The 57,671-nt window shown below is 51.9% G+C and carries 50 protein-coding genes (2 of these 50 running past the window's edge); 27 read left to right on the top strand and 23 right to left on the bottom strand.

Features of this window, described 5'->3' with window-relative positions; translation table 11 throughout:
- The 4 genes from HHO50_RS00695 to HHO50_RS00680 all read left to right on the top strand — a co-directional run.
- Positions 1–1,180, top strand: the 3' portion of a protein-coding gene (locus tag HHO50_RS00695) for a S9 family peptidase (RefSeq protein ID WP_181304084.1). It extends 23 nt beyond the left edge of the window; only the last 1,180 of its 1,203 coding nucleotides appear in the window; its start codon lies off the left edge, out of view; the stop codon is at positions 1,178–1,180.
- A gap of 347 nt (positions 1,181–1,527) precedes the next feature.
- Positions 1,528–1,674, top strand: coding sequence for a hypothetical protein (locus tag HHO50_RS00690; RefSeq protein ID WP_181304083.1), 147 nt, complete (start codon positions 1,528–1,530; stop codon positions 1,672–1,674).
- Between the two features lie 4 nt (positions 1,675–1,678).
- Positions 1,679–2,386: a response regulator transcription factor gene (locus HHO50_RS00685; protein ID WP_181304082.1), complete on the top strand. Its 708-nt coding sequence runs from the start codon at positions 1,679–1,681 to the stop codon at positions 2,384–2,386.
- Positions 2,387–2,489: 103 nt separating this feature from the next.
- The gene (locus HHO50_RS00680; RefSeq protein ID WP_181304081.1) at positions 2,490–2,699 is read left to right on the top strand and encodes a hypothetical protein; all 210 of its coding nucleotides are present in this window, start codon (positions 2,490–2,492) and stop codon (positions 2,697–2,699) included.
- Positions 2,700–3,217: 518 nt separating this feature from the next.
- Here the strand turns inward: HHO50_RS00680 and HHO50_RS00675 are convergent.
- Positions 3,218–4,162, bottom strand: coding sequence for a hypothetical protein (locus tag HHO50_RS00675; RefSeq protein WP_181304080.1), 945 nt, complete (start codon positions 4,160–4,162; stop codon positions 3,218–3,220).
- Between the two features lie 580 nt (positions 4,163–4,742).
- Here HHO50_RS00675 and HHO50_RS00670 point away from each other — a divergent pair.
- From HHO50_RS00670 to HHO50_RS00660, 3 genes are all read left to right on the top strand, one after another.
- Complete coding sequence (locus HHO50_RS00670; RefSeq protein WP_181304079.1) at positions 4,743–7,145, top strand: heavy metal translocating P-type ATPase metal-binding domain-containing protein; 2,403 nt, start codon at positions 4,743–4,745, stop codon at positions 7,143–7,145.
- 632 nt (positions 7,146–7,777) lie between these two features.
- Entirely contained in the window at positions 7,778–8,260 is a 483-nt protein-coding gene (locus HHO50_RS00665; RefSeq protein WP_219921404.1) for a transporter substrate-binding domain-containing protein, read from the top strand.
- Positions 8,257–9,219 (top strand): cation diffusion facilitator family transporter, encoded by a 963-nt coding sequence (locus HHO50_RS00660; protein ID WP_181304078.1) that lies wholly within the window; start codon positions 8,257–8,259, stop codon positions 9,217–9,219. Before HHO50_RS00665 ends, HHO50_RS00660 begins: the two co-directional genes overlap by 4 nt.
- Before the next feature lie 469 nt (positions 9,220–9,688).
- On the opposite strand, the gene HHO50_RS00655 is transcribed toward HHO50_RS00660, so the two are convergent.
- Positions 9,689–9,994: a hypothetical protein gene (locus HHO50_RS00655; protein WP_181304077.1), complete on the bottom strand. Its 306-nt coding sequence runs from the start codon at positions 9,992–9,994 to the stop codon at positions 9,689–9,691.
- A 1,245-nt stretch (positions 9,995–11,239) separates the two neighbouring features.
- Here HHO50_RS00655 and HHO50_RS00650 point away from each other — a divergent pair.
- The 3 genes from HHO50_RS00650 (at position 11,240) to HHO50_RS00640 (ending at position 15,240) form a co-directional block, all read left to right on the top strand.
- Positions 11,240–13,771, top strand: a complete 2,532-nt coding sequence (locus tag HHO50_RS00650; RefSeq protein WP_181304076.1) for a PAS domain-containing protein — start codon at positions 11,240–11,242, stop codon at positions 13,769–13,771.
- Between the two features lie 188 nt (positions 13,772–13,959).
- Positions 13,960–14,760 (top strand): Cof-type HAD-IIB family hydrolase, encoded by an 801-nt coding sequence (locus tag HHO50_RS00645; RefSeq protein ID WP_181304075.1) that lies wholly within the window; start codon positions 13,960–13,962, stop codon positions 14,758–14,760.
- 213 nt (positions 14,761–14,973) lie between these two features.
- The gene (locus tag HHO50_RS00640) at positions 14,974–15,240 is read left to right on the top strand and encodes a DoxX family membrane protein (RefSeq protein WP_219921403.1); all 267 of its coding nucleotides are present in this window, start codon (positions 14,974–14,976) and stop codon (positions 15,238–15,240) included.
- Between the two features lie 335 nt (positions 15,241–15,575).
- On the opposite strand, the gene HHO50_RS00635 is transcribed toward HHO50_RS00640, so the two are convergent.
- Together HHO50_RS00635 and HHO50_RS00630 are read right to left on the bottom strand one after the other, a co-directional pair.
- The gene (locus HHO50_RS00635) at positions 15,576–15,986 is read right to left on the bottom strand and encodes a DoxX family protein (protein ID WP_181304074.1); all 411 of its coding nucleotides are present in this window, start codon (positions 15,984–15,986) and stop codon (positions 15,576–15,578) included.
- Positions 15,987–16,068: 82 nt separating this feature from the next.
- Positions 16,069–16,410, bottom strand: a complete 342-nt coding sequence (locus HHO50_RS00630; RefSeq protein WP_181304073.1) for a hypothetical protein — start codon at positions 16,408–16,410, stop codon at positions 16,069–16,071.
- Between the two features lie 3 nt (positions 16,411–16,413).
- Between HHO50_RS00630 and HHO50_RS00625 the strand changes: the two genes are divergently transcribed.
- The gene (locus tag HHO50_RS00625) at positions 16,414–17,871 is read left to right on the top strand and encodes a potassium/proton antiporter (RefSeq protein ID WP_181304072.1); all 1,458 of its coding nucleotides are present in this window, start codon (positions 16,414–16,416) and stop codon (positions 17,869–17,871) included.
- 152 nt (positions 17,872–18,023) lie between these two features.
- Here the strand turns inward: HHO50_RS00625 and HHO50_RS00620 are convergent, their stop codons facing one another.
- Complete coding sequence (locus HHO50_RS00620; RefSeq protein ID WP_181304071.1) at positions 18,024–18,512, bottom strand: hypothetical protein; 489 nt, start codon at positions 18,510–18,512, stop codon at positions 18,024–18,026.
- 415 nt (positions 18,513–18,927) lie between these two features.
- Positions 18,928–21,138 (bottom strand): catalase, encoded by a 2,211-nt coding sequence (locus HHO50_RS00615; protein WP_181304070.1) that lies wholly within the window; start codon positions 21,136–21,138, stop codon positions 18,928–18,930.
- A gap of 537 nt (positions 21,139–21,675) precedes the next feature.
- On the opposite strand from HHO50_RS00615, the gene HHO50_RS00610 reads away from it, so the two are divergent.
- Positions 21,676–21,924: a hypothetical protein gene (locus HHO50_RS00610; protein WP_181304069.1), complete on the top strand. Its 249-nt coding sequence runs from the start codon at positions 21,676–21,678 to the stop codon at positions 21,922–21,924.
- 281 nt (positions 21,925–22,205) lie between these two features.
- On the opposite strand, the gene HHO50_RS00605 is transcribed toward HHO50_RS00610, so the two are convergent.
- The 4 genes from HHO50_RS00605 to HHO50_RS00590 form a co-directional block, all read right to left on the bottom strand.
- Positions 22,206–22,598 carry a DUF4440 domain-containing protein gene (locus HHO50_RS00605; RefSeq protein WP_181304068.1) on the bottom strand — a complete coding sequence of 131 codons (393 nt, stop codon included), beginning with the start codon at positions 22,596–22,598 and terminating at the stop codon, positions 22,206–22,208.
- A 524-nt stretch (positions 22,599–23,122) separates the two neighbouring features.
- Positions 23,123–23,686 carry a hypothetical protein gene (locus HHO50_RS00600; RefSeq protein ID WP_181304067.1) on the bottom strand — a complete coding sequence of 188 codons (564 nt, stop codon included), beginning with the start codon at positions 23,684–23,686 and terminating at the stop codon, positions 23,123–23,125.
- 433 nt (positions 23,687–24,119) lie between these two features.
- The gene (locus HHO50_RS00595; protein WP_181304066.1) at positions 24,120–24,572 is read right to left on the bottom strand and encodes an RES family NAD+ phosphorylase; all 453 of its coding nucleotides are present in this window, start codon (positions 24,570–24,572) and stop codon (positions 24,120–24,122) included.
- Between the two features lie 6 nt (positions 24,573–24,578).
- On the bottom strand, positions 24,579–25,037 hold the full coding sequence (locus HHO50_RS00590; RefSeq protein WP_255478534.1) for an antitoxin Xre/MbcA/ParS toxin-binding domain-containing protein: 459 nt from the start codon (positions 25,035–25,037) through the stop codon (positions 24,579–24,581).
- Positions 25,038–25,472: 435 nt separating this feature from the next.
- Here HHO50_RS00590 and ccoS point away from each other — a divergent pair, with 435 nt between their 5' ends.
- The 8 genes from ccoS to HHO50_RS00550 all read left to right on the top strand — a co-directional run bounded on the left by ccoS (position 25,473) and on the right by HHO50_RS00550 (position 34,076).
- On the top strand, positions 25,473–25,679 hold the full coding sequence (ccoS, locus tag HHO50_RS00585; protein ID WP_181304065.1) for a cbb3-type cytochrome oxidase assembly protein CcoS: 207 nt from the start codon (positions 25,473–25,475) through the stop codon (positions 25,677–25,679).
- A complete protein-coding gene (gene ccoN, locus HHO50_RS00580; protein ID WP_181304064.1) occupies positions 25,669–27,855 on the top strand; it encodes a cytochrome-c oxidase, cbb3-type subunit I in 2,187 nt (728 codons plus the stop codon). The genes ccoS and ccoN overlap by 11 nt, the downstream gene beginning before the upstream one ends.
- Before the next feature lie 131 nt (positions 27,856–27,986).
- Entirely contained in the window at positions 27,987–28,181 is a 195-nt protein-coding gene (locus HHO50_RS00575) for a hypothetical protein (protein WP_181304063.1), read from the top strand.
- A complete protein-coding gene (locus HHO50_RS00570; protein WP_181304062.1) occupies positions 28,178–29,389 on the top strand; it encodes a c-type cytochrome in 1,212 nt (403 codons plus the stop codon). The genes HHO50_RS00575 and HHO50_RS00570 overlap by 4 nt, the downstream gene beginning before the upstream one ends.
- A 1,000-nt stretch (positions 29,390–30,389) precedes the next feature.
- On the top strand, positions 30,390–31,790 hold the full coding sequence (ccoG, locus tag HHO50_RS00565; RefSeq protein ID WP_181304061.1) for a cytochrome c oxidase accessory protein CcoG: 1,401 nt from the start codon (positions 30,390–30,392) through the stop codon (positions 31,788–31,790).
- A 184-nt stretch (positions 31,791–31,974) separates the two neighbouring features.
- Positions 31,975–32,448 (top strand): FixH family protein, encoded by a 474-nt coding sequence (locus tag HHO50_RS00560; protein ID WP_181304060.1) that lies wholly within the window; start codon positions 31,975–31,977, stop codon positions 32,446–32,448.
- 3 nt (positions 32,449–32,451) lie between these two features.
- On the top strand, positions 32,452–33,156 hold the full coding sequence (locus HHO50_RS00555) for a sulfite exporter TauE/SafE family protein (RefSeq protein WP_181304059.1): 705 nt from the start codon (positions 32,452–32,454) through the stop codon (positions 33,154–33,156).
- Between the two features lie 35 nt (positions 33,157–33,191).
- Positions 33,192–34,076, top strand: a complete 885-nt coding sequence (locus tag HHO50_RS00550) for a universal stress protein (RefSeq protein WP_181304058.1) — start codon at positions 33,192–33,194, stop codon at positions 34,074–34,076.
- 335 nt (positions 34,077–34,411) lie between these two features.
- Here HHO50_RS00550 and HHO50_RS00545 read toward each other — a convergent pair whose 3' ends face one another.
- The 4 genes from HHO50_RS00545 to HHO50_RS00530 all read right to left on the bottom strand — a co-directional run bounded on the left by HHO50_RS00545 (position 34,412) and on the right by HHO50_RS00530 (position 40,746).
- Positions 34,412–34,792, bottom strand: coding sequence for a glyoxalase/bleomycin resistance/extradiol dioxygenase family protein (locus HHO50_RS00545; protein ID WP_181304057.1), 381 nt, complete (start codon positions 34,790–34,792; stop codon positions 34,412–34,414).
- Positions 34,793–34,962: 170 nt separating this feature from the next.
- Positions 34,963–35,250 (bottom strand): DUF1456 family protein, encoded by a 288-nt coding sequence (locus HHO50_RS00540; protein WP_181304056.1) that lies wholly within the window; start codon positions 35,248–35,250, stop codon positions 34,963–34,965.
- A 195-nt stretch (positions 35,251–35,445) separates the two neighbouring features.
- Positions 35,446–37,959 carry a TonB-dependent receptor domain-containing protein gene (locus HHO50_RS00535; RefSeq protein ID WP_181304055.1) on the bottom strand — a complete coding sequence of 838 codons (2,514 nt, stop codon included), beginning with the start codon at positions 37,957–37,959 and terminating at the stop codon, positions 35,446–35,448.
- A 948-nt stretch (positions 37,960–38,907) separates the two neighbouring features.
- A complete protein-coding gene (locus tag HHO50_RS00530; RefSeq protein ID WP_181304054.1) occupies positions 38,908–40,746 on the bottom strand; it encodes a PQQ-binding-like beta-propeller repeat protein in 1,839 nt (612 codons plus the stop codon).
- 243 nt (positions 40,747–40,989) lie between these two features.
- On the opposite strand from HHO50_RS00530, the gene HHO50_RS00525 reads away from it, so the two are divergent.
- Positions 40,990–41,280, top strand: coding sequence for a YciI family protein (locus HHO50_RS00525; RefSeq protein ID WP_181304053.1), 291 nt, complete (start codon positions 40,990–40,992; stop codon positions 41,278–41,280).
- 457 nt (positions 41,281–41,737) lie between these two features.
- On the opposite strand, the gene HHO50_RS00520 is transcribed toward HHO50_RS00525, so the two are convergent.
- The 9 genes from HHO50_RS00520 to HHO50_RS21155 form a co-directional block, all read right to left on the bottom strand.
- Positions 41,738–42,721 carry an ABC transporter ATP-binding protein gene (locus tag HHO50_RS00520; protein WP_181304052.1) on the bottom strand — a complete coding sequence of 328 codons (984 nt, stop codon included), beginning with the start codon at positions 42,719–42,721 and terminating at the stop codon, positions 41,738–41,740.
- Between the two features lie 439 nt (positions 42,722–43,160).
- Positions 43,161–43,463 (bottom strand): hypothetical protein, encoded by a 303-nt coding sequence (locus HHO50_RS00515; protein WP_181304051.1) that lies wholly within the window; start codon positions 43,461–43,463, stop codon positions 43,161–43,163.
- A gap of 236 nt (positions 43,464–43,699) precedes the next feature.
- On the bottom strand, positions 43,700–44,071 hold the full coding sequence (locus HHO50_RS00510) for a PD-(D/E)XK nuclease family protein (RefSeq protein WP_181304050.1): 372 nt from the start codon (positions 44,069–44,071) through the stop codon (positions 43,700–43,702).
- Between the two features lie 47 nt (positions 44,072–44,118).
- Positions 44,119–44,682: an HD domain-containing protein gene (locus HHO50_RS00505; RefSeq protein ID WP_181304049.1), complete on the bottom strand. Its 564-nt coding sequence runs from the start codon at positions 44,680–44,682 to the stop codon at positions 44,119–44,121.
- A gap of 238 nt (positions 44,683–44,920) precedes the next feature.
- Complete coding sequence (locus HHO50_RS00500; protein ID WP_181304048.1) at positions 44,921–45,148, bottom strand: hypothetical protein; 228 nt, start codon at positions 45,146–45,148, stop codon at positions 44,921–44,923.
- Between the two features lie 687 nt (positions 45,149–45,835).
- The gene (locus tag HHO50_RS00495) at positions 45,836–46,234 is read right to left on the bottom strand and encodes a hypothetical protein (protein WP_181304047.1); all 399 of its coding nucleotides are present in this window, start codon (positions 46,232–46,234) and stop codon (positions 45,836–45,838) included.
- Between the two features lie 484 nt (positions 46,235–46,718).
- Complete coding sequence (locus HHO50_RS00490) at positions 46,719–47,738, bottom strand: type IX secretion system membrane protein PorP/SprF (protein WP_181304046.1); 1,020 nt, start codon at positions 47,736–47,738, stop codon at positions 46,719–46,721.
- 6 nt (positions 47,739–47,744) lie between these two features.
- Complete coding sequence (locus tag HHO50_RS00485; protein WP_181304045.1) at positions 47,745–52,922, bottom strand: gliding motility-associated C-terminal domain-containing protein; 5,178 nt, start codon at positions 52,920–52,922, stop codon at positions 47,745–47,747.
- A 94-nt stretch (positions 52,923–53,016) separates the two neighbouring features.
- Positions 53,017–53,151: a hypothetical protein gene (locus HHO50_RS21155; protein ID WP_255478532.1), complete on the bottom strand. Its 135-nt coding sequence runs from the start codon at positions 53,149–53,151 to the stop codon at positions 53,017–53,019.
- A gap of 739 nt (positions 53,152–53,890) precedes the next feature.
- Between HHO50_RS21155 and HHO50_RS00480 the strand changes: the two genes are divergently transcribed.
- The 6 genes from HHO50_RS00480 to HHO50_RS00455 form a co-directional block, all read left to right on the top strand.
- On the top strand, positions 53,891–54,523 hold the full coding sequence (locus tag HHO50_RS00480; RefSeq protein WP_181304044.1) for a hypothetical protein: 633 nt from the start codon (positions 53,891–53,893) through the stop codon (positions 54,521–54,523).
- A 156-nt stretch (positions 54,524–54,679) separates the two neighbouring features.
- Positions 54,680–54,946, top strand: coding sequence for a hypothetical protein (locus tag HHO50_RS00475; protein ID WP_181304043.1), 267 nt, complete (start codon positions 54,680–54,682; stop codon positions 54,944–54,946).
- A gap of 114 nt (positions 54,947–55,060) precedes the next feature.
- Positions 55,061–56,050 (top strand): hypothetical protein, encoded by a 990-nt coding sequence (locus tag HHO50_RS00470; RefSeq protein ID WP_181304042.1) that lies wholly within the window; start codon positions 55,061–55,063, stop codon positions 56,048–56,050.
- A 428-nt stretch (positions 56,051–56,478) separates the two neighbouring features.
- Positions 56,479–56,904, top strand: a complete 426-nt coding sequence (locus tag HHO50_RS00465; RefSeq protein ID WP_181304041.1) for a hypothetical protein — start codon at positions 56,479–56,481, stop codon at positions 56,902–56,904.
- Entirely contained in the window at positions 56,901–57,548 is a 648-nt protein-coding gene (locus HHO50_RS00460; RefSeq protein ID WP_181304040.1) for an SCO family protein, read from the top strand. Before HHO50_RS00465 ends, HHO50_RS00460 begins: the two co-directional genes overlap by 4 nt.
- A 4-nt stretch (positions 57,549–57,552) precedes the next feature.
- On the top strand, positions 57,553–57,671 hold the beginning of the coding sequence (locus HHO50_RS00455) for a cytochrome c (protein WP_181304039.1). The gene runs 283 nt beyond the window's last position; 119 of the gene's 402 nt are visible here — the first part of the coding sequence; the start codon lies at positions 57,553–57,555; its stop codon lies beyond the right edge, outside the window.

Below are 57,671 nucleotides of genomic sequence, written 5' to 3'. Positions count from 1 at the left end.
TTGCTGGGTAGTGCTGGCGCTGTTTGTCTTTACCAGTTGCGATTTCTCAGATGATGAGGAACCGCAGCCAGCCGGGAGCGAGTATTTTGTCTCCGCCACCTCAGTGGCCAAAGTTCCCAGATCGGCCTTGCAAGTCTACGCTACCGCCGCTGGTTTTGCCAGGTTTGTTTCGTACATAGACTATGACATTGAGGTGTATAGGTTCGTCTACAACACCACGTATAAAGGCAGCACCGTACAGGCCTCTGGTTTGCTGTGTATTCCGCAGAACATGCCCTCGCCTCCCGCCCTGGTGAGTGCCCAGCACGGCACCATTTTCCATGACAGCGAAGCACCCTCAAACTTTCCGCAAGGCTTCTCAGGTTTTGAAATCTTGGGCGCGGTGGGGTACGTTACCGTCATTCCTGACTTTATTGGGTACGGCACCACCAAAGACATTGTGCACCCTTATTACGATGAAGAACATTCGGCCTCGGCGGTGGTGGACATGCTGAAAGCCGCCAAATATTACCTGGAACGCGAACAGGTGGAAACCAATGACAATCTGTTTCTGATTGGGTATTCTGAAGGAGGCTACGTGACGCTGGCCGCCCAGAAAGAGATAGAAGCTGATCCAAGCCATGACCTGGACATTACCGCCGTGGCAGCCGGAGCCGGAGGCTATGATATAGGAGGCATGCTCAGTACCCTTGCCACGGTACCCACCTACGTAGAACCGTCTTTCCTGCCCTTGATCCTGAACAGCTACAATGTCACCTACGGATGGAACCGTCCCTGGACTGATTTTTTCCAACAACCGTACGCCGGTAGAATCCCTGGTTTGTTAGACGGAACCAAAAGGAGGGAAGAAATCAACAGTCAACTCACTACCGCTCCGGCCGCCCTGTTCAACCCAACCTTCTATGCGAACCTGAGCATTCCATCGGGCGAGCCCGTTCTACGCCAGGCCATTGCCAACAACAGCCTTCTGGATTGGAAACCCGCCAGCCCTACCCGGCTTTACCACGGTACCGAAGACGAAGCGGTTTTCTACCAGACATCGGTGACCACCTACAACCAGTTCCGGGCGGCCGGGGCAACAAATGTTACCTTGACGCCCATACCCGGAGGCACGCACCGCACCAGCATAGAACCCATGATGCTGGACGTTTTGCCGTGGTTTGAATCCTTGAATGACTAAGTAAGCGGAAGAAAATAGAAGCAAATCGAGCGTCCTTGGACTAAGTACTGAGGGCGCTCGATTTGTTTAGTGGGAAATAGGAGGTGAGCGTTTCTGGCGGCTTTTTCAGAAATTAGCCTTTAAACGCACCAAGCTTTTTTCGCATGCGTACGCTCCTTAAAGACGTTTCGATAGTCCTAGTAAAAGTAATGCTGTCTCTGTACTTTAGAACAGGATACTCGCAGCCTCTGGCCGCTGCAAGACCTATGTAAAGCGGCGGGCCGCCGGAGGTATCTCACACTCGCGGGGCGCGAGCGAGTGGAATCATTGCTTTTCTAGGACTACCGACGTTTATTCACCTCAGTTTTATGCCTCCAGCCGAAGAAACCACCATTATTCGTAAGCAGAGTTTCAAGCCCATTACCACCCGCAAATACCCCTTGGGCCCACATATAGTGCCGCTGATTATAAACGGACAGGAAAAAGCCATCGCAGACTTTATTCTTGTATCTTAGAGCTATGGCGCGCATTTTACTTGTTGAAGACGACCCCAACCTTGGCTTCCTGCTGCAAGACAGCCTGGAAACGGCCGGTTACCACGTCACGCTCTGCGCAGACGGCGAGGCCGGACTTTCGGCGTTAGCCCAAAGCACCTTTGATTTGTGCGTGCTGGATGTGATGTTGCCCAAACTGGACGGATTTTCAGTGGCGCAGGAACTGCGGCAGCGCAACGTGCCCGTGCCTTTCATGTTCCTGACCGCCAAAGCCCTGAAAGCCGACCGTCTGCAAGGCTTTGAACTGGGCTGCGATGATTACCTGACCAAACCCTTCGGGCTGGAAGAACTGGTGTACCGCGTAAAAGCCATCCTGCGCCGTACGGCCCGTGAGCCGGAAGTTGCTCCATCAAAACCAGTGTTAGACCCGGCTGAAATTCTTTCATTTGGTGCTTCCTCCTTAGAATTTAAAAACCTGCTGCTGCACGTGGGCGGCCAAACCCACACCCTCACAGATAGGGAGGCCGAACTCCTCCGGCTCTTTGTGCAACACCCGCACCAATTACTCCGCCGGGAGGAAATTCTACAGCGCCTCTGGCAAGATGATGGCTACTTTGTAGGCCGCAGCCTTGATGTGTTCATCTCGCGCCTGCGCAAGTATCTCCAGCCAGATTCATCAGTCAAGATTACCACCGTACACGGCCGGGGGTATAAGCTGGAAATAGCGGAGTGAGGGTCTATGACTTTACACAGAGAAGAGGATGCGGGAATGGCACAGACGCTCGCAGGTCTTTCAAACGCTACGAGGTCTTTTGAGTGGGTGGCATTGAAGCTGTTTGGAGTTTTACACCTGTTTTCATAGAAATAGCCCTAAAACGAAGGTACAAGCCGATGCCTGCGGCAGTGTACAGACAACCCTCTTGTTTTTGGCCTATTTTCATAAAAATAGCCTAAAAACGACAGTAAAAGCGGGCACTTGCCCCACAGGAATTGCTTTAAAGCTTGTTAATGAAAACTCTAAACAGGTTCATTATAAGAAAATTTAGCAATACGTGGATCGGCAGGTGTAAACATCCCCCTTCCCCCTTCAAAGGGGGAGTATCTGCTATGGAAGGGGAATATACTCTGAAACTTAAGGCCTTGCTGTTCGGGAGTTCTACTCCCGAACCTGTCTGCTGCGGAGTTCTACTCCGCCGGGAACCACGGGCAGGTGTTGCAAAAGAAGGGGAGTAGAACTCCCCGGCAGGTTGCTTCCGGAGTGGAACTCCGGAAGAGCGGGATTGGGTATACTAACCACCAACTACTACTCTTCCATTACTTTCCCCAGTTCCAGTCTTTCCCGAGCGCGCCTCGCTTTTGGCCATAGAAAGGCAGGAACTAAGAGAGACAGACTTCTCAGGCCGAAAGGGCAATGCGAGAGGGGAAGACGGGGCCCCGCGGCCGTGAGCGCACGAAGGGCAGCTATGCAACAACCAAGCATAAGGGCTTCGCATCAACCAGCCGCCACGCCAGCAAAAGCAAACTGCATGCACTTAACACTAATCAAACTAGCTTCATCACCACTTCATCTGCTTTCATTCTGCTGCTTCTCTTCTTTCTTCTCCGCTTTTTTCTCTTCCTTTTTAGTGTTCAGAATCTTCTTGACTTGCTGCACCACGTTGATCTCACCGGTTTTCACCGCATCCATGTGAATGGTGCCCACTACATCGCTTTTAGGCTCCAGCACCATGTAGATTTTCATGTTGTACTGCCAAACCTGCCCCCCGGGGAGGGTTTTGAAGGTGGTTTTCAGGGGTTTCTTCACATCTGAGCCTGCCGAAATATTGATGGGGGTCACACTACGGGCTTTCACCAGATAGTCTTTCACGGTGCCGCCTACGGAGCTCATCTTCTCGGGGAAATTGAGCGTCATCTTCATGTCCCGGATGTAGAAGTCGAAGTGGTTGGGGTTGTCCAGGGTCATGGTCATGACCATTTCCATTTCATCCAGGCCGAAATCGGTGATCTTCAGGTTGGGAACGGTGGCCCCGGGTAGGGCCGGAATGAGCATGTCCAGGTCTTCGTTTATGTCAAACTTCTGCCGGCCAAAGAGCGGCACATCGGCGTAAGCCTCCATGTGCGCCTGTACTTTTTCCCCTTCCTTCACCTGACGCCGCACCAGTTCGCGGGTCTTGTGGTGGTTCATGGTCATGGGGAACTTGATGGTTTGTTTCTGCTGGTTCGCGTCGCGTTCAAAACTCTTCTGTCCGTGCGCCACGCTGGTGTTGTACAGCTTGAAATCATACACCATGCTGTCTACAAAAGTGGACACGAAGGACGGTTTCACATCCATGAGCACGTTCATGGTGGCGGTTTCCTCATTGATGCGGGTATCGGTCACGCGAATATTGTCAATTTCCGGGGCCAGGAAAGAAATCAACTTTTTAGTGGGGGTGGTGACAATGATCACCCCTCCCAGCACCACCAGAAGCAACAGGAGCAGTAAGGTGATTTTCAAACCTTTTTTCATCTCGTTTTATCTTTTTACAGGCCCCTTTAGCTGATGTAGAGCTTATTGGACTAACGCTTTTAGAATGGATGGCTTTGTTACCAACTGACAATTAGGTATTTACACCGGTTTTGAAAAGAACGGCATCGGCTTTGCCGAGGCTCAGGGGAACGCGGGAGGAAGGCACGTGTGAAACAGCCGGCCAAGAGAAAAGCCCTGTCAGGGAACCCGGCTTCAGGCTTACACAGAAGCTTGGACGGGGTAAAGTCGTTTCGCGCCTATTTTCCCCAAAGTAGGCGTAAAACGATCTTCGCCCTTCTATGGTACTTTGCTGAAACGTTGGAAGTCCTTCGCCTTTTTGGGCTGTTTTCCAGAAAATAAGCTCAAAACGGGCTTGTTTATACCCCTTTGCTGCGCTTAGTTTCCTGATTACTCAGAACGCAAGACTCAGACCTGGCCGCCGTTGTCAATGTCTTTGGTGAAACCAAACTCAGCATTGGAGGCGGCAACCCGCATGAGTAGGGTCATCAAAGACGGTGATTATTGTCATGTTCCAGAGGCGGGGCGGGCGGTACTTTTGTATAGACTAAAAAGAAAAGTTATGCTCCAGACCGCACATCTAGAGACCGACGTCCACACCTGCTACCATTGCGGCGATGAATGCGCCAATACGCCTATTCACTTTGATGAGAAGGAGTTCTGCTGCGAAGGCTGCAAGGTGGTGTATGAACTATTGGCCGAGAACGATCTCTGCACTTATTATACCCTAGACAATCGCCCCGGCATCTCGGTGAAAGACCCTATTGCCTCGGCGCGTTTCGTGTACCTGAACGATGCCAAAGTACAGCAGCAGTTGCTGGATTTCCAGAACGATAAAGTTAGCAAAATCACGTTCCATATTCCGCAGATGCACTGTAGTTCCTGCATCTGGCTTCTGGAGAACCTGAACCGCCTCAACGCCGGGGTAACCGATGTGCACGTGAATTTCCTGCGCAAAGAAGCGGCCGTCACCTTTGAACACGGCGTGACCACGCTGGCGCAGGTGGTGGAGCTGATGGCCCACATCGGCTACGAGCCCCAGATTACGCTGGCAGACATGGAAGCGCCCGCGCCCAAGAAAGACCGCTCCATTTACTACAAGCTGGGCTTGGCCGGCTTCTGTTTCAGTAACGTGATGCTGCTGAGTTTTCCCGAGTACTTCGGCGGGTTGCAGTACCAGTTTGGGCGGTTCTTTGGCTGGCTCAACGTATTGCTGGCCTTGCCGGTGTTTCTGTACAGCGCGCGCGGTTTCTTCACCAGTGCCTGGCAAGGCTTGCAGCAGCGCATGATCAACCTGGATCTGCCTATCGCCATTGGGTTGCTTTCTCTATTCTGCGTGAGCATCTATGACATTGCCACCGGGCGCGGCCCCGGCTTCCTGGATTCGTTCACCGGCCTGGTGTTCTTCATGCTGATTGGCAAGTACGTGCAGCGCCGCACCTATGACTCCCTGGCCTTCGACCGCGAGTACACCTCGTATTTCCCGATTTCGGTCTCCGTTCTGAAAAACGGGCAGGAAACGCCTACCTCGGTGAAAGAACTGCAAAAGGGCCAGCGTATTTTGGTTAGAAACCAGGAACTCATTCCCGCCGACTCTATTCTGCTGCGTGGTTCCGCTAACATTGACTATAGCTTTGTGACCGGAGAATCTGTGCCGGTGGTGCGGGTGGCCGGGGAAGTGATCTACGCGGGCGGAAGGCAGCTGGGCGAAGGCATTGAACTGGAGGTGGTGAAAGAGGTGTCGCAGGGTTACCTGACCCAACTCTGGAACCACGTCAACTTCAAGAAAGAAGAAAAGCAGACCGTAGAGAACTACGCCAACGCCGTAGGCAAGTACTTCCTGTCAGTGACCTTGCTCATTGCGGCCGGGGCGCTCTGGTACTGGATTCCGCGCGATTCTGACATGGCCGTGAAAGCCTTTACCTCGGTGCTGGTGATTGCCTGCCCGTGTGCGTTATCCTTGGCCACGCCGTTCACCCTGGGAGCCACCCTGCGCATTTTCGGGAAGCAGAAGTTTTACCTCAAGAACAGCGGCGTGGTAGAAGCCATGGCCAAGGCCGATACCGTGGTGTTTGACAAAACCGGCACCTTAACCGAGCCTAGCGCGGCGGCCATTTCCTTTGTGGGCCACGCCTTGTCTGAAGCCGAAGAGCAATTGGTGCGCTCTGTTTTGAAACACTCCACCCACCCGCTAAGCCAGCGGTTGTACACGCATCTGGAGGGCAAGCCGCAACCCGTGCTCCATTTTCTGGAGAAACCCGGTGCCGGGCTGGAAGGGGTGGTAGGAGATACGTTTGTAAAAGTTGGTTCTGCTGCGTGGGTATCTGCGGTTTTTGAGGAAGGGCAGAACACCAAACAAACCCGCGTGTTCATTGCGTTAGACGAGCAAGTGCGGGGCTATTATATGTTCCAGAACGTGTACCGCAAAGGGTTAAAAGAACTGGTGCAGGAGCTGGCCAAAACCAAAAAGCTGGCGGTGCTCTCCGGCGATAATGACAGCGAGGCCCCGCGCCTGCGCGAACTCTTCGGGCCAGAGGCCGAGCTTCGGTTCAACCAATCGCCCATGCAGAAACTGGAGTACATCACGTCCCTGAAGGAAAAAGGCCAATCTCCCATCATGGTAGGCGATGGCCTGAACGATGCGGGGGCCTTGCGCCAAAGCGACGTTGGCCTGGCCCTCACCGATAACGTGACCGGTTTCTCCCCTTCCTGCGATGGTATCTTAGATGCGAAGCATTTAGAACGTCTGGCCCAGTACATCCGGTTTTCCCAGACCAGTCTGCGCCTGATTCTGGCTGCCTTTGGGGTCTCCTTTATCTATAACATCATTGGTCTGACCATGGCGGTGATGGGAGAATTTACGCCTATTGTCTCCGCTATTCTCATGCCGGTAAGTACCCTGAGCGTGATCTCGTTTGCCGTGCTTTCTGTGAAATTAGCCGCAAAACGGGCGGGGCTGCGGTAAAAGCTTTTGTTGTTTGTTTGTTTGTTTGTAAAGCCGCGGCTTTCCTGATAGAAAAGGGAGAGCTGCGGTTTTCTGTTTTAAGGTGCCGTGTGGCGTTAAAAGTAGGGGCAATTCCCTTGGGGTTGCCCTTGGCCGTTCTTGGGGCAGGCCATAAGTAATGACCAATTATCTTTTCTCTGTTTGAAATAGCCTCAATCATTACCGTTGCACCGGAAACCTGTAAGAGCATGTTTAAATTTCATCTTTGCGCTACAAACGACCATAAAAAGAACCTGCGTTCACCTTTTTCTCGCACCGTAGCGCTGCTACGCGGCTCAAAAAACGCTTCCGCAGAACCTTTCTCTGGTTAGTTGAGCCAGCAAACCTCAAATGTAAACAAGCTCTAAGGGCCACCACTAAGGATTACCCCTTCATTCTGCCATTCATTCCAAAATCACCCCTCAGGGAAAATTGGTTTCAACAGGAGAGGCGAAGGTTGCGCCCAATATGGGAGAAGAGCGAAAGAACTTTCCCTTCAATAACCAATCAGGAGGGCGCGCGTACTAACAGCAACTTCACGGAAATGTTTAAAAGGACGTGAAAAAGTTTGAAGGGTAACTTCAGACCATGCTCCAAACCTTACCTGCCAATCCATGATGCCATCGCACATCAAACAACTCTTTTTTCTTCCTGTATTTCTTCTCCTGCTATCCGGCTGCGGCCAATTCCCGAAAGACCCCGAGAAAACGCTGGAGCAGGTCACCAACGGAACCCTCCACGTTGGGTATTCAGAAAATCCGCCGTGGGTGGTGAAAGGGCCCGGCGGGCCAACCGGTAGTGAGCCAGATCTGGTGAAAGCGTTCGCCAAAAGCATTAACGCCACCATTCAATGGCAGAATGACACAGAGCAGAATCTGCTGGAGAACCTGGAGAAAAACAAACTGCACCTGGTCATTGCGGGCATCACGGAAGACAGCCCCTGGAGAAACAAGATCGCCTTTACCCGACCTTATGCCCAGGTGGGGAAAAAGAAACACGTATTCTGCGTGATCAAAGGGGAGAACGCCTTTCTGGTGAAGCTGGAAAAATTCCTGCACCAGCAACAATCCACCCTGGAAACCCGCTTAAAGCCATGAAACCAATTGATAGATTTGAGTACCCAGAGGAGTTACAGCCAGACTATGCGAAAGCGAAGAAACTGGAGTGGATCACCGTGGCTTATCTACTCTCCACCGCCTTGCTGGTGTATTTGACCATGGGCAACTCACAGGCCATGAAAACGGCTTGGTTTGAAGACATGCTGAGTTTAACCCCGGCAGTTTCGTTTCTCATCGCCTCGCGGGTGTTCCATAAGGCGCCCAACAAAAACTTCCCGTACGGCTACCATCGGGTGGTGAGTATTGCCTATCTGTGCAGCGCCGTGGCCCTGTTTTCAGTGGGCGCCTTCCTCATCTTCGATTCGGCCACCACGCTTGTCAAACAGGAACACGCCACCATTGGTATCAAAGTGATTTTTGGGCACGAGGTTTGGCTGGGGTACCTCATGATGGCGGTAATGCTGTACGGAACCTTTCCGGCCCTTATTCTGGGCCGCATGAAACTACCTCTGGCGATAAAGCTGCACGAGAAAAACCTCTATACTGATGCGGCCATGAACAAAGCCGACTGGATGACCGCCGCCGCCGCCATCCTGGGCATTGCGGGCATTGGCCTGGGCTGGTGGTGGGCCGATGCGGTGGCCGCCCTGCTCATCTCCCTGGACATCATCAAAGACGGCTACACCAACCTGAAACAGGCCGTGTTTGATTTGATGAGCGAAAGCCCCAAGAAAGTAGAAAATCAGCAGGATGACCCTTTGCTTCAACAAGTGAACGAACTGCTGAAGAAACAGGAGTGGATAAAGGAATTCGCGTTCAGAATGCGGGAAGAAGGGCACATTTACCTGGGCGAAGGCTTTGTGGTGCCAGCGTCAGAGCAAGAGTTGGTGAGCCGGATAGAACAGGTAAGCCAGGAGGTGGAAAACCTGAGCTGGCGAATCCAGGAATTTGTGCTCATGCCCGTTCAGGAAATTCCCATGACAACGGCAGAAAAGTAAGAAGTCGGGGGAGTTTGTTTTATCCATTATTGGCTGATAAGTTCGCCCTGGAGTTGGGGCGGAACAGGGTTCAAGTTAAAGGATTCCTCTTCTGGGCTCATTCTACCCCCTTCAAAGCTCATCTTGTAGGAAACTTTTACGAACGTTGCTGTTCGGGATTGATAAATCTGAAAGAGCGGGAAGGGTAGAAAGCGCTTTTTTTCATTGAAATGGCTACTGTTTTTTCCCTACAAGATGAGCTTCAAAGGGGGACGGAATGCGTACGGGTTTTGCTATCCACCATCTCCTTCAAAGGCCTAAAACCAAAGATCCAATAATGGTTTTAGGCCTGTTTTCCATAAAAGTGGCCTAAAACAGACTGCTGGTATTCTCAGGCAAAAAAGCATGTTTTTGCTGCAACGGCAACCCACAAAAGAAGAGCCTTCCGTTTCTAGCGGAAGGCTCTTCTTTAAAGTAAAAGCGGAGGAAATTAGTCAACTTTCTCTTCTACTTTTTTAGCCCCTTTCTTGGTGGTGTTTTTTACCGCTTTCCCGGCTTTCTTAGCACCTTTGGCAGTGGCTTTGGTACCGCTTACGGCTAAGTTCTTGGTGCCTTTCCCAACAGATTTGGCTCCCTGGCCTACCTGCTGCGCCCCTTGCTTGGCACGCGCTTTATTGGTTTGCGTAGTATCTTGTACCAGCCTGTTGTCTTTCAAGGGGTGGTCAGAAGCCTGGGCAGTGTTTAGCTGAAATCCTGCGGCTAAAAACAAGGCGGCTAAAAATGTTATCTTTTTCATATTTACCTCAGTTAAGTTCCTGGTTTGTGATGCCCCTTTCAAACGAGCGATACACAAGATGGTTGCTTCCTCAAGCTGAGAAGCTCCTTTTTATTTCTAAAAAAACGTCAGGTGAATACGTTGCCACGCTGACTGTGTTTTTTGCCTTTTTTCTGTAAAGTGGCTCTCAAACAGATTGACCAAACGGTGAAAAGAAATGACTGTTCCCCAACCTTATTAAATCTCCCAATTGCATGATGTATGCGCCTTAGAAGGAGATGGTGAAGCGTAAAACCCACCCCAACTCCTTCCAGGCTCATCTTGTAGAAAAAAAGAAGATCTTTCCCTGGCTTGTCCCCTGACAAGCCAAAGTATTTGAATGGCAGGCTTGAACGCTTTTCTTCCGTCCTGTCGGGGGACAGGACGGATGAAAAGCGGAGGCTCCTTTTGATTTTGGAGTTGTCCGCTAAAACCCGATCCATTTCACCTACTGGCACTTCTTGTTTTTTCCCTACAAGATTAGCTCCCAAGAGGGGAATACGCCTTCTTCTTTATGGCGCAGATTTACTTCCGTGACTTATTGAAGCATTATCGAAAGTCACGGAAGTAAATCCGCACCATAGTGCCATAGAAAAAAGGGGTCTTACTTACTTTTCCCAGTTCCAGTCTTCCCAGAGCGCGCCTCGCTTTTGGCCCTAGACAGGCATCTACTAAGAGAGACAGACCTCACAGGCCGAAAGGGCAGTGCGAGAGGGGAAGACGGGGCATCGCGGCCGTGAGCGCACGGAGGGCAGCTATGCAAAAACCAAGCATAAGGGCTCCGCATCAGTCCGTCACCACGCCAGCAAAAACAAAAGGCGTGCACAAAAGAGATGTCCACGCAAAAGCAGACAAGCCACGGAACAGCATAAGGCGTGCACCCACTAATCTCTCAATAGAAGCCAGTCCCAGAGACAGAAGCCGAAGCGCAGAAAGGCACCAATAAAGTTCGCTTTAGATAAATACAAGTGCGTCTTTTCTTGAAAGAGAGAAAGCCAACCTTTTTTGCCTCTAGCCGGTTTTAAGGAATCAACAAAGCTTTTGGCCCATTTTCAGAAAACACCAGGAAAACGCGGGAAAAGAAGGATAAAACCCGTCAACGGGAAGCAAAGGAAAGCATTCCTTTTAAAGGACTACCGAAATCAGTATAATTGCTTACTTGGAGTGATCATGGCCTGCGGCAACACGTATAGCGGACATTCTCAACGTGTAATCCCCAACAACTACATGACCAATCATACCTCCTTCTGCCAAGAGGACGCCGCCAGAGAAAGTAATCTGCCTTTTCAGAGAATCTTTGAAGCCCAACCCAGGCTCATCCTGCTTCTTGAGCCAGACCTGACCATCCAGGGGGCCACAGACGCCTATCTGGAAGAAACCCTCACGGCACGGGAAGAGATCATGGGCAAGCATATATTTGACGTTTTCCCAGATAATTTGAAGGGGGCGGCCGGCTCCTCCACCAGTGGCATATTCGCTTCTATAGAACAGGTGCTTGCTACCGGCCAGCCGCATAAACTGGACGTTATTCGCTATGACATTCCTGACCCAACTTGCGCGGGTGAATTTCTGGAGCGCTACTGGAGTACCATCCACACGCCCGTACTAGGTGAGGGAGGAGCCATCACGTGTATTATCCATGAAACCGCCAATGTCACCGAAAGGGAAAAAGCCAAGCGCCAGCTGCAAGAAAGCCAGGAACGGGAACAAGATGCCCTGGCCCAGGCCGATCAGCAACGCATACGCCTGGAGCGGCTTTTTGAGCAGGCACCCGCCGCCTTAGCCATGTTGGAAGGCCCCCAACTGGTGTTTGGGGTGGTCAATAAAGCATACCAGCAGCTTTTCCCGGGGAGGCAATTACAAGGCCTGCCCCTGTTTGAAGCCCTCCCTGAACTGAAGAACCAACCCATTGATGACATCATCCGGAAAGTGTACGCCACCGGGGAAACGTTTGAGGGGAAAGAGGTTCTGGTGCCCATGTACCGGTCTGAAGGCCAGCCGCTGGAAGACATTTACTGGAGTTTCATTTACCAGGCTCTCTATGACGCCCAGGGACAGGTAAACGGAATCCTGATTTTCGCGCTGGATGTGACCGATTTTGTGCTGGCGCGCCGGGTGGCCGAGAAGAGCGCCGAGGTGCTGCAGACCCTGAACCAGGAGCTGGAGGAGCGGGTAGCGCGCAGGACAACCGCCCTGCAGCAAGCCCAGGCCGGAGCCGAAAAGCAAAAGATAAGACTGGAACGTTTGTTCATGGATGCCCCGGCGGCCATCTGCATCTTAGACGGCCCCACCATGGTGTTTGAACTGGTCAACCCCATCTACCAGCAGTTGTTCCCCGGTAGGGAGTTGCTGGGCAAACCTATCTTGGAGGCCCTGCCCGAGATTGCAGACAATACCGTGTACGAGACATTCAGGAGGGTGTACGAGACCGGGATAACCCATGAAGAGCAAGAGATGTTCATTCCGCTGGCCCGCCCCCAGGACGGTGTGCTGGAAGACCGCTATTTCAAGTACATACAGCAGGCCCGCTACAATGAGCTGGGCCAGATAGACGGCATTCTGGTGCTGGCGTTTGAAGTGACCGAGCAGGTAAAGGCCCGCAGGGCCGTAGAGGCAAGTGCCCGGCAACTTCAGCTCATCACAGATTCTTTGCCCGTCCTCATCGGGTACCTGGACAAGGAAGAGAAATACCGCTTCGCCAACAAGGCGTATGAAACCTGGTTTCCCTTCAAGGCCGAAAGTTTATTAGGCCGCCCTGTTTTAGACGTAATCGGCGAAAAAGCCTACCAAAACGTGAAAGGCTACATTGACCGCGCCCTGGCCGGGCAGCAACTGGACTTTGAGGCAACCATGCCGTACAAAGACGGGTTCATAAAACACATCCAGACCAGTTACGTGCCAGATGTCCAGAACGGCCAGATAGAGGGTTTCTACACCCTGGTCACCGATGTGACCGAGCAGGTAGAAGCCCGTCTGGCCCTGCAGCAAAGCGAGCATGAGGCCAAAGCCATCGCCGAAGAACTGGCCACGGCCAATGAAGAGTTACGGATGGCCAACCAGCAACTCACGCACACCAACGCAGACCTGGACAACTTCATCTACACGGCCTCCCATGACTTAAAAGCGCCTATCTCCAACATAGAAATGCTCATGGAAGAACTATTGCTGGAGTTGCCGCAGGAAAGCCTCCAAGCGCCAGAAATAAAGAGCATTCTGCAGATGATCAAGGGAGCCATAGACCGCTTCAGAAAGACCATTGACCACCTCACTGAGATCACCAAACTGCAGAAAGACCATCTCTCTGAGACCAAACTGGTGAGTCTGGAGCAAACGGTACAGGAGGTAATGCTGGACATGGAGCAGGGCATCCAGAAAGTGGGGGCACAGATAGAGGTTGCCGTGCGCAACTGCCCGCAGATTCCCTTTTCTGAGAAAAACCTGCGCAGCATTGTGTACAACCTGCTTTCAAACGCCCTCAAATACCACCACCCAGACCGCAAACCAGAGATAAAGGTAAGCTGTCACCAAGAGGCAGAATACCTGGTGCTCACGGTACAAGACAACGGACTGGGGTTAAGTGCTGCCCAGCAGGAGAAACTTTTTTCTATGTTCCGGCGCTTCCATGATCACGTAGAGGGTTCCGGCATTGGGCTCTACATGGTGAAACGGATGGTAGACAATGCAGGCGGTAAAATTGAGGTAGACAGCGAAAAAGGCCAAGGGTCTACCTTTCGGGTGTTCCTTCTACAGGAGGTGTAGACGCGTAGGCACTAAATCTGCCCCAGAGAAAAGCCCGTTTTAGGCTTGTTTTCAGAAAACCAGGTTAAAAACAGGCTTTCATTCCCTTCTTTACGTTGTACTTTTAGCACAGCTTTCACAAAAGCAAAGCGGTATCACCCGCCTTACGGCCAGCCGAATACATCGGCGTAGCCAAAGAACGAACAACTATGGATTTTTCAGACATAAAGCTGGTGGCCACTGACATGGACGGCACCTTGCTAGACCCCCAACACCGCCTACCCTCAGATTTTTACCCGGTGTACCAGTCCCTCAAAGAAAAGGGGATTCTGTTTGCCGCCGCCAGCGGGAGGCAGTACTACAACCTGGTGAACCTGTTTGCCCCCATCAAAGACGAACTCATTTTCCTGGCCGAAAACGGCAGCTACGTGGTGGCGCAGGGCGAGGAACTCCTGGTGCAGGCGTTAGACCCAACCATGGCCAAAAAGGCCCTGCAGAAAGCCCGGAGCATACCGGGGGTGTACATTGTGCTCTGCGGAAAGAAATCTGCCTACGTAGAGAATACCCACCCCGCGTTTATGGATCAGGTAAAGCTGTACTATGATGCCGTGGAAGTGGTAGACGACCTGCTGCAGGTAGAAGATGACCAGTTCCTGAAGATAGCCCTCTGTGAACTGGCGGGCGTAGAAGAAAGCAGCAATCTCCACTTCCGGGAAGAAAGGGAGCATCTGCAGATCACCGTTTCAGGTAAAATATGGCTGGACATCAGCGACCAACAGGCCAACAAAGGCAGGGCCATGGAGGTGATCCAGCAGAAATTCAACATCACGCCAGAGCAGACCATGATCTTCGGTGATTACCTCAATGACCTGAAGATGATCCAGAAAGCCCACTACAGCTACGCCATGGAAAACGCCCACCCAGACATCAAAGAAGCGGCCCGGTTTAGAGCCAAAAGCAACCGCGAGAACGGCGTGCTGGAGGTGCTGCAACAGTTGATTTCCGGTTAAGAGCATGGTTGAACTTTGTCCCTTGTGCTGCAAATGGCCAGAGCAAGAACCTGCGTTTGCCATTTTTGCTTACCAATTCAAAGTTTAAGCATGCTCTAAGAATTGCCAACGTATTCGTACTACGGGTACACCTTGTAACTAAAATTGGTCAAAGACTGCCGTTTTGGGGCAGTTTTCCGGGAAACAGGCGTAAAACACACAAATGAAACTGGTATGAAAAACGCACCGTTTGCCTATCTGCTGGCCCATCTGCCGCTTGCGCTCAGCTTCTTCGGGCACGGCTTGGTGCGGCTGCCCAAGCTGGATAAATTCAGCCAGTGGGTGGTGGGGGAGTTCCAAGGCTCCATGTTGCCATCGGCTTTGGTGCAACCGTTCAGCTACGTGCTACCCCTTCTGGAACTGCTCATAGGGTTGCTGCTGCTCATAGGGTTGTTCACCCGCTCCGCGCTGATTGCCGGTGCCCTGGTGATGTTGGTGTAGTCTGCTGGAGGAGTGGCAGAACGTATTTCTGCAGATGCTGTACGGCCTGTACTTTGCGGGGCTGCTTTTGTTTGTGGAGAACTACAACCAGTATTCCTTAGACGCCAAATTGGGCAGGAACAGATAGCGTTTTCACGCTGATTTTGCTCGCTCGCCTGTGGCGCGTTTGGGTTACTTCCGGCGCCCCGCCGCTTTTGAATCATGTGAAAGATAAGCATAGTGGCGAGCTAGCGTTCTGGGGTACTTAAAAATAGATGAGCCCTGCCTTCAAGGGAGGCAGGGCTCATCTATTCCTAGAAAGGCTCCGGAAATTTACCGTTTCAGAAGCACAGGCCTTAGTAGCGCAACGTAGACCGCGCGTTGTTTCGGCGGGAACCGTCAACACTCCAGATGCCAGAACCCTGGGCCGCAATGTACAGAAACAGGAAACAGTACAGAACTGCCGGTTCGCCATGGTTCAGGATAGGTAGTGAGCCCTCCGAAGCGTGCCCCATAAAATAAGCAACAGCCATGGTGCCACTGGAAATAAAAGCGGCCCAACTGGTAAAGAAGCCAAGGGCGATGAGCACACCTGCCACCAACTCAATGATTCCGGCTACCCCCATAAGGGACGCTAATTCGGCGGGGTCTTTCTCTCCGGGCCAGCCAAATAATTTCTGGGTTCCATGCATGGCGAACATCAGTCCTGCCACAATGCGCAGGATGGCGTACAGGTGGGGGGCGTATCTGCCCAATATTCTTTCCATAGAGAAGTTAATAAGTTTGGGGTGTGGTGTTGTTCTGGCGTTACCCCTGTCAACCAGGGCAAGTCTGTGATTGTACGAGCATTTAATCTATATAGTTTTGGTTTAATATAGTAGGCTGAAGTTCCCTTTCTGGTATTCTGGGGTAGCGGTAAAGGGTAGCCTGACGGGCATAAAGGAGGGGGCAGATGGGTTTTGCCTGTCCTTCAGAAGAAGAAGAAGAAGAAATTGGGTACGCCTGAAAGAAGGGAGGGAGGCTGTTTTTCGCTTGTTTTATGAAAAAAGCCCCCAAAAAGGCAAACAGCGCATGGGGTTCTGTAGTAAAGGAAGAAAATCTGGCCTTCTTTTCTCCTGAATTTGTATATTGAGTGTGACGCGATGGGCTTTTTTTCTGTAGAAACGCTTTTCTTCTAACTAGTGCCGCCACTACATGACCTATACCATTGAAGAATTATTGCTGGGTGCCTCCATCCTTTTATTCCTGAGTATCTTGATCAGCAAGAACCTGGGCCGCTTCGGGATTCCGGCCCTGGCCCTCTTTTTGGGCGTGGGGATGCTGGCCGGTTCAGAAGGCATAGGCGGCATTTATTTTGATGATTTCGGGTCGGCCCAGTCCCTGGGTACCATTGCCCTGACCATTATCCTTTTCTCTGGCGGGCTTGACACGCGCTGGGAAACCACCAAACCCATTCTCTGGCGCGGCATTGCCCTTTCTACCCTGGGGGTATTCATTACGGCCATCTTGGTGGGCGTTTTTGCCACCTATGTCATGGATTTCAGCCTGCTGGAAGGATTGCTGCTGGGCGCTATTGTCTCTTCCACAGATGCAGCGGCGGTGTTCTCTATCCTGAGGACCAGCAAAGTAGGGCTGAAAAACAATCTGGGCCCCACGCTGGAACTGGAGTCTGGCAGTAACGACCCCATGGCGTATTTCCTGACGGTGAGTTTCACGTTCCTGCTCTCTAACCAAGAGGCCAGCATCTGGCAGTTGGTGCCCATGTTCTTTTTGCAGATGAGCATTGGCGCGGCGGCCGGGTTTGCCATGGGCCGCACCATGGGCTGGACGATCAATAAGATCAGACTGCAGCAGGAAGGGCTCTACCCTGCGCTCACGCTGGCCATGCTGCTGTTCACGTTCTCCTTTACCAACCTCATCAACGGAAACGGATTTCTGGCGGTGTATATCTCGGGGGTGCTGCTGGGCAACAGCAACTTTTTGCACAAACGCAGCCTTACGCGGTTCTATGACGGCTTGGCCTGGCTCATGCAGATTGTGATGTTCTTGATGCTGGGGCTGCTGGTGTTCCCGTCGCACATTGTGCCCGTGGTAGGCTCTGGGCTGCTGATCTCTATGTTCCTTATTTTTGTGGCCCGTCCGGTGAGCGTGTTTGTGGGCTTGGCGTTTTTCAAGGCATCGCTCAAAGACAAACTGTACGTGTCATGGGTGGGGCTGCGGGGGGCGGTGCCCATTGTGTTTGCCATGTACCCGCTGCTGGCGGGCGTGGAGAAAGCCGATATGATGTTCAATATCGTGTTCTTTATTGTCCTTACCTCGGTGATGCTGCAGGGTACCACGCTCAAAGTAGTTGCCAACTGGCTAAAGCTGAGCGAGGAAGAGAACAATATGAAAGTGCTGCACCTGGGGGAGGAAATGGGCTACGCTTCGCGAAACTCTCTGGTAGAACTGGAAATGCGCCAGGGCTGGCGCTCCATAGGGAAACCCATTGTAGAACTTGGCCTGCCCAAGACCTCGCTCATTGTCCTCATTGACCGCGACGGGAAGTTTATTACGCCTGGTGGTTCTACGGTACTGGAAGCCAGGGACAAACTCATGGTAATGGTAGAGAACGAGCAGGAACTCCAGCGGGTGCGCGAAACGCTGCAATAAAGGGTTTTCTGGCAAAAGATGCCCAACTGCTCGTAATCCTGCTCTGCTAATCCGCCCACAAGATCCTTTCAGGAGGACAAATAGGATAAAGTAAGTCTGTCTCTGTACTTAGGAGCGAAAGGTTACTGCTCTGTCAAGCCAAACAAAAAACTTTATAAAGCCATTTGCAGGCGGAGCACAGAAGCATACCTGAAGCGTCTGCAGGCAGCGTATAGGGTATCACTTTCCCCCAGAAGGTCATAGAGATTTGCGTCATCAAAACCAGAACGCCAGAAGCTGCCGCCTGCCGGAAGGTAGGGGTTGAGCACGCAGGTGATAGCTTTTAATTCACTCACCTGCAGTAATCCCCAGTTTTCTGGTACTTCCTCGGCCTCAATTATCCCCGCAGGGGCATATAGAAAGCGGTATCTACCCAAATCCATTCCGGGAATGTCATGGAAAAGTGCGTGCCTGTCTTCCAGAAAATCAGGGCGGGAGAGATAGATTTTAAGGGTAATGCTTCTGCCAAAGGAACCAACGCCAAGGAGGTAGGGAGCTTGTTTTTTACCTTCTGCTTCAGAAGTTACCCTAAAAGTTGTAGCGCAACTGCCCTCCTTTACCAGCCACTTACAAGCAGGTGCAATTATATCTTCGTGCGTCATTGTACTCTGGTTTCCGTGCTACTAGCCTGCAAAGAAAGCAAGTAACCTGGAAATCTTTGCTGGATTTCTTTCATGAACCGAGAAAGACAGGACGTTTGCGGTGGCGGATACGGGGCGTTTTAAGCCTGTTTCTGCGAAAACAGTAGCCAACGTTTTCCTTTGAAACAGACCAAAAACCCTTCAGGTACCAAGGGAACCGTGAGAGAGCCAATATTGAGAAATGGCTTTTGCCTGCGATATGTAGTGATACCCGCCAACAAATTACCGGAAACCTCGAGTTTGTAGGAGAAGCTGCAACCTCCTGACCGTTTTAGGGCTACTTTCTGGAAAACGGCTTCAAAACGGAAACCAAAACCCAAAAAAAAGTCCCCACCAAATCTGGCAGGGACTTCTTTTTTACTCGGGAAGAAGATCTCTAAGCCGGGATCATTTCCTTTTCCTCGCGCTCCCAATGGCGGTACTCGCTGAGGCTCGTCAGGAAGGCTTCGGCGAAGGTGGTGAGGTCTGCCTCTGAGCCGGCGGTTACCACGCCTTTGCTGGTGGAAACACCCGAGGAGGCAGGCTGAGCATATTCCACGCCCTTCAAGTCTGAGGCTTGCAGCAGTGCAATGCCTTCGCCCAGGGCACCGATGGTTTTGCAGTGCTTGAAGGTCTCGTTGAGGAAGTGCAGGGCATCGCCTTGTTTTTTCAGGAGCTCCACGCAGCCTTTCCCGTCGGGTACCAGCACGGCATCAAACAGCACGGACGCGGCGGTGATGTGGCTTTTATCGGCTTCCAACTCGCCGCCGTGGCTGCCTTTGATGGTGCCCAGGAACTTAGAGATGATTTTGGCTTCCACGCCTTGGGCTTTCAGGGCTTCTTTGAGTTGCGTTACTTGTTTTTCATCCACGCCTTTATCAGCCAGAATGGCGACTTTCAAAGTGGAGACGGTTTTCTTCTTGCCTTTCTCCTGGCTCACGGCCGGGGACTCGTCCACCATTTTCTTCGTGGACAGCTTTTCCTTGAGGGCGCTTACCGTGTTCTTTACCGTCTCCGCTACAGAACCCGTAGGCGCTTCCACCCCGATGCCTTCGGCCGTAAGGGCGGCCAGTTCCAGGTCTACGTGGGCCAGGTTGCCCACCATGCGCTCGCGCACGGCCTTGGTTTCCACTTTGCCCAACTCAAAATGCAGCGCGCTCACAATGTGCTTTTTCTCTACCTCAGTCATGGAGTTCCAGAACAGGGTGGCCTGGCTGTAGTGGTCATTGAAGCTCTCGCTCCGTTTCCTGATTTTGTGGCCTTCCACGCGTTCTGTGTAATGCACGTAGCCGCCCATGTTCTCGGGAGCCATCATGGGGCAGCCGCCGCCCAGGGAATTGGGGGTGTAGTTCACGCGCCCTTTGCTCACGGTGTGCCGCATAAAGCCCGCGCCGTTGATGTTGTGCACCGGCACCACGGGGCGGTTGATGGGCACCTCCACAAAGTTGGAGCTGTTGAACCGGTTCAGCTGAGTGTCCAGGTAAGAGAACAGGCGGCCCTGCAGCAGCGGGTCGTTGGTGACATCAATGCCGGGCACCAGGTTTCCGGGGTGGAAGGCCACTTGCTCGGTCTCGGCGAAGAAATTGTCTGGGTTGCGGTTGAGCACCATCTTCCCGATGGGCGTGATGGGCACCAGTTCCTCGGGCACCAGTTTAGTGGCATCCAGCAGGTCAAAGGCGAAGGCGTGCTCGTCTTCCTCTTCAATAATCTGCACGCCCAGCTCAAACTCGGGGTAATTACCGGCTTCAATGGCATCCCAGAGGTCGCGGCGGAGGTAATCGGGGTCTTTGCCGGCCAGCTTCTGGGCCTCGTCCCACACCAATGATTTCACACCCAGCATGGGCCGCCAGTGCAGTTTCACGAACCTGCCTTTCCCCGCCTCGTTGATGAACCGGAACGTGTGCACGCCAAAACCTTCCATCATTCTGAAGCTGCGCGGAATGGCGCGGTCAGAGAGTACCCACATGAGCATGTGCGTGCTTTCCGGCACCAGAGAGGCAAAATCCCAGAAGTTGTCGTGCGCCGCTGAGGCCTGGGGCATCTCGTTGTGCGGCTCAGGCTTGATGGAGTGCACCAGGTCGGGGAATTTGATGGCATCTTGTATGAAGAAGGGCGGCATGTTGTTGGCCACCAGGTCATAGTTGCCCTCAGAGGTGTAGAACTTGGTCGCGAAGCCGCGCACGTCGCGCACGGTATCGGCGGAGCCGCGGGAGCCTACCACCGTAGAGAACCGCACAAACACCGGTGTTTTGGTGGAAGGGTCGGTGAGGAACTTGGCTTTGGTGTATTCCTTGAAGGAGTCATTGTACGGCTGGAAATACCCATGCACCCCGGTTCCGCGGGCGTGAACCACGCGCTCCGGAATGGACTCATGGTCTAGGTGCATCATCTTCTCGCGGAAGTGGAAATCTTCCAATAAGGTAGGCCCGCGGTCGCCGACGGTGAGCGAGTTATCGGTGTCGGTGATGCGGAGGCCCTGGTCAGTGGTGTAGAACTGGTCTCTGGGGTCGCCGCTAAAGGAGTCGAGCTGCCGTTTCTTGCTGTTCTCGTCTACCGGGTACGAGCGGGGTATTTGGTTTTTGTCCTGGGGAGTTTCGTCTTTATTCATAAGGCTACTTGGTTTGTTTCAGATGGGAGGTAATTGCCTTGGGGCATGGCAATGGATTGGTAACTCTAAGCTTGTTCACTTAAACTATACGGGTATAAAGCTGGCTTGTTAGATTTTTCTATGATACTGCTAGATTAAAATAGGATTAAAATTGTAATTTAAGGATGCTGTAGATGAGTGCAGGGGAATGTAAACTACCAGTAGCTCGCTCAGTCAAGTATAAACTTTTGGAATAAGAACGCCGGACGAGAATCAAACTATAACTGAGTTCTTGGAAGTGAAGCCTAGAATTGGACGTTCCCGTCTCTTAAGCAACGGGTGCTGCCGAAAAGCAAAAGTTGCTGCTAATAGGAGGGACGCTGCAAGGTAGGTTTGATTGTACTTTATAACTGAAAGCAGTTTGAAAACTAGCGAGAGCCGGGCTTATTTATAACTTGGTTAGCTCCTGCCCAAGGCGTTTTGGGCATGTTTTTCAGAAAACAAACCTAAAACGCACGCGCCGTATAAAGAACGTATCACTTTACAACCCCCTTTAAAATGGACAATGCCCTGATGGAAGCGGTCACCGAAGCGGTGCAGAAGAAGACCTCCCAACGAATCCAGTACTACTCTGACATTAACGAGTTCATCACAGTGACGGCCATGATCAAGCGGGTGGAGGAGAAATCAGGGAAACTAACCCTGGAACTGGCCACCGGCGAAGAGATTCGGTTTGATCAGTTGGTGCGGGTAGGCAAGGTAGCCGCAGACAGCTATGACAGCGGGTATTTCAAATGTGATCTCTAGGGCACTTCGTAAGCTGTGACTGTACTTTTCAATTCCAAGCCGCTAGTTCTTCCCTGGTAAAAACAACGCTCTATCCGTACCAGGCGTTTCAGGGCTGTTTTCCCGAAAACAGCCCTGAAACGCTTTCAATTTTTACAGGTAGAGGATGACTCATCAAGGGAGGTTTCTTTCTTGCAAAGAGCCTAGACGGAAGTAAACAGCCCCGAAACGACCACCGCTTTCTAAGAAGGGCTGTTGTTTCGGGGCTGTCGGCTTATGTTCGGGATGGAAACCTAAGATGGCTATGATTGTTGCTGGTTGCTGTTCCAGATGTCTTTCTGCATTTTCCAGTGGTGGTTTTCCTGCTTCCAGACGGCCATGTACTTGCCAAAGTCCAAGGTGTTGCCATTCTCGGCTTTGAGCGTGTAGGTGCCTAGCTCTATGGCGGTCAGGTCTAGCTGTTCTACTTCTACGGTATCTAAAGTGATTGCCTTTACGCCCATCTCCATGGCGTTCTGCCAGTACTGCACAATGGCTTCCCGGCCTTTCACGGGTTCACTGCCGGCGGGCAACAGCAAAGCCGTTTTGGTGTACAGATCCGCGACACTCCCCACATCGCCTTGGTTGAAGGAAGAAACAAACTTTGAGTTAAGGCTTTTGATTTCATCGGTAATGTCTGTGCTGAGTGCTTCCATAGGGTGGAGTGGTGGGATAAGAATGGTCTAAATATTAGGATATACGTCAAATATACAGGAGACCCGCAGACGGTACCAAAATGAGCTGTCTGCGGTTACTCCCGCCGGAGGTCTAAGGCAAGATACAAATTTCCTTGTAATCAAGAGGCCTCACTGGATAGTACGGGGAAGAAGAGGAATGGTAGGATTTTAGCAGGCAGGGTTTCCTTTATGGCGCGGAAGTTACTTCCGTGTCTTATTGGAAACCCTCTCAATATAGGTTTTAAGCCTGTTCTTAGGAAACTGGCTCTAAAAGGAGATATGGCCTCAGTATTGTTGAAAGTCACGGAAGTAACTTCCGTGACTAGGTGTGGGAGTCCCGCTCATCGTACACCTTAAGACATTATGCGCTTGGCTATGGAAAATGGTGAATATTAAGTATAGCAATTCTGCACTTTTACCAGTCAGATAAGCCACAACGGTTAGAACTTTTGTCTTGATTATTACTTGTTAGGTGTCTTTTCTATTTTAGTAATTTTGCCACATTAATGATTCCATTTCAATCCATCCACGTCAAACTCGATGACCTTCTTGCCGGCATCATAGAACATTGCCTCAATCTTCACTTTCTTAGCACCTTTTAACTTTTTGATAATCTTTGCAGGGTTACTGAAGAAAATAACATCAGCACTTCCATCGGCAGCCATTGTATAGTAGTATTTTTCGACTTTCCCATTATCAAATTTCATGCTGATAATTTCATCACCCATACTAGAAATAAATTGACCTTTAGTAACTGTAAGCATCAAGTCTGTTTCTTTTCCGTCTTTTCTTGCTACTATGTCAAAGTTGGAGCCACCGTGGTAAGGAAAATCAAATTCGATTTCATTGGTAGAAGTGACACGAGCAAAGTATTTCTTTTCATCGGTCATTTTATCAATATCTTCTGAATAAGACCAAACCGATTCAGGTATTGCAGGCTCAGTTGCAGTTTCTTTAGTAGTCAGTTCACTGGCTGATGCTTGGGTTGTTTCTGGATCAGGCATGAAGATGCTAATTGCAATCAGGCTTAAAATGATTGCACCCATGATTCTTAAAGCTTTTTTCATTAATTGAAGTTTTAGATTTTAGAAAGTTTATACTTAGGGCTTAAAGATAAGGGAAATTATACTATTCATTTATAAGTACTCGGGGTAATTTGATTACTTCAAAGGAATTGTTAGCTGTTTTAGATGTTTGATGAGCTACTTTAGTAGCTACTAAGAGCTTGTTTAAAAATTTGTCTTTCATACTGCAAACGGCCATAGCAAAACCGCTTCCGCAGAACCTTAATCTTACTGTTTTCGCTTACGAATCCAAAATTTAAACAAGCTCTAACCTGATTTTACCTTACATTTTTCGGCGCGGAAGTTACTTCAATGCCTCTCACGCATTTCCTTCAGCAACTCACTCCCTCTGACATCAATCACCCCTAAACTGACACCCGTTATCTTTTTCCCCTCTGCCAACTCCTGACCCGCTTTAAGGTTATTGGCAGGAGTTTTATTTTCTAAGGCGAGAGTCAAAGTGGAAGTCCTTAATTTCTATCAGTTTAACTTGGCTATAATGTTGATGCCTACAATTTAAAATATAATTGCTTGCGCTATGAATGATACAGCTTGGCACTTTCAAAGCAACAGTTTCATCTTTCTGAACCCAGGCTTCTGCTATTTCAGATAATATTGTTGGTGCAGGATAGTCCGTCCAGTTCTTTGGTAAATCACTTATTTTTATTTCTTTAATTGAATTATCTGGAATCTCTAAAGTAAGAATATCAGTTTCAGGCACTAACATTGGAGGAGTATGCACAATAGTTTCGAGAAGAGCAATTTCCTTGCTTTCTCCAGTATACAGAACAGGAGTGCCTTTTTTGTTCCATCGGCCACCGTACATGGCCGCGCCAGTTCCCGCTAAATCATTTGAGTGTTTTTTGCCAGTTATCCTGTAAACAACCATGAGTAACTAGCTATAGACTCCATGCTCAATTCTTCCTAAGATATCCTTCACTTTAGATATCCCTCCTGGAATCTCGATGAGTTCTTGAGGCTCCATGTTACCTAAAGCTGTGTTAGGTAAACTCAGCCATTTGAAGAAGTTGTCTTTATTCCCAAATACCTCAGAACCATATAGAAACAAATCAGCGATCTCAAATAATTTAACTGAATAGTTCCTTTCCAGATTTTTGTTTGCTTTGATCCACCTGTAAAGCGTAGGTTCTGAGATATTGAGCATTTGGGCAGCTGTGTCCCTTGTTATATTGAAGTATAACCTGAAATTATTGATGACGTTCGCATTCACGCCTTTTGTAGCGATGTGAATGAAGTCAAACGGGCTTTCAATTTTTGCCCGCATATAGTTCTTCCCAAGAATTTCTATGAGCTTTTTGTAATGTTCCGTTGTTGTTTGAACTTCTCTCATCATTTGATAAAATATTTTATCATTTGAACGAAAGTAGTAAAAAGATGTTGTGCACCAAAACATTATTTGAATTTTTGCTTGGCTACATTAAATATTTCAAAAACAGAGTTATCTGTCTTTTAACTTCTCCAAAACGCACAGATTGTCATCCGTCAAACCGATAACCTTAACTGTACTGCCAGATATCTAAATTGTTAGATATCCATTTGGGCGAGATGTTTGCTTTATCCTGATCTCCCAATAAATAGCTGCTATCGAACTTCTCACATTTCCCTCTCCCTTGACATCAATCACCCCCTAAACTGACGCCCGTCATCTTTTTCCCTCCGCCAACTCCTGACCTTTGTAACAACTGAAAGGGCTAGGTAAGCGCCGAAGCGGAAACATTCACTTCTCTACCGCTGCCGCCTGTTTCAGGAGAGACACACCGGCTCAGCCATGAACATCATTTTTCTTCTTATCTGCATCAGTCTACTGGTGGCCATCCTGTTTCTGGGGGCGTTCCTGTGGGCGGTGCGTTCCGGCCAGTACGAGGACGACTACACGCCCTCCGTGCGCATTCTCTTCGACAACGAATTAACCAAAAAGCAATCTATTACTTCTATTTCTACTAAAACCATGGAGGACACCGCACATGTTAGCTGAGGTTCTGAAAGCACCGGGCGAGGCGCTCAAATCCAGCGTCCGCACCGTTGAAACATTTTATTACGACAACAAGATTGTCCGCGATTTCGCCTACGCTACCCTGTTCTGGGGCGTGGCCGGGATGCTCATCGGGGTGCTCATCGCGTTCCAGTTAGCGCGCCCCGAGCTCAACATGGGCACCGAGTACACCACCTTCGGGCGGATTCGGCCGCTGCACACCAACGCCGTGATCTTCGCCTTTGTGGGCAACGGGATCTTCATGGGCGTCTACTACTCGTTGCAGCGCCTGTGCAAAGCCCGCATGTACTCAGATGTGCTCAGCAAGATTCACTTCTGGGCCTGGCAATTGGTCATTGTAGCGGCGGTCATCACGCTTCCCTTAGGCTACACTACCTCCAAAGAGTACGCCGAGTTGGAGTGGCCTATTGACATTGCTATTACCGTGGTGTGGGTCGTGTTCGGCTGGAACATGTTCGGGACTATCCTCAACCGCCGCGAGCGCCACATGTACGTGGGTATCTGGTTCTACATCGCCACGTTCCTGACCGTAGCCGTGCTGCACATCGTGAACTCTTATGAGATTCCGGTCACGTTCATGAAAAGCTACTCTGGCTACGCCGGGGTACAGGATGCGCTGGTGCAGTGGTGGTATGGCCACAACGCGGTTGCGTTCTTCCTGACCACGCCGTACCTGGGCATGATGTACTACTTCCTGCCGAAGGCGGCCAACCGTCCGGTGTATTCCTACCGTTTGTCCATCATCCACTTCTGGTCTCTGATCTTCATCTACATCTGGGCCGGCCCGCACCACTTGCTGTACACCGCCTTGCCCGACTGGGCGCAGTCATTGGGAGTTGTGTTCTCTGTGATGCTGCTGGCACCCAGCTGGGGCGGGATGATCAACGGGCTCTTAACCCTGCGCGGTGCCTGGGACAAAGTACGCGAAGAACCCGTGCTCAAGTTCATGGTAGTAGCCATTACGGCCTACGGCATGGCCACCTTTGAAGGGCCGCTCATGTCCCTGAAAAACGTGAACGCCATTGCCCACTACACCGACTGGATCGTAGCGCACGTACACGTAGGCGCCCTGGGCTGGAACGGCTTCCTGACCTTCGGGATTCTGTACTGGTTGTTGCCGCGCATCTTCAGAACCAAGCTGTACTCCACTAAACTGGCCAACTGGCACTTCTGGTTAGGCACGCTGGGCATCCTGTTCTACGCCATTCCCATGTACTGGGCCGGGTTTACCCAAGGCCTCATGTGGAAACAGTTCAACAACGAGGGCATGCTCCAGTACTCCAACTTCCTGGAGACCGTGCTGCAGATTGTGCCTATGTATTACCTGCGCGGGATTGGTGGGTTGTTGTACCTGAGCGGCGTGTTCCTGATGATCTACAACGTCATTAAAACCGCGAAAGCCGGTACCCTTTTAGCCAACGAAGAAGCCCAGGCTGCTCCCTTAATGCCAGCCGCCGTGATCAAAGCCGGAGGCGAGCACACCGGAGGCCACTGGCACCGCATGATTGAGCGCCGCCCGGTACAAATGGCCGTATGGGCTACCGTCGCCATCCTGATTGGTGGTCTGGTGGAGATGATCCCTACGTTCCTGGTAGAATCCAACGTGCCCACCATTGAAAGCGTGAAACCATACACCTCCCTGGAGTTGCAGGGCCGCGATGTCTACATCAAAGAAGGTTGCGTGAACTGTCACTCCCAGATGGTGCGTCCGTTCCGCTCAGAGACCGAGCGTTACGGCGAGTACTCAAAGGCCGGTGAATTCGTGTATGACCGTCCGTTCCTGTGGGGCTCTAAACGTACCGGGCCAGACTTGCACCGCGTAGGAGGGAAGTACCCGCACAGCTGGCACTACCACCACATGCTGGATCCAACGTCCATGTCTCCGGGTTCCATCATGCCGGCCTACCCCTGGTTGCTGGAGAAAGACCTGGACATGAGCGACACCCAGGCGAAGATTGAGGTTCTGACCGATTTAGGCACTCCGTATGCCCCCGGCTACGCCGAAAAAGCCAACGAAGACCTCCTGCGCCAGGCCCGCGAAATCACCGCCGAACTCAAGAAAGAGAACATTGACGTGAAGCCCGAGAAAGAGATTGTGGCCCTCATTGCCTACCTGCAACGCCTGGGTACCGACATTAAAGTGAAAGAAGAAAAATAGTTATCAGTTGATGGATGTCAGTTGTCAGGCAATAGTTTAGAGACTAGCTCTTGATGCTAGCAATGAACCTAGAAGTGTTTTCACAAACTAGAATCTGATAACTGACAACTAACAACCAAAAGTAAAGAGCCATGTACAAAAGTGTTTTACAATCCATAGACGGCATCGAGATCTACCCCATTATCTCCTTCGTCATTTTCTTCGCCTTCTTTATAGGCTTGCTGGCCTATGTGGTGGTGGTGAAAAAAGAATACATCCAGAGCATGAAAGAAATGCCCCTGCAGAACGAAAACGGATTAGCCCACCCACTAGACCTACGGTCATGAAACGAGTAGTACCCTTCCTTGCTCTGGCGCTCTTGGTAGCGGGGAGCAGCATAGAACCTGCCACCGCGCAGGATGCCGTGAAAGGCAAGGCCATTTTTGATGGGAACTGCGCCGCCTGCCACGCCGTGCAGGAGCAGGTGGTAGGCCCGGCCCTCAAAGACGTGCACAAACGCCGCGACGAGAAATGGATCCTCGACTTCGTGAAGAACTCCTCCAAACTCATTGCTTCCGGCGATAAACAAGCCGTGGAGGTGTTTGAGAAGTTCGGGAAAGTACCCATGACCAGCTTTGAAGGCTCCCTTTCTGACGGCGATATCAAAGACGTGATCGCCTTCGTGCAAGAAGAAAGCGACAAACCCGCCGAGGCGAAGACCGAAGAAATTGCGCCTGTAGACCCTAACAAAGTAGACGGTGCCTCTCCGGCCGCCGCTGGCTTCAGTTGGAAAGCCCTGCCCCCTACTACGCAGGTATTGGTGGCACTCATCGGGTTCCTGTTGTTTGTCGTGTTTGTGGTGTTGATTATCACGTTCTTCCAGGCACTGCCACTGCTGGGCCACCTGTATGACAAGCCCGCCCTGCGGAACACGCCCATGGCCCGCTTTGTAGCCCTGCTGCGCGGAGACACCTCTACCATCACAGGTACCCACAAAGACATCCTGATGGATGACCACACCTATGACGGCATCTTTGAGTTTGACAACGACCTGCCCCCTTGGTGGAAGTACATGTTCTACGCCACCGTGGTGTTTGCGGTAGGCTATCTGCTGCACTACCACGTGTTCCAGAGCGGCAACCTCCAAATAGCTGAATACCAGGCCGAGGTACAGCAGGCGTCTCTCCTGAACCCCGCCGTGGGCAGCGAAGGCAACGCCAACGAAGTCACCGATTTCAAACCGCTCACCGATGCCCCTAAACTGGAAGCCGGGAAAGCCGCCTTCATCCAGAACTGCGCCGCCTGCCACGGGGCCGAAGGTCAGGGCGTAGTAGGCCCTAACCTCACCGATGAGTTCTGGCTCCACGGCGGCGACGTGAACGATGTCTACAAAGTGATTAAATACGGGGTCACCAGCAAAGGCATGGTGGCCTGGCAGAAAAAGCTCTCTGATGACCAGATCCTGGAAGTGTCCAGCTACATCCTCAGCATCCAGGGCAGCAACCCCCCCAACGCCAAAGCCGCGCAAGGCGAGAAAGACGAGCCTAAGAAATAGAATACTCTACACCCTTTATTAGCGTTTATTTCAGGGAAGCCTCTGCCTTTTTGGTAGGGGCTTTCTGGTTTTTGAATGTATGTGTAGTTGCTTTCACTAATATCGCTGGTACTCCCCCTTTGCAGGGAGCGGAGGGGGATGTTTACACTAGCAGATGTTTGTGCACGCAGTTTGCCTGATGCTGGCGTAGTGCCCGGTTGATGCGGTGCCCTTATGCTTGGTTGTTGCATAGCTGCCCTCCGTGCGCTCACGGCCGCGAGGCCCCGTCTTCCCCTCTCGCACTGCCCTTTCGGCCTGTGAAGTTCTTTTTTCTTAGCTGATGTTCAGTCAGGGCCAAAAGCGAGGCGCGCTTGGGAAAGACTGGAACAGGCAATACGTGGAAAGTGGTAGATTTATTAATCCAGTTTAATACGAGTAGACTACTTCAAAACGACAATGCCTTGCCATGTCGCAAGTTTGCACCATGAAAAGCTCCAACTTGCAAACTTGAAGCATGGTGTTTTCTAAGCCAATGTCTACTCTAAAGACGGACACTAAACGCACCAATTCCAGCCTTTCGCTTGAGCGCCTAGTGCTCGACCGCCCCTGAGTGACAGCGAGGGGGGCGCAGGAGAGATCACAGGGCGGAAGACGGGGCCGCCGTGGGCGCTCGGAGGGCAGCTGTGCAACACCCAAGCAGTAGGGCACCGCATCAACCAGCCGCCACGCCAGCATCAGGCAATCTGCGTGCACAAGACATCAGCCAATATAGAAATCTCTCCTCGCATGTATCAGCTAAAATAGACCTCTGTTTTTAACCTCTTTTCTCCAAAACACCCCTAAAACGCAGCTGCAAAGCCAAAAGATGACCAAGATCATTTTCCCAAATGATGCACGAGGTGGTGCAAGGCAGGAGGTTCCGGTAATTTTACATGGTGCTTCAGAGGTGAAATCAGCCAAGCGGAGGCACTCCAAAAACTAACCCCCATCTCGCGACCGGGCGCACAACCGGTAAGAGACTATGAGTACCGTACTAACTGATCCAGAAACATTCAGAGACAACATCTCTACCGTAGACAAAGACGGGAAACGGGTGTGGGTGTACCCTAAGAAGCCCAGCGGAAAACTGTACCAGTACCGCAAATACGTGAGCTACGTGCTCCTGACGCTCCTCTTCACGGGGCCGTTCCTGAAGGTGAACGGCTTGCCGATGCTGCTGTTCAACATTCCGGCCCGTAAGTTCATCTTCTTCGGGATGGTTTTCTGGCCGCAGGATTTCTTCATTCTGCTGGTGGGCTTCATGGCCTTCATCCTGTTCATTATCCTGTTTACGGTGGTGTACGGACGGGTGTGGTGCGGCTGGGTGTGTCCGCAGACCATTTTTATGGAGATGGTGTTCCGCCGCATTGAGTACTGGATTGAAGGCGATGCGCCCAAGCAGAAAGCGCTGGACAAAGCCCCCTGGACAACGGAGAAAATCTGGAAGAAAACGGCCAAGCACACGCTGTTCGTGGTGGTGTCTTTCTTCATTGCCCATACGTTTCTGGCCTATATCATTGGGGTGGAGGAACTGCAGAAAATCGTGACGGATGGGCCTGCGGCCCACGCGGGAGGCTTGTTCTCACTGGTGCTGTTTACCGGCGTTTTCTACTGGGTGTTTGCGAAGTTCCGGGAGCAGGTGTGTACCATTGTTTGTCCGTACGGAAGGCTGCAGGGCGTGATGCTAGACAAGAAATCCTTGACCGTGGCGTATGACTACGAGCGCGGCGAACCAAGGGGCAAACTCCGCAAAAACCAGGTACGCACCGAGGGGGACTGTATTGACTGCCACCAATGCGTGCAGGTGTGCCCTACGGGAATCGACATCCGGAACGGAGCCCAGCAGATGGAGTGCATTAACTGTACCGCCTGTATTGACGTCTGCAACTCCATCATGGATCTGGTGAACAAGCCGCAAGGTCTCATCCGGGTAGCATCGGAAGAAAGCATCGCGGAGAAAAAGCCTTGGACGTTTACAGGCCGCATGAAAGCCTATACCGCGGTTCTGGTGTTGCTGATGGGTGCTTTTGTGGCGTTGCTCATCACCCGCAGCAACATAGACGCCACCATCCTCCGCACGCCGGGCATGCTTTACCAGCAAACCGCCCAAGGCACCGTCACCAACCTCTACAACATCACGCTCATCAACAAAACCGACGAGGAACTGCCCATCACCCTGAAACTGCTTTCATCTGAAGGTACCATCAAAGTAGTTCGCAACGAGTTGGTGTTGCCCAAACAAGGTCTGGTGGAAGGTGTGTTTTTTGCCGAAATTCCTAAAAACAGCCTGCAATCGGCTTCTTCCAAAATTGAGATTGGCGTTTTCAGCGGGGACAAACTCATCGCCACGGAGAAAACCAAGTTCCTGGGGCCGGGGAGGTAATGTGCTGATCCTCTAATGTGCTAATTGGATTTGAAAATTTGGAGATGTGTAGATTGGGAAATTATAGGCGCAGTGCCTCACAAAAGTATAATGTGCCAGATTCTACCACCGTCCTTTCAGGAAAATGATTAGGGAATCAAGATTCCTCTCTAAAGACAAAGAACTAAAACTAGAAAAGAAGACAATGTCAACCCATACCACTCCCAATCCTGCCAAGCAGCGTTCCATGCTGCCTTACCTCATTGTTCTGGTGCTCGTCTCTTTTGCGGGCTACATCGGGTTCATGGTGTATGGCGCCATGAAGAGTGAGGTTAACCTGGTGAGCGAGGAGTACTACGCGGAGGAGTTGGAATACACCAACCGCATGAAGCAGGTGTCCCGGGCGCAGCAGTTAGAGACGCCTATCCAGATCATCTCCGCACCGGCGGCGGAGCAGTTGGTGATCCAGTTTCCGGCGGAGCTGGCCGCGGCCAAAGGAACGGTGCACCTGTTCCGGCCCTCAGACGGGAAGCTGGACATTACGCTGCCGCTCCAACTGAACGCCGAGGGCCTCCAACACCTCACCACCGCCAACCTGAAGAAAGGCAAGTGGCGCGTGCAGGTGACGGGCAAGGTAGGGGAGAAGGAATATTATCAAGCTCAGGAGATCACGTTGTAAGGCATGTGGTGGGCAGGGTTGGTCATCGGTTTTATCAGTAGTTTCCATTGCGTGGGGATGTGCGGCCCCATTGCCATGGCGCTGCCCGTTGGCAGGGGATCCGGCGCTTCCTTTGTGGGAGGCCGGCTCCTGTACAACCTGGGCCGCGTGACTACTTACACCACCTTGGGCCTTGTAGCCGGACTGTTGGGCCGCACCTTGCAGTTGGCCGGTTGGCAACAAACCATTTCCATCGCCTCGGGCGTGATCATGCTCCTTTTGGTGCTACTTCCTAAAATACACACCGGAAACGCCGGCCAGTGGCTGGGCACCGACCGCTGGTGGAACGCCCTGCGCAAAGCCATCGGGAAGCGGTTCATGAATCCGTCGGCGGGTTCTTTGTATTCGGTAGGAATTCTGAACGGGCTCTTGCCCTGCGGGATGGTCTACTTCGCGTTGGCCGGGGCGGTGAGTGCGCCGGGTGTGGGCGGGGCCATGCTGTATATGCTCATGTTCGGGTTGGGTACCTTGCCGCTTATGTGGTTGGTGTCTTTGTCCGGAAAGCTCATCCAGCCTAAGTGGCGGGCGCTCATGCGTAACGCGGTGCCGTACGTGGCGGGCTGCCTGGCGGTGCTGTTCATTCTGCGGGGCCTGAACCTGGGCGTGCCGTACCTGAGCCCCAAATTAGTTTCCTCTGAACAGGAGGCACCCGTTTGCCATGTTCCTTAACTTAATTAGATAGTTCTATCAAATCACCCCAGACCATGAAGCCAACCCCAAGAGTCCTGCTGCCCTTTAACTTCACCGATGCCTGCGTGGCAGCCCTTCGGTACGCGAGCCAGTTCGCCTCCTCCATTGGTGCCGATCTGGTGCTGCTGCATTGTGCCGGAGAAAACCAACTGACCTCCACCTTCCAAAGCCACCTCATGTCCCGCCTGCGGTCGTTTACGGATAGGTACATGCCCTCTGCCGGAAAATCCCTCACCCGTTTCTGCGTGGTACGCAGTGGCTTTCTGCGCGAGAACCTGCCGTCTGTGGTGGAGAACCACAACGTCAACCTGTTGGTCGCTTCTCCCGAGGCCCTATTGGGAAACATCGCCCCTGGCGAGGTGCTTTCCCTCACGAATTTCGCCTCGTGCCCCATGTTGCTGGTGCCCCAGCAAGCTGTTTTCCAGCCCCTGAAAGAAATTGTTTTCAGTGTGGACGTAACGGACACCGAAGCCAGCGTACTGGAACTGGTGCAGAGACTGGCCCGTGGATTCTCGGCTCACCTCACGCTGCTGCACTTGCACGGCAAGGTAGGGGCGCTGGAATTGTGCCAGGTGCAGAAAGCAGCCTCCAGCTTGCAGGCGCAGTTAACGTACCCCAACACCACCATTGTCTGCCAGGAAGAGGAAGACCTGCTGGAAGGCCTCAATGATTTCTCAGAACTTTACACGCCAGACCTCTTCGTAGTGGCCACCCGTGACACGCACCTATTGAACGAGTACTTCTCGGGCCGTTACCGCAAAACCAGCGCTTACCACCTGCACACGCCGCTTTTGAACCTGTACCAAGCCCGCAAAACGGCTTGCTCTGAAGGATGCATCCATTGTAATACCCACAAACAAGTGCAGGAGCAAGAAGCCGTTCCTACTGTTGAGGTGTAGGGGGAACGCAAAGAAGGACAGGGCGTTTAGTGCCTGATTTTTGTAAAATAGCCTTAAAACGAAAAGGGCACCAGGGGTGTTCTGGTGCCCTTTTTATGTCCAGCTGTACCGTCCTGAAATTAACTGGTAACCAAAAGATAGCCTGGTAAACAGAGATGATGCCAAACTGCCTTAAAAACTCTTGTGGGTAGATTGGCTTGCAGAGTGTTAAGATAGACGAGGTATTCCAGCACGTAGGTTCTGCGGGTTTACTTCCAAAGCCCTTTTCCTGAAGTGCACGGAGCGTACCTTGTCTTTATCTCAGAGACATCTTTCGATGGTTTATTGCCTTCTTCCTACAAAGCCGAGGTTACCCACCAGGTATTCCCGAACGGGTCTTTCACGCCCCCGCTGCGGCCGTAGGGTTGGTCTGCGAGTTCCATCACCGGGGTGGCCCCTTCGGCCAGGGCTTGGTGGTAGGCCTCGTCGGCGTTGGCCACGTGGATGTAAAGCCCGGCCGGTTGGGCAGCCCATTCGCCGGTGGCTTCGGCGAGCATGATGGTGCTGCCGCCAATCGTCATCTCAGCATGCATGATCTGGCCGTCTTCGCGATCCGTTCGGTATTTCTCCTCGGCCTGAAACACCTTCCGCAGAAAGTCCATGAACTGCGCGGCGCGGGGCACAATGAGGTACGGCATCACCGTTTGGTAGCCTTCGCGGACAGTTACTTTTTCCATAGGTTCGTTTTTAGCTTGTTTTTAGGAAAATACCCGCGAAACGGCAGGGCCGATGTTGGTAGCAGGAAGATACAAAATTTGCCGCCGGAAAAACAGGGAAACCCGAAAAAGCCGTTTTGGCCCTGTTTTCTGAAAACAAGGCCAAAACGGCTCTAGGGAAAATAAGGCCTCTATTTCTTGCGGGGCGGGTAAGCTATGGGCTTTCTGGCCGGGGAAGGAGTGGCTGCCGGCTTCTTTTCCTCGGGCGTGCCACGCAGGTGAATGACCAGGCCGTTCAGGAAGTTGCGCAGTAACTGGTCGCCGCAGGGCTTGTAGTTGGGATGGTCTTCCTTCCGGAAAATGGCGCCCAGTTCGCTCTTGGTAACGTTGAAATCCACCAGCTTCAGGATATCGATGATGTCATCATCCCGGAGCTGAAGCGCCACGCGCAGTTTCTTCATGATATCGTTGTTGGTCATGCCTTGCTTTTTTAATGATCTGCGAAAGTACGTATACGCAATAGAAATGCAAGCATGTATGGCGCGGGGAAAATTTACGGTAGTTTCCTCTCGCTCGCCTAATGACACAAGGAAGGAGCTTTGTCGCAGCAATCGCAGCAGCGTCAACTTAGAAGACACGCGCAGCGTCTTTCAGACCTGCGCGTGTCTGTGCCCTTAGCCTTTCCTTTTCCCGCCTTCGCCCGTCAACTTCTCCAGGGCTTTGTTGCGTTTAAACTCCATTTTCCCGAAGCGGAAGTTAAAGCTCACGCGCACGATGCGGTTGTAGTTGTTATTCTGGTTATAGTTGTTGGAGTTGGTGTTGGTGACCGTGGTTCTAATGGAATTGTTGCTGAACAGGAAGTTCTCTACGTTCAGGCTCACGCCGCCTTTGCGTTTCCAGAACTCTTTGCGCAGGCCCAGGCTGTAGGAATAGTTGTAGGTGCTTCGGCTCTGCAAGGAAAGCCGGGGCGAGTTAAAGGAACCGGCCGTCTGCACGCTTACGTCATTCACGAACCGGTAAGAGGCGTTCCCGCTCAGGTTGTACATGAACCCCGCCCGGCTAAGCATAGTACGACCTATGAAACTGGTGAGATCGTTGTAAAACACGTTCAGGTTTACCCCCACCTGGCCTTTCTGATGAAAACGGGTGGTAGCCGAAAGGCTGGTGCCGTACGTGGCGTTTTTGCCCAGGTTGGCAAACGTGGTGTTGAGGGTATCATTGTTGGCCCTGATGGGGAACTGGTACTGGTTAATGTCATTGTTGGTTTGCCGCCAGTACAGGGAGGCGTTGAAGCTGGTGGTTTTCAGGAAAAAGCTATAATTGAGTTCAGAGTTGTGCGTGATTTCGGCGTCTAGGTTGGGGTTTCCGTAGCGGATGTTGAGTTGGTTGCTCTCGTTGCGGTAGGGGTTCAGTTGGTTGATGCCGGGCCGTTGAATACGCGTGGAGTAGCTTAACCGTAGCCGCTGGTCGTTCTTGAACCGCTTCATGAGCATGACGTTGGGCATGAAGTTATGGAACGGTTTCTCCAGGCTGGTTTCCACGTTATTGGTTTCAAAGTCGCCGGTCACGGCCGTGTATTCATAGCGCCCACCCACGCGAAGGGTGTAGGTTTTTTTCCAGCGGTAGGTGTAAGACAGGTAAGACGAATATACATCCTGGTGATAGGTGAACAGGTTGGAACGGGCCGGGTCTACTACCAATGGGGCCGCGGCCGACCGGGAGTACCGGAAATCATAGTCGCTGCCCGAGTTCCGCAACACCGCCCGCACCCCGGCCTCCAGGTTGCCCAGTTTCTCAAACGGGTGCGAATAATCTGTTTGGAACGTGAATTCCCGGTTGGTGCTGTGGTTGTTGCTCTGCTCCAGCCGGGTAATCACGTCGGTTTTGTTTTCTTCGGTGAGCGCATAATCGCTTTCGCTCCCGTTGGTGTTGAAGATAGCCATGATGTCCAGCTCCTGGCCTTTCTTTTGGAAGCGTCTTTTATAATGGAGGTTGGTTTCAAACCCGTTGTTGCGGTTGAGGTTGTCAATGTCCCGGAATCGGTAATTCTGCACCTGCTCTTCGCCCGAGGGCGTGAACTGGGACGTGGAAAGGCTACGGTCACTAAGGTTGCGGGAACGGTTAAAGCGCACGCTGGCACTCAGGTTGTTCTTCTCGTTGAAGTCATAGTCGCCGCCCACCTGCGTGAACAGCGACCGCCCGTTGTTCTCAAAGGTGCTGCTCTGCTGAATGAGTTTGGTGGGCGTCTGGATGAAGTTCTCTTCCCTGAAGTATACCTGGTCAGATTCAGAATCGCCCACGCGGTCATTGAAGTTGCCGCCTACGCTGGCCCGCAGCCCGAACTTCTTTTTGCGCAGGTTCAGGTTGGTGTTCAGGTTGTTAGAGCGGTTTCCGGCCGTGGCCGTGACCTGGCCCGTCATGCCTTCAATGGAGCTTTGCTTGGTGATAATGTTAATCACGCCCGCCGTCCCTTCCGCGTCATATTTGGCCGAGGGGCTCGTGACCACCTCCACCGATTTAATCATGTCCGCCGGGATCTGTTGCAGCGCCTCGGCCAGGTTGTCGGCGAGCATGGTAGAGGGTTTGCCGTTGATCAGGAGCTTGATTTTGGTGCTGCCGCGCATCTCCACGTTTCCGTCAATGTCTACGGCCAAAGAAGGTACTTTCTTGAGCACATCGGCCGCAGTACCGCCAATGTTGGTGATGTCGTTTTCGGCATTGTAGACCATGCCGTCATCGGTTTGTTGAATCAGGTCTTTCTCGCCGGTTACCACTACCTCTTCCAAGGCCTTGCTGTCAGACTCCAGCAGAATTTGGCCCAATTGCAGCGGGGCCGTTCCTGCCAGAACAGTGATGGAATGCAGCTTGGTTTTGTACCCAATAAAGCTGATAGCCAAGTCATACGCCCCCGGCGCGACATTGGGGAACGTGAATTTTCCGTTGGCATCACAGGGCACCCCCGTGATTAGTTTTCCGTTTTTGTCTTGCAGGGCCACAGTGGCGAAATCTACGGGAGCTTTGGAGACTGCGTCTATCACCGTCCCGGAGACAGAAATGCCGTTGGTTTGCGAAAGGAGGGCAGAAACGGTGGGGGCCGCCACCGCCTGAACTTTTGTAAAGACAGAAGCTGTGGAGAGAAGGAAAACTCCTACTAGACGGAAGAGGGAAAACTGTTTTATTCTAGCCATACAGACAAGACCGGCAATGAGATACGTAAAGCGAAACGGGAAGTCCTTCGCCAGAGATTTCTCATCTTCCTTCTCTCTCTTTCTATCCTCTGGTCGGCGGAATTCCTTGGACAAGTATCTGAGCCAATGGTTTAATGGCTGGAATGATAAAGTTTAATTAAACAGAAAGTATTTTTATCTTTTAACAAAAATGAGGTGAATACAATTCGATTTTCCTAAAAACGAAATACCGCCTCTTATGCAAATACTCCCCCTTTGAAGCTCCTCCTACCCCACCGGATTTTGTACGCATTTCGTCCCCCTTTGAAGGGGGATGAGAAAGGCGGAAGAAGAGGCAAGCAGCTTTCGTTCAATGCTAAACAGCCGGTGTAAAGAACAGGGAACGCCATTACCAGCAGGAGTAATCATCCCCCTACCCCCTTCAAAGGGGGACAATCAGATATCGTGCTTCTTTGTTTTAGACACCGCTCTTTCGGAGTTCCACTCCGGAAGCTTACTGCTGGGGAGTTCCACTCCCCTTCTTTTGCCCGTGGCTCCCGGCGGAGTGGAACTCCGCAGCAGGCAGGTTCGGGAGTGGAACTCCCGAACAGCAAGAAAAGAAATTTTCCCTGCAAGATTAGCCTTCAAAGGGGGACGATTAGATATCGTGCTCCTTTGTTTTAGCCTTATGGGGTAGGATGAGCCTCGGAGGCGAAGGGTGATTACTCCTGTAGATGCACGCTTTACTGAGGCTGCTGGCACAGACGCTACGAGGTCTTAGGAACGGGCGATATTGCAGGGGCACCCGGTTATTCCTCTGCTGGTTTTGAGCCTCTTTTTCAGAAAACGGGCTCAAAACCAGCAATAAGCCCAAGAAAAAGCCCCTCCTGCAATGGGAGGGGCGGGGAACTGCCGGTTTCCGTTTACCGGCCGCTTTTCAAAAAACAGCCGGTAAACGGAAACCGGTTCCTAATACGTCAGCATTTCCACTTTGCCATCCATGGTAGCGGCCACCACTCTGCGTTTGGGGAGCACGTTGACGGTGTTCACCATGGAGTTGTCAATCTTGTGGGCCCAGTTTACTTTTTGCGTTTTGGGGTTGATGCTGTAGACCACGCCACTCTTTGTTCCGAAGAAAACCGCGCCGTCTTTTTCGATGAGCATGGACGGTACGTGTTCGTAGCCGAAGCCGGCGTTCAGGCGCCAGGCAAGTTTGGGTTCTGTTTTGGTTGCTTCAAAGGCCACCACTTCGTCTTGCATGGTTTTGCCGTACACCAGTTTCTTGTCCGCAGACATGCCAATGGATTCCCGCACGGTGGCTTCTTTGCTGCGCCACAGGGGCTGGCCGGTATTACTGTCAAGGGCGGTGATGAAACGGTCTGGGGCCACAATGTAGACCACGCCGTCGTGCGCCACCGGAATAACCATGGCGGGGGAGAACATGCGGTTGGCCGAGCCATTGTTCCATTTCCAGGCCAGGGAGCCGTCTTTCTGGTTCAACGCGTACAGGTGCCTATCCCAGGCCCCGAAGATGATTTTGCCTTCATACGCCAGCGGCGTGCTGACCATAGGGCCTTCCAGCCCAGCGAATTCCCAGACTTGTTTTCCGGTGGCCGCTTCCAGGGCCCTGAACTTGCCGTCGCTGCCGCCAATGTACACCATGCCTTTCTCTACCAGCGGCGAGCCCAGCACCGAGGCCCCGGTTTTGGTTTTCCAGGCTAGTTTTCCAGTTTTGGCTTTTAATGCGTAAATGTGCCCGTCGCCGGAACCGAAAATGACGTTGTCATTGAAGACGGCAGGAGAGGAGAAAACGCCGCCGCCCGTCTGGAATGACCACACTTTTTTGCCGTCTTTCTCTTTCAATGCCTCTACTTTGCCCACGCTGTTCCCGAAAATCACCAGCCCATGACTGCTCACCGGGGTAGAGATTACGTTGGCGTCTGAGTGGTAGCTCCAGGCTTTCTTGGTAGTGGCGTATTGGTCATTGACCGCAAAGGAAGGCCGGGGATAGGTTTTGCCGTCATTGTAGGAACGGGTGCCCAGCGCGATTCTGCGCCACACCGGTTTGGTGCCCACCCCCGGCGTCCGCTCCGCGAACAACGCGGAATCTTGCCGCATCTCTACCAGGTTATAGCCCCCAATGGCATCCTTCGCCCTGAGGTTAGAGCGGCCCATGGTGCCTGGCAGCCCTTCAGAGTCGGCCACGCGGTTTTGGTGGCCGTGCCCGCAGATAGAGAATTGGGTGTTGTACTGTTTCAGGCGGTCAATGGCATCATACCAATTGTCCAGGGCGTTGTCCAGCGGGTAATGGTTGACGAAAACGATAGGCTGATTCTTGGGTGTTTTGGCCAAAACGCTGTCTAACCAAACCGTGGCATCGCGCGGAATATGGCCGTCTGACATGCGCACGTACGGGCCCGAGGCGCAGCCAATAAACTTCAGCCCTTTGTGCTCAAACACAAATTTGTCTGACCCAAATTCCCGGATGAAACTCACCCCGCCCGACTCTGACCAGCCTGTGTCATGGTTGCCCGGCACAATGTAGTAAGGCACTTTCAGCTTGCTGATGATCTGTTTGGCCGTTTTCAGTTCGGCATCGGTGCCCATCTCGGTGATGTCTCCGGTGAGCAGCACGAAATCAATGCCTTCCTGGCTGTTGATATCGGCAATGGTGCGCTCCAAGTCTTCTTCGGCCCCGCCGTTGGTAGACCCAATGTGGATGTCGGTGACGAAAGCGAACTTAAACGACTGGGCCACCGAAGCGTGCCACAGGCAAAGCAGGAGGAGGAGGAGGGAGGTTCTTTTCATTGTTGGAAGGAGAAAGTAGCGGCGGCTAATATCTGCAAATGCCAATAGATAAACGAAACTTCTGGGTTGTATTTTAAAAAATTTTAAGAAGTAGTATGGGAAGTCTTGTTTTTGACCTGTTTTATGAAAGTAAGGCCAAAAACGGGCCAGAAAGAAACAAGCTCTTAGCAGGACTTTTCGCCCCGATGAAACAGGAGTAAGGTATTTTCTGTACCTTCCAATCAGAACCAACCTCTACAGATTGTGCCACAGTTTCTGATCACTGCCCTGGATTACACCGATGCCCAAGCCCTGGAGCGCCGCATGGCCGCCCGCCCGAACCACTTGGAAATGGTGAAAAAGTTGAAAGCCTCCGGAAATTTTATTCTAGGCGGCGCTATGCTCAACCCTAGCGGGGAAATGATGGGCTCCACCATGGTGGTGGAATTTGACAATGAAGACGGGGTACAGCAGTGGCTGACCCAGGAGCCTTACCTGCTCCAGAAAGTGTGGGAGAAAGTAGACATCACTCCCTTCAAAGTCGCTGTTGTGTAGGGCCTTTACTTGAAACCACAGAGGCGTTTTGGGCCTGTTTTCCGGAAAACAGGCCCAAAACGCCCCTGTGGTTAATTCTTTTCAGGGTGATGGTATTCCTGAAGAGAAAGGACTAACGCCAACTAGGAAATTGAGCGGTTTACTCAGACTAAGAAGTACCGGTTCATCGCCTTCATGCACAGATTCTTGTACGCATTTCGTCCCCCTTTGAAGGGGGTAGGAGGATGATTACTCCTGCTGGTAATGGCGTTCCCTGTGCTTTACACCGGCTGTTTAGCATTGAACGAAAGCTGCTTGCCTCTTCTTCCGCCTTTCTCATCCCCCTTCAAAGGGCGACGGAATGCGTACCCTTACTGCTGGCAGCTATTGCTAAGTAGGCACAGTAAGATTTTAAGGCTGTTTCTGTATTTTCGGTGTAGCTTTTGCATTTCCACAGTTCAAAAGAGAAAGGTCTTACCTATAGAAACCACACCTTTTCAGGGGCGAGGGAAACAAAGACCGCATCATCTTTCTTGAGTTGCCCCGTCCCCGTTCTTACCGTAACAGTTACCTCGGGCAAAATCACTTCCATTTCATAATGGCTCCCATAGTACGTGACCCGCTTTACTTTTCCTGCCACGGCATTCCCTCCTTCGGTTCCTAAATGGAAACTCTCTGGGCGGACAAGCCCCCTTTTCTGGGTTTGGTTCGCTTCTGAAACTCCGGGGAAGACCTTGGCTTGGGCCGGGGAAAGCAAGTTGTATTTCCCGAACAGACCGGCCACGTATTCATGGACTGGTCTTTGGTAGATCTCCTCGGGCGTTCCTGTCTGCAGGATTTCTCCGGCTTGCATCACCAGAATTTCATCTGCCCAGGAAAGGCTGTCCAGCGGGTCATGTGAAATGAGTATGCACGTAATGTCCAGGTTTTCACTGATGTCCTGGATGATGGTTTTCAGGAGGCTTTTATGGCCGGTGTCCAGGTTGGAGAAGGGCTCGTCCAGCAAGAGCAGTTTGGGGGACGTGAGGAGTAGGCGGGCCAGGGCAATCCGCTGGCGTTCGCCGCCCGAAAGTTGGTCGGTTCTGCGGGGCAGCAGGTGGCTGATTTTGCAAACGTCATACAAGGCATCGGCTTCTGCCTGGGAGAGGGAGTTGGCGTACCGCAAAACCTGCTCTACCCGCAGAAACTCCGGTAATTCATACTGCTGCGAGAGATACGCGATGCCGGGATGGCCTGCCACCAACTTCTCGGCGGGGCCTTTCACGCGTTCGTTCTCAAAGGTGATGGTGCCCGCCTCTGGCTGTATTAAACCGGCAATAATCTTCAGCAACGTACTCTTCCCCGAACCCGTTTCTCCGGCAATGGCCACCTTTTGGAATTCTTGTTGGCAAAAGCTGATGTCTTGGAGAACGGGCTCTTCTTCGCCCTGCTTGTAAATGCCAGATACTTGTAAAAACGTCATAAATGCGGATGGGGAGAACTGCCTTCGGTGTGTTTTGGCGGGAGAATGGTTCTATTTTCTCCTTTCAACAAAATTCGCTACGAAAGTAGGGAATTATTCAGGTTCGGCTGGTACGGCCAGGCTAGTAGAAGCTTTTGTTCTTTCGTTCTGCCCTAGATGGGGTTATTCTTCCAGAACAGTCCACTTGCCGCCGCGTTGCTGTTCAATTAGACTTATGGTAGAGAAGGTGATATTACTTATTTTATGCTGATTTGTCAATCTCGGTTTTGTATTCCTCAATTCTCTTAAGTATTTCGGCTAATGATTGTGTAACAAAAGATATTTCGATATCTGTGTCAAACCTTTGGAGTACCAATCTGTTATTTCTTTCGTAAGTGTTTAAATTATTGGGTAAAAAGTTATTATCTGAGCACATTGTATTAAATAAAAAGCTAGTCGGTTATTTGTTACGGCCAAATACTTTTATTTCCCAACATTTCAACCCAATATAGGTGTCAACGGAGATCCTTTTTCCGGATATTGAATAGTCGTGAACTAATGCCATTACACCTTTCCTTTCCTTAACACCATTCCAAATCCATTGGCTTTCTGCTTTCGGTGCGTATTCTTCTTTGGGGAAAACTTCTTTCAATTGATAAACCTTCTGGTAAAGCGAATTGCGATATTGTGTAAAATTTTCAGTTAATTCATTTATTGCATCATGATTGTTTTTAAAGAATGTCCAAAGACTTTTGTTTTCCATAGTTCTGGGAGTTAAATTCTCAATAGACCTAATAAAGTCCATTAAATGGTTTGCATAGACTGAATTGATGTTGTTTAGGTATTGACCAATGTCATTCTTTATGTTTTTAAAAACCTGCTCGTAAGTAATGTTGATAAAATTATTGCTTCTGATTTTATCTAAATCGGAAGAGCTTGTGAGATGGTTTAATGATAAAATTATACAAATAAGAATCTTTGTTTCATGACAATAATATTTTATTGTTTTATAATAATCTTCAAGGTCGTTGTGTAAGTGATGAAAAATTTATTTTCTATCCCGATTATATAATTATTTGTTTTTATTAAAATATCTAATCTATTGCCGTTGTTAGTTTCTACCTCTCTTAATACTTCGATATTTTCAAACTCATACTCAAGATGGAAGTCTTTGTCAGCACAATGAACAACTGAATTAATAATTAGGTCTTTAAGTTCATGTTCATTGTTAATATCAAGATAGAATTTTAGAATATTGCTACATACATTTTCATAATGGGGATAGCCAGAAATTTCCATAAAAGTCCTAGCACGTTTGTGTTTAGGTAGGGACTTGAAATCAATTAACAATCTTGTGTATTCTTCTAGCACATCTAGTTTTTTAATGATTATAAATGTTTGATGTACATTTTGCCTTCTCAAGAAGCCTCTGAAGAAACAGGAGTCAGTTGCAGTTCTTCGGCGTGGGGTTGCAGGGATTGGATGATGAAGTCAATGTGGGCAGCTAAGTCTACTTCCAGTAATTCGGCTCCTAAACGGACTTCGTTGCGGTCTACCGAGGCGGCGAAGCTGGCTTGTTTCAGTTTCTTTAGGACAGATTTAGCTTCCAGTCCAGATAAACGCTGTGGCCGTACCTGGGCGCAGGCTACCACAAAACCGGTAATCTCGTCACAGCCTAAAAGGGCTTTGTCCAAGAGGCTTTCATGGGGTACGCCCCAGTGGCTGTAGTGTCCCGAGATGGCGTGGGCCATTTCCTCTTCGCCACGTTCGCGCAGCAGTTCCACCACCACGTGGGGGTGACGGTCTGGATAGGCTTCGTAATCGGCATCATGGAGGAGGCCGGTGTTGCCCCAGCGTTCCGGGTCTTGGCTCAGTTTGTGGGCGTAGGCGCGCATGACCAGCTCAACGGTGCGGGCGTGGCGTAAAAGACTTTCGCTTTTGGTGTATTGGTGTAAAATCTGGGAGGCTTCTTCTCTGGTCATGGGAGTGGGGTTTGAAACCATAAGATAGCCGAGGCACCGCAGACGCACAAAAAAGAGTTGCGCTTCGGCTGCTGTTTTGATCCCCTTTTCCAGAAAACAGCCCTAAAACAAGAAGCCGGATTAAGTGAATTGCGCAGCTTGTCTGGGGAAATAACCAATCCTACACAATGCATGAGGTAGAAGCCCTGCTGAAAGAATTTACTCAATTCTCTCCCTCATGCAATCGCTCCATCGCCCATTAATGATGGTGGTGGTGATCGTCGTCTTCGGGATTGTGCCGCAGGTTCTGGATAGAGCCGAAGACAAAAAGCACTCCCCAGCAGAGGTATAGATAATTGAACGAATCTACCTGCTTGCCCCACAGGTGTAACAGTAGGTGTGCCAGCGCAGACATGATAATTCCGGTGAGCGCAACGAACTGGAAGGAGTTCATTGCTTTGGGGTTATATATTTTAAACCATTCCATAAGCTACTTTTTAGTGCGTTTCCCCTGTGGTAAGTAATAGGGCAGAAATAACTATCTCTTCTCCTTGTCCTCCTGAAAGGATCTGGGTGGCGAACGGCAATGGCGTTTATTCACCGCTTTGCCAGTTCGCCCACAAGATGCTTTCAGGAAAACAAAAGAAATAGCTTAATTTGTCCTGCTACTTAAGAAGGAAACCGGGGTTAAAGATATGGTTTATATACGAGAGAAAGTTCTTTCGGCGGCAACCTATGGCACTTCGCGTAAAGGGCAAGCGGAGAAAAACCGTTTCTAAGGTAGTTTTTCAATAATCCCTCAAAAGTAATGATTTCTCTCGCTCGCCTCTGGCGAGGGTGAGCTACCCCGGCGTCCCGCCGCTTGGTATGGACAAAGAGACATCAGAGATACACCATCAAGCGGCCAGAGGCCGCAGGTAACCCACACCCGCGGGACGCGAGCGAGTGCTCTGGGTTTATTAAAAGCTTAGGATAGCTATTGAGCCAGTTGGCAGCTCACTCCTCCCCGGCGCAAACGTCTGCCAGAAGAACTTTCCTGTTTTATACGTGTTTTCGCCAAACTAGCTCCAAAATGTGTTTCAGGGAAGAGCATGATTTGATTAGAAACCGCCTGTACACGAGAAGAGGGGCCATGCAATATGGCCCCTCTTCTCGTGTACAGGCGGGTAAAAGGTTAGTCTTTTTTCTTAGTGCCCGGTGAAACCTGCTGTACCAAAGACATGAAGTTCGCCTCTGGTTTGGTCTTGAATTCGGCGTACGCCTCTACCTGACGGTTGTTCAAGATCCTGAAAAGTTTATTCTCAAAGTCTTCTTCAATGTCACGTAAAGAAGCTTCACGGGCAGCAGCGTCATCGGCGAATTTTCTGGTGACTTCGGCGGCTTTTTGCAGGCGCTCCTGGTTCAGGTTCCGGATCTGGATATACTCCACCTCATTTAATTTCATGGCATCCACCATCATGCGGCTGACGGAAACAGTGGTTTTTTCAACCGCGTCCTTATTGGAAGGAGCCTGTGCCGAGGCGGTGAAAACCAGGGCGAGAAACAAGCAGATAGAAAGAGTAAACGTTTTCATGGAATTCAGGATTAAAATGTAAGACAGGTGTGGGCTTGAAACAGGTTTCTTCTTGAAATTATCTTAAAGGCTTTATGTGGTATTTACGGTAAAACACCTGTGAGGTTTTGTGTCTAAATCCTGGTGCGTGGGTTTTTGGGAAATATTTTTGCTTGCGCGCGAAAAGAGAGGATAGGCGTAATAACCAATAACTTGCGGGTAGAGGTGTGCAGACGTGATGGAGGTGGATAGGTGCTCCCAGGAGCAGTCAACGAGACTAAGAAGGCTGGAAGGAAAGAGGCGGGAAGAAGAGGGAGTTTGCGAAAAGTACAGAAGTTGTGCAGCAGGTAAACGCCTTCTTCCGGCGTGGGGGTTTTGGTACTTTATGGTGCGTTTGGCGGTGCCATTCATGCAGGCTTTTCTGTAAAAGAGAACTGCCCGTTTTTAACCTCCTTTTCTAAAAAGAAGCTAAAAACGGGCAGTTTACCAGATGAGGTCTTCCTCTTTACCAGAGCCACTCAGGGCAGAGCATCCGGGTTTTGTTGCGGAGTTTGATCCCTACAATCAATTCATGGCTGCCGGCGCTGGCGCTGTTCAGGCCAGAGGTGGTCAGGTCATAGGAGTAGCCGAAGTCCAGGACGTGGTTTACGTTCAGGCCCATAATGGCGGCCACCGCATCGCCGTGGCGGTAAGACATACCCCCCCAGATTCGGTTAGCGTACGTGGCCTTGAAGTTCAGATCCACTGACAAAGGACTGGGGTTCGCGAACTTCAGCATGATGGAAGGATCCAGGGTTAGGTCATATCTGATTCTGATGCGGTACCCGCCCGTCATGAAGAAGTGCGGCTGCAGCTTTTGCTCCGGGGTCTGGCCTCCTTCGGTCTGTGACACCACGGTGGTCAGGAGCTGGGACGCCGAGGCACCCACGTAAAACTGATCTGAGTAGATCCAGGTGCCCAGCCCCAGGTCAAAGTTGGTTCTTTTCATGGCACCCGGCCGTAGCAAAGGGTCATTGCTGTTGATTAGGTTGAGCGCGTTTCCGTCCAGGCGGGTCTGCACCATTCCCCCGGCCAAACCCACCGACATGTTAATGCGGCGCGTGATTGGGTGGTGGTAAGCGTAGGTGAGGTTCAGGTTGGTGGTGCTCAACGGGCCGGTTTCATCTACCTGGGCCACCGCCCCGAACCCGTGGTGCGGGCGGGACTTGTGGTACTTGGTAGAGCGCGGGTGCTTGGACGGCATCTTGGGGATAAACCCTTTGCCCGTGCCGGGGCCCATGGGAGAGTTCCGGTCACTCATCCCGAAGGAAGTATGCCCGCTGATGTAGTACGTGACCGGAGCCCCGTCTATGCCCACCCACTGGCGGCGGGTACCCATGCGCACATCGGTGTAGCTTTCAATCCCAGACAGGGCAGGGTTCAACAAAAAGTTATTGAACAGGTACTGGCTGTACTGCGCTTTCTGCTGCGCCATGGCAGGAGAGATCAGCACAAAGAACAAGAAGATGGTGGCAAGCTTTTTCATACAGGCTTACTTGATGATGGTAACGTTTCCGGTAAGTGGAGTCTCTTTCTCATCCAGGCGGATGATGTAGTAATAAGTAGCTGCTGGAAGCGGTTGCCCGTTCATGCGCCCTTCCCATGGGGTTTCATAGCCGGTAGATTCAAATACCTTGTTCCCCCAGCGGTTGAAGATCTGCACATTGCTGTAAGGGTATTTTTTAAGGTTAGGAAGCTCCCAGTAATCATTGATGCCGTCACCGTTAGGGGTGAAGCCGTTAGGTACCTGAATAGGGTGCAAGACCGTAATGGTCACCTGGTCTGTAGAGCTACAGCCATCCTGGGTAGTCACCGTCACCGTGTAGGTAGTGGTCACTGCTGGCTTGGCTACCGGGTTGGCAATCTGGGCGTTGCTAAGCCCTGTGCTTGGTGACCATCTGTAGGTCAAACCTCCTTTGGCCTCTAAGGCGGCATAGTTCCCCCAGACAATGTTCTGGTCTGGGCCTGCGTTGGCGGTAGATACCGGAACGTTCACGGTTACCGGTACCCGCACACTTGCGCAGTTCTGGGTAACAGACCGCACGTAAAATGTGGTGGTCTCTTTGAGGATAGGGGTGGTGAAGGATAAGCCAGAACCTACCATTCTTCCGCCCTCGGGTTGGTCAAACCATTCTACCACGGTAGCAGGTACCTGGGTAACCGCAGTTAAGGTAGCGGTGGTGCCAATACAGATAGAGGTTTCCTGCACGGTAGGGGGTTGCGGGGCCGTTACCGTAATCTGTACCACATTGCTTTCGCTTTCGGCACAGGTTCCAGAGAATGCTTTCCGGCGGAACCAGGTAGTGCGCTGCAAGGCACCCGGTGCGTAATTAGGCCCAGTGTTGGTGCCAAAGGCCGTCCCGAAGCCGGAGGTTGGGCCACTGGTGCTGCTTTCCCACACATAGGCATACGTACCGTTGCCGCCCGTAGGCGCAGCACCCACTATGGGGGCCGGGGCCGTGCCCAAGCATACCGTCTGGTCAGAGGTGATGGTGTTTCTGGTAATGGCCGAGTACACCGTAATTTTCACCACATTGGAGATGTCTGTGCTGGAGGCTGATCCTACTTTTCTGCGGAACCAGGTGGTTTCAATCAACGCCTGCGGCGAGTAGTTCTTGCCCGTGGCATTACCGCTGGCGTTCACAAACCCGGCAGTAGGGCTGGTGGTGCTCATCTCCCAAAGGAAGCTGAGGTTGCCGTCGCCCCCAATCGGGTCAGTACCCGACAAGGTCAAAGGAGTGGTGCCGGTGCAGATGCTCTGATCTTCAAAGATGGTGTTCTTCGCTATCTCGGTGTTCACCGTCACTTTCACCACGTTAGAGGTAACCTGGCAACCGCCAGACTCTACCACCCGCTGGAACCAGGTAGTTTGGGTTAACGCACCAGAAGCGTACGTTTGCTTCGTAGCCCCCGGGATTTCCTTAAACGTCACGCCATCCTGGCTGCTCTTCCATTGGAATTGGTATTCTTTATTCCCGCCCGAAGGGGTAGTGCCCGTGAAGGCGGCTGGTTTGGTGTTGATGAAGATGACCTGGTTGTCCTGAATGAAGTTGTTGATGATGGACTCACTCACAGTCACTTTGATAGGAGCGCTTTCATGTGGCACACAGGTGCCGGAGGACACAGTGCGACGGTACCAGGTAGATTGGTGCATGTTGCCCGGCGAGTAACTTTCACCCTGGCCTCCCTCCGTGATGGTGTAGAAGGAAACCCCGTCTGTGCTGCTTTTCCACTGGTAGGTATAGAGACCGTTTCCGCCGGTTGGCTGCGAGCCGGTAAGGGTGGTGGTGCCGGTGCCGGCGCAAACTTCCTGGGTGCCGCTGAGTACGTTATTGCCAATTGGATCCTGTACGGTCACTATTACCGCCGCCCTTGGCCCGGCGCAGCCAGCCACGGTGGCCTGCACGTAATAAGTCGTGCTCTGGGTAAGCGCAGCGGTGGTGTAAGAAGGACCTCTGAACAGAGCCGTTCCGCCGGTGGCTTCGCTAAACCACTCATAAGTGATGTCGGTGCCGGGGTTGTTTACCCGCACCACCGCTCTCTCTGAGTGACAAACCGTGGCGGCAATGGTGGCAGGAGCGGCAGGCAGCGGCGAAACAATCGCTCTCACCTCTACCCTGGTGGGGGCAAGACAGCCGTTTTCAGTCACCGCTTGGGCATAGTAGGAGGTATTTCTTGTTAAAACAGGCGTGGTGAAGGTATTTCCCTCGGCCAGCAGGTTTCCGCCGGTAGCGGCGTCATACCACTGGATGGTCTGTTTTGGCGAAGCGGGCGTAGCCACAAGCGTAGCGGTTGAATTCTCACAAGTGACGGCATCATTGGCAATAGGAAGCGCCGGTAAGGGCAACACCGTGATTTTGATGGCCGGGCTAATGATCTGGCACTTGCCAGATGTTGTGATTCTACGGAACCAGGTAGTGGTGTGCAAAATACCAGGCGCGAAGGGGAGGTTATCAGAAGAACTGGAAGCCGTTTCAAAACCAGCGGTAGCACTGGTAATGCTTTTCTCCCATAGATAGGTGTAGTCGCCGTTTCCGCCGGTAGAGGCGGCAAGGCGGATGATAGGGGCAGAAGAGTTATCGCAGATTTCCATGTCTGAAGGCACAGGCACCGCGACCAGGGCTGGGGTAACTTCTACCTTGATGATGTTGGAGTATTCCGCGCACGGGCCCATGGTCACCTGACGGCGGAACCAGGTAGGCCGCGTTAAGGCTGCCGGAGCGTAATTCTGCTCATTGTTGGTGCCGTTGGCTGGGTCAAAGTCGGTTCCATTTTCGCTGCTGAACCACAGGTACACCGGCACGTCGTTCCCGCCGGTAGGTCTGGAGCCTGCCAGGATGGTAGGGGCGCTGCCTTCGCAAACTTCCTCGGCCCCGGTAATGGTGTTGTTCGCGATAACCGGAAGTACCGTCACTTTTACTTCGGTGCGGGCCTCAGAACAGTTTCCTTCGGCTTTGCTCTGGACAAAGTACATAGTAGAGGCAAAAAGCGCAGGGGTCACATACTGGTCACCGGTGAAGAAAGGCGTGCCGCCGGTGGCGCTGGTGTACCATTCATAGGGCCCGCCGGGGGCAGTAGCCGTTAAGGTGGCCGAAGCGCCGCTGCAGATGGTTACGTTAGCTACGGTAGGAGGGAAGGAGAAGCTGTTGATGGTAATCAATACCGCCGGTGACGTCTGGGTACAACCGTCAATGCTTACTTTTCTCCGGAACCAGGTGTCTACGGTAAGGGCTCCTGAGGTATAGGACTGGGTTGAATTGATGCCCTCGGCGTCGGCAAAGCCTTCGGTGGCGCTGGTGGTGCTGGTTTCCCAGAGATAAACCGGTGAACCGCCGTTCCCGCCCTCGGGCAGGGAGCCTGCTACGGTAGCGGCCGTGCCGTAACAAATGATCGGCAGGGCCGGGGCAACGGTGTTATTGGTAACCACGGGCACCACCTTGATCTGTACCGGCTCAGAGACGCTGGTACAACTGCCAGAGGTAACGGTGCGCTTGAACCAGGTGGTGCGGGGAAGGATGCCCGGGCTATAGGTTTCTTCTGTGTGCGTTCCTTCTGCTTCCTGGTAGGTTCGGCCGTCAATACTGCTTTCCCAGTAGTAGGCATATGTGCCAGAGCCGCCGGTCATGGGGGCTCCCTTCAGGACAGCCGCGGTTTCTCCCACGCAAAGGGTCTGCGCGGCGCTGATGGTATTCCCGCCCAATACTGGTTGTACGGTTACCACAACGGCGCTGCGGGTAGAGGAGAAGCAGTTCTCTGGTGATAAGGTGGAGGCGAAGTAGGTAGTAGTCTCCGTTAGGGCAGGCGTGGTAAAGCTATTTCCGGTGGCAAGAACTTCAGTGCCCGCGGCAGTGGCGTACCAGTAAACGGTACCCGTGGAGGCCGCCGCCTGCAAAGTAGTGCTGCTGCCGGCGCAGATCGTCACCGGGGTGAGGGTAGGCGGGGTTGGCAAAGGCTGCACGGTAACCGTGACGGGAGTTCGGACGGGGTTGGCGCAAACATCGTTCAAAGCCGTTTCTATATAATACGTAGTAGTGGCCGTAAGAACCGGAGTGGTGAAGGTGGCACCCGTAGCTAGTGGCGTATTGGCATTGGCTGAGGCGTACCATCTAAAGATAGGCGCATCTCCTTGCGCCTTTAGGGTGGCGGTGGTGCCCGAGCAGATAGAAGCCGGTAAAGCCGAAGCCGGAGCAGGAAGATCCTGTACCACTATGTTCTTCACGATGGAGTCACCCAAACAGGTAGTGCTGGTGCCCGACGGCGTTACGGCCAGTGTGATTTTGTACGTGCCGCTCTCGTTGAATTTAATGGACGGGTTCACCGAGGCTGCGTTGGTGTTGTTGGTGAATTCCCAGCCTACGTTTGGTAAGATAGTCCACAGACGGCGGTAGCCGTTGGTATTTCCTCCCACATTGTTCCCGTTAAAGCCTCCTTTGGTCTCATCGTTCAGTTTCACCACCTGGCCCACGCAAAACGGGCTTTCCGGGGCCATGCTGAACGCTGGGACAGGTTTGGCTGAAATGATGATACCGTCTGCGTCCAGCCGTTTCTGGATACAACCATACGCCACGGCAGACATGGTGAAACCTTTGGGTTTACCTTCAGATGATTTGGTGAACGCGTGTGTAATAAACTTGGGTAGGGTGGCTTGGGTATAATACAGGGTGTCAGTGCCATCATCAAACCAAATGGCATAGGTGGTGTTGGGCGCATTATTCTCTGTATTGCTAATGCCAAAGGTAAAGGCGGCCGGGGCGCAATCTGAGGTGTTGGTAGGGCTTTGGATGCTTAAACCCGGGGTGCTGCCGTTGAACACCGAGTACACCACGCTGCTGCTACAGCCGCTTAAGCTGGTCACCGTCAGTTTCAGGTTGAAGCTGCCCTGGGTTCTGTACGTGTGCGTGGCAGAAGAAAAGCTGGCGGGATAGGTGTTGGTGCTGCCATCACCCCACTCAATGGTGTAGGTTCTGTTGGTGGCGGCGGTGGTGGAGGTGTTGGCTACAACTATGTTGTAATCTAACGACCCACCTACTGAACTGCACCTGGTGAAGTTCTCTTCGTTGGCATCTGCCAGCGAGGCGACGGGTTTGTCGGGGCAGGTCTGTGCGTAAGAGACGTAGCTCAACAGGAACAGAAAGCCCAGTGAATGGAAAAACTTTTTAATAGGCGTCATGGAGCCAGAGGGAAATAATTGGTTACACTGAATTTTTAGAGAAAGTACCCCTTGCCGGGCAGCCCTGCCCGGCAAGGGGTACTTTACTGCGTAGTTACACTTGCCAAGGTGCGGTTTGGCCAATGCCTACCGGAGATTGAAACTCAGAGAAACCAATTTCTTTTTTCTGGCCTTGCTTGCTGCTAGCAGCACAATGCCCAAAATGTACAGGAAAGTATAATTGTTTCATATGTGTTTGTGGTAAATTGTATTAACTGGCAACTAGGTTTAAGATTGTAATCTGCTTTCTTAAGGCTTTGTTCAGTAAAAGTACTGTAATATTCCGTCTTTCAAGATCAGGAACGCATTGTTTGTAACCTTTAGTTCAAAATACTCGTCAAAGGTAAGTTTTTTAATAAATATAACGAAATGTAATTAATCTAATAAGTATATAGGATAGTGTTAAGGATGAACTTTATATTTATTATATTTGAAGCGTTGAGCCCCCAAAAGGCGTTTTTTGCGCGTTGGGAAGAGAAAGCAACGGGCGTGAGGGCAGGCCTGAGAAAGACTGAGAGAGAAAGGGGGCTTAACTTTTGAAAAGACTAATTCAACCTACCAACCGGGTAGTTCAACTTGGAAAATGGAGTTCTCACCGAAAAATGCTAGAAGGAGAGAAATTACCTATTACCTTTGACACAGTTAAAGCAACAAAGACCGTTTGTTGGTGAAAAAATTGAAAATATAAAGGAGCGACAGTGCACTTCTGCTTGCAGAAGCGTCAAAAGTTCTGGTGCTTATTGGGGGATATGCTACGGATGCTAATGACATTTGTGCTGTCTGCTCCTTCTTTTTCAGCCTCTTCTTCCTTGCGGAAGGAGAGGCTTTTTCGTTTTTGGCCCGTTTTGCCGAAAGGCGGCCCAAAACGCCTTTCTCCGGTAACCGCGCTTTTTTGTATCTTTGGATAATCAAAAAGCAGCAGAGAGCACATGAAGCAGCACATCACTGAGAACGAGAAAGAAGTCATCAAGCTCATCGCCTTCTTCAAAAAGCGGGGAGAGCGGTTGGCGGCTGAAGGCACCCTTACCCAGGAGCACGAAGAGTTGAATGCCGCCTGTGAACGCCTCACCGAGAAAATATATAACCACGCCGATTTCAGGCAACGGGTGCTGGGCAAGCACGAGACCCTGAAGACCATCATTGAAGACCACGCGCAGTGCCCCACCTGCCAGAAATCTGACCACGTAAAAAAGAAAACGGTAGTCACCAATGAGCTGGGCTGGAAACTGAACCGCTACAAGTGCCGCCGCTGTAACATTGAATTCACCTGGAACCGCCCCAACAACCCCTGGGACATGATCCCGTTTCTGGAGGTGTGTTTGCAGGAACTGGACACCAACATCGCCTCGCAGGAGATGGAGGAGGAACTGCGGCACCGGGCCCGGGAAGCCCGCGACCACATGGCCGTAAGCTTAGAGCAACTCCGGTCTGCCATTCAGTTGGCCGACACAGAAAAGAAGCAGATGGAAGAACAAGACCAGGAAATGTCCCGCATGCTGCACGAATTCAAGAAATACCTCATGATTGAGAAAATCAAGATGGAACCCTTCAGCGAAAACTAAAGGAAGGCCTGTCTTTGCCGAATCCCGTTTAGGGCCTGTTTTCTGAAAAACAAGCCCTAAACGGGATTCGTCATGATTTGTTAACAAACATTTTCTTTTGGGCGCGTACAATAACCAAAGCGGCTGCAGTGGCTGCTTTATTTACTGCCCAATCCTATGCCCATTGAAAACGACAACATCACCAATGCTGACGAAAGCAAACGCTTGCCAGACGACAACCCCACTCCTGTAAAAGGCGCCCCTGCCCACCATGATGAGACCGCCAAGCCAGACCTGGGCGGCAGCCGCCTGCAAGCCATAGAGGCCGACTTCCTGGATCAGGAGCCCGAAGGCAGATTCTCAGAAGGCAACGTGGCCGCCGAAGACGAAGAAGACACCACCAACCTGGACGGCAGCAACGCCAACAACCTGCGCACAAAATAACGGATTGCCCAAGGCCTTGCGGTTTTGGGGCTGTTTTTCAAAAAACAGCCCCAAAACCGCAAGGCCTTTCTTGTCGTTAAGAGAAACTGATTGTTGCACCAAAAGTCTAACCCCATGAACAGAAACCATAGATCAGATGATCCCAATCATCGCCGTTCAGATCACCGGCGGGCCGATGAAGACCAATACCGCGGAGCCTACCGCCTGGACAATGACCGCGGCCGGGAATACGATAACCTGAACCGCCAGAACTTCAACGACCGGGACATAAGCCGTGACTACCGGAGCGGCCAGTACCAGGGCTCCAACGAAGACCGCCGCCGCGAGAGAGACCATGAACTGCCCCGTGACTACGGCCGTGACCCTAACCGCCGCGGCGAGCGCTTTGACAACCTGGGCGCCCACGAAGACAACAACGGCCTGGAGCATTCTACCCGCAACTATGGCAACATGGGCAGCTACGGCGGTGCGCAGGGCTGGGGCTTCTCTGCCAACGGTTCGCATAGACAAGATTCGGGAGACGGTTCTAAGTGGAGCAGCGGCCACGGCCGTGGGGAGGACAGGCCTGTGAACCGCCAGGTGTACGGTGCGTACCGTGACCACAACAGCTTCGCCCCCGGCGAACGCGAGCAGTATGACGGCTCCGGTCGGCCCGGAAGCCGCGGCGCAGACAACACCCGGGGCTGGGAGCCAGCAGACAGGGCCGGTTCCAGAGGCGGCGTGCGTGACATTGGCACCAATGACATCTCGCGCCGGGGCGATGACAGCCGGTATGAAATCTATGACGATGCCCAGTCGCACTACAGCCGGGGTGAATATGACCGAGGCCGCCAGTTAGGTAACTTGAGCAGCGGCTATGACCGCAGAACCCGCGCCGAGGGCGGAGCCAACTTTGACTACAACCAGGGCCGCCGGGAGCACCACCACCAGCAAGGCGAAGGAGCCAGAAGCGAGAACTACGGCAACATGGCCGGTTCCCTCAGCTGGGGCAATGACCGCGACTACCGCTCAGAAGAAGGCCAGGATCGCAGATTTGACCCCATGAGCGGCCACGTAAGAGGCCAAGGCTCACAACCACCCTCCCGCGAAGACTTCAGCTGGTAATCAGCTTGAACCAAATAGAAAACGGCTGCCTGTAAAGCAGCCGTTTTTTTATGCTGTCTGTTTTAGGGCTGTTTTTCCAAAATCAGCCCTAAAACAGAAATTCCCACCCATGTAGAGACCAGGCATTGCCTTGTCTCCGCGGTATCTGATCCCCGGTATCCTATCCACATTAAAAATGTAGGGCAATCCTTGGTGGTTGCCGTTCCCGGTCAGGCAGCCGGTGTGACGCTAACCGCTTCTCGGCATTTCCATTTCTGTGTTTGCTCACCAAAATCGCGATTGCGCTGGAAACCTGTATGGCTATCATGGAACGGCAGTGCCCCTAGATGTACAGAAATGGGGCAAAACCGAATCTGTGATAATCTAACAGAAAGCAGTGCGTTCTATGGGTGTAGCGGCTACCTTTGCACCTGAAAATGTACTCCTTTATGAAAACTTCCGTTTTTCCGCTGTTTTTACTGGCGTTGGGCTGCGGGGCCTGTGCGCCTTCGCCAGAGAAAAAGGTAGAAGCGTTGCAACAAGAGGTGCTGGCGCTCCATGACTCGGCCATGGCCCACATGGGTACGTTGTACACCCACCGGAAAGAACTCACCTACCTGAAAGATTCTGTGATGATGCAGGATACGTCTGCTCAAAGAAGTCTGGCCCATGGTGTCTCTGATTTGGTTGAGGCAGATGAGCAGATGATGCAGTGGATGCGGGCCTACCGGAATCCGGAAGGGAAATCGCCGGAGGAGGCATTAACCTACTTGCAGCAGGAAAAAGATAAAATAGAGGAAGTGCGCCGTTCCATTGCCCAAAGCCTTCGGGCCGCCGACTCCTTGAACTCCCTTTACCGAAACCCTTCTAAATGAAAAATACTTTTTTAGCCCTTTGCCTTGGCGTGGGGTTGGCCACCGCCTGCACCTCGTCTCCGGCGGAAAAACAATTGCCCATTCTTGGGCCGCGCGAGCCGCGGGTGACCATGGCCAACGGCAAGCCGACCGTAGATACACTTTATCACTCCATCCCAGATTTTGCGTTCCTGAACCAGGACAGCCAGATGGTGACCCAGCAGACCGTCGCCCACAAAATCTACGTCGCCGATTTCTTTTTCACGTCTTGCCCGTCTATCTGCCCCAAAATGAAGAGCCAAATGCTGCGGGTGTATGAGAAGTACAAAGACAACCCCCGGGTAGCCTTGCTTTCGCACTCCATTGACCCCACGCATGACACCGTAGCCGTGCTGCGTGACTACGCCGATAGGTTGGGTGTGAAGAGTAGTACCTGGCATTTCCTGACCGGCAACCGTGACACAATCCTGGACATGGCCCAGAAGCATTATTTTACCAGTGCCATGGTAGACAACGCCGTGCCGGGCGGGTTTGAGCACAGCGGTGCCTTCTTGCTGGTAGACGAGCAGCGGCGTTTGCGCGGCCACTATGACGGTACAGACGCCAAAGACATAGACAAACTCTTGCAGGACATGGACGTGTTACTGGCCGAGGAGAAAAACTAGTTGTATGGGACTCCCTAAAAAGAAGCTCCTGTTTTTTCTCTGGGTGAGTATTGCCCTTGCGGGCTGTTTCACCCAACGGGGCGATGAGGGCGAGCTGCTCTACGGGCGGCACTGCGCCAGTTG

This window comes from Rufibacter sp. XAAS-G3-1 (assembly GCF_013623775.1).
Taxonomy (GTDB): domain Bacteria; phylum Bacteroidota; class Bacteroidia; order Cytophagales; family Hymenobacteraceae; genus Nibribacter.
The sequence above is the reverse complement of the archived record's forward strand: the minus strand, read 5'-3'. Positions and strand labels throughout refer to the sequence as shown.

What these genes read in the sequence shown, in the direction of transcription:
- HHO50_RS00575 (WP_181304063.1), top strand. Translation starts at nt 27,987, where the DNA reads ATGTACAAAAGTGTTTTACAATCCATAGACGGCATCGAGATCTACCCC.
- HHO50_RS00545 (WP_181304057.1), bottom strand. Translation starts at nt 34,792, where the DNA reads ATGGAAAAAGTAACTGTCCGCGAAGGCTACCAAACGGTGATGCCGTAC.
- HHO50_RS00570 (WP_181304062.1), top strand. Translation starts at nt 28,178, where the DNA reads ATGAAACGAGTAGTACCCTTCCTTGCTCTGGCGCTCTTGGTAGCGGGG.
- HHO50_RS21155 (WP_255478532.1), bottom strand. Translation starts at nt 53,151, where the DNA reads ATGAAACAATTATACTTTCCTGTACATTTTGGGCATTGTGCTGCTAGC.
- HHO50_RS00480 (WP_181304044.1), top strand. Translation starts at nt 53,891, where the DNA reads ATGAAGCAGCACATCACTGAGAACGAGAAAGAAGTCATCAAGCTCATC.
- HHO50_RS00645 (WP_181304075.1), top strand. Translation starts at nt 13,960, where the DNA reads ATGGATTTTTCAGACATAAAGCTGGTGGCCACTGACATGGACGGCACC.
- HHO50_RS00605 (WP_181304068.1), bottom strand. Translation starts at nt 22,598, where the DNA reads ATGGAAGCACTCAGCACAGACATTACCGATGAAATCAAAAGCCTTAAC.
- HHO50_RS00535 (WP_181304055.1), bottom strand. Translation starts at nt 37,959, where the DNA reads ATGGCTAGAATAAAACAGTTTTCCCTCTTCCGTCTAGTAGGAGTTTTC.
- HHO50_RS00635 (WP_181304074.1), bottom strand. Translation starts at nt 15,986, where the DNA reads ATGGAAAGAATATTGGGCAGATACGCCCCCCACCTGTACGCCATCCTG.
- HHO50_RS00505 (WP_181304049.1), bottom strand. Translation starts at nt 44,682, where the DNA reads ATGACCAGAGAAGAAGCCTCCCAGATTTTACACCAATACACCAAAAGC.
- HHO50_RS00615 (WP_181304070.1), bottom strand. Translation starts at nt 21,138, where the DNA reads ATGAATAAAGACGAAACTCCCCAGGACAAAAACCAAATACCCCGCTCG.
- HHO50_RS00590 (WP_255478534.1), bottom strand. Translation starts at nt 25,037, where the DNA reads ATGATGAGAGAAGTTCAAACAACAACGGAACATTACAAAAAGCTCATA.
- HHO50_RS00550 (WP_181304058.1), top strand. Translation starts at nt 33,192, where the DNA reads ATGAAGCCAACCCCAAGAGTCCTGCTGCCCTTTAACTTCACCGATGCC.
- HHO50_RS00465 (WP_181304041.1), top strand. Translation starts at nt 56,479, where the DNA reads ATGAAAACTTCCGTTTTTCCGCTGTTTTTACTGGCGTTGGGCTGCGGG.
- HHO50_RS00555 (WP_181304059.1), top strand. Translation starts at nt 32,452, where the DNA reads ATGTGGTGGGCAGGGTTGGTCATCGGTTTTATCAGTAGTTTCCATTGC.
- HHO50_RS00670 (WP_181304079.1), top strand. Translation starts at nt 4,743, where the DNA reads ATGCTCCAGACCGCACATCTAGAGACCGACGTCCACACCTGCTACCAT.
- HHO50_RS00650 (WP_181304076.1), top strand. Translation starts at nt 11,240, where the DNA reads ATGACCAATCATACCTCCTTCTGCCAAGAGGACGCCGCCAGAGAAAGT.
- HHO50_RS00685 (WP_181304082.1), top strand. Translation starts at nt 1,679, where the DNA reads ATGGCGCGCATTTTACTTGTTGAAGACGACCCCAACCTTGGCTTCCTG.
- HHO50_RS00475 (WP_181304043.1), top strand. Translation starts at nt 54,680, where the DNA reads ATGCCCATTGAAAACGACAACATCACCAATGCTGACGAAAGCAAACGC.
- HHO50_RS00655 (WP_181304077.1), bottom strand. Translation starts at nt 9,994, where the DNA reads ATGAAAAAGATAACATTTTTAGCCGCCTTGTTTTTAGCCGCAGGATTT.
- HHO50_RS00515 (WP_181304051.1), bottom strand. Translation starts at nt 43,463, where the DNA reads ATGGAAAACAAAAGTCTTTGGACATTCTTTAAAAACAATCATGATGCA.
- HHO50_RS00625 (WP_181304072.1), top strand. Translation starts at nt 16,414, where the DNA reads ATGACCTATACCATTGAAGAATTATTGCTGGGTGCCTCCATCCTTTTA.
- HHO50_RS00665 (WP_219921404.1), top strand. Translation starts at nt 7,778, where the DNA reads ATGATGCCATCGCACATCAAACAACTCTTTTTTCTTCCTGTATTTCTT.
- HHO50_RS00485 (WP_181304045.1), bottom strand. Translation starts at nt 52,922, where the DNA reads ATGACGCCTATTAAAAAGTTTTTCCATTCACTGGGCTTTCTGTTCCTG.
- HHO50_RS00610 (WP_181304069.1), top strand. Translation starts at nt 21,676, where the DNA reads ATGGACAATGCCCTGATGGAAGCGGTCACCGAAGCGGTGCAGAAGAAG.
- HHO50_RS00500 (WP_181304048.1), bottom strand. Translation starts at nt 45,148, where the DNA reads ATGGAATGGTTTAAAATATATAACCCCAAAGCAATGAACTCCTTCCAG.
- HHO50_RS00470 (WP_181304042.1), top strand. Translation starts at nt 55,061, where the DNA reads ATGAACAGAAACCATAGATCAGATGATCCCAATCATCGCCGTTCAGAT.
- HHO50_RS00540 (WP_181304056.1), bottom strand. Translation starts at nt 35,250, where the DNA reads ATGACCAACAACGATATCATGAAGAAACTGCGCGTGGCGCTTCAGCTC.
- ccoN (WP_181304064.1), top strand. Translation starts at nt 25,669, where the DNA reads ATGTTAGCTGAGGTTCTGAAAGCACCGGGCGAGGCGCTCAAATCCAGC.
- HHO50_RS00660 (WP_181304078.1), top strand. Translation starts at nt 8,257, where the DNA reads ATGAAACCAATTGATAGATTTGAGTACCCAGAGGAGTTACAGCCAGAC.
- HHO50_RS00495 (WP_181304047.1), bottom strand. Translation starts at nt 46,234, where the DNA reads ATGAAAACGTTTACTCTTTCTATCTGCTTGTTTCTCGCCCTGGTTTTC.
- HHO50_RS00620 (WP_181304071.1), bottom strand. Translation starts at nt 18,512, where the DNA reads ATGACGCACGAAGATATAATTGCACCTGCTTGTAAGTGGCTGGTAAAG.
- ccoG (WP_181304061.1), top strand. Translation starts at nt 30,390, where the DNA reads ATGAGTACCGTACTAACTGATCCAGAAACATTCAGAGACAACATCTCT.
- HHO50_RS00520 (WP_181304052.1), bottom strand. Translation starts at nt 42,721, where the DNA reads ATGACGTTTTTACAAGTATCTGGCATTTACAAGCAGGGCGAAGAAGAG.
- HHO50_RS00595 (WP_181304066.1), bottom strand. Translation starts at nt 24,572, where the DNA reads ATGGTTGTTTACAGGATAACTGGCAAAAAACACTCAAATGATTTAGCG.
- HHO50_RS00530 (WP_181304054.1), bottom strand. Translation starts at nt 40,746, where the DNA reads ATGAAAAGAACCTCCCTCCTCCTCCTCCTGCTTTGCCTGTGGCACGCT.
- HHO50_RS00490 (WP_181304046.1), bottom strand. Translation starts at nt 47,738, where the DNA reads ATGAAAAAGCTTGCCACCATCTTCTTGTTCTTTGTGCTGATCTCTCCT.
- HHO50_RS00690 (WP_181304083.1), top strand. Translation starts at nt 1,528, where the DNA reads ATGCCTCCAGCCGAAGAAACCACCATTATTCGTAAGCAGAGTTTCAAG.
- HHO50_RS00640 (WP_219921403.1), top strand. Translation starts at nt 14,974, where the DNA reads ATGAAAAACGCACCGTTTGCCTATCTGCTGGCCCATCTGCCGCTTGCG.
- HHO50_RS00460 (WP_181304040.1), top strand. Translation starts at nt 56,901, where the DNA reads ATGAAAAATACTTTTTTAGCCCTTTGCCTTGGCGTGGGGTTGGCCACC.
- ccoS (WP_181304065.1), top strand. Translation starts at nt 25,473, where the DNA reads ATGAACATCATTTTTCTTCTTATCTGCATCAGTCTACTGGTGGCCATC.
- HHO50_RS00560 (WP_181304060.1), top strand. Translation starts at nt 31,975, where the DNA reads ATGTCAACCCATACCACTCCCAATCCTGCCAAGCAGCGTTCCATGCTG.
- HHO50_RS00675 (WP_181304080.1), bottom strand. Translation starts at nt 4,162, where the DNA reads ATGAAAAAAGGTTTGAAAATCACCTTACTGCTCCTGTTGCTTCTGGTG.
- HHO50_RS00600 (WP_181304067.1), bottom strand. Translation starts at nt 23,686, where the DNA reads ATGAAAAAAGCTTTAAGAATCATGGGTGCAATCATTTTAAGCCTGATT.